The sequence below is a fragment of the Candidatus Zixiibacteriota bacterium genome (genome assembly GCA_020853795.1).
In the GTDB taxonomy this organism is placed as follows: Bacteria; Zixibacteria; MSB-5A5; order CAIYYT01; family CAIYYT01; genus JADJGC01.
Genome location: JADYYF010000101.1, coordinates 1 through 41154, shown reverse-complemented (window position 1 = coordinate 41154; position 41154 = coordinate 1). Strand labels below are relative to the sequence as shown.

The 41154-nt window shown below is 58.2% G+C and carries 28 protein-coding genes; 12 read left to right on the top strand and 16 right to left on the bottom strand.

The window, feature by feature from the left end:
• The 3 genes from IT585_07785 to IT585_07775 all read left to right on the top strand — a co-directional run.
• The coding region (locus IT585_07785) for a protein kinase (protein ID MCC6963136.1) at positions 1 to 2267 on the top strand (2267 nt) is incomplete at its 5' end.
• Entirely contained in the window at positions 2257 to 5166 is a 2910-nt protein-coding gene (locus IT585_07780; protein ID MCC6963135.1) for a protein kinase, read from the top strand. The genes IT585_07785 and IT585_07780, both read left to right, overlap by 11 nt.
• 4 nt (positions 5167 to 5170) lie before the next feature.
• Entirely contained in the window at positions 5171 to 5329 is a 159-nt protein-coding gene (locus IT585_07775; GenBank protein MCC6963134.1) for a hypothetical protein, read from the top strand.
• Positions 5330 to 5502: 173 nt separating this feature from the next.
• Here the strand turns inward: IT585_07775 and IT585_07770 are convergent, their stop codons facing one another.
• From IT585_07770 to IT585_07760, 3 genes are all read right to left on the bottom strand, one after another.
• Positions 5503 to 7050, bottom strand: a complete 1548-nt coding sequence (locus IT585_07770; protein MCC6963133.1) for a hypothetical protein — start codon at positions 7048 to 7050, stop codon at positions 5503 to 5505.
• Positions 7051 to 7506: 456 nt separating this feature from the next.
• Positions 7507 to 8160: a hypothetical protein gene (locus IT585_07765; protein ID MCC6963132.1), complete on the bottom strand. Its 654-nt coding sequence runs from the start codon at positions 8158 to 8160 to the stop codon at positions 7507 to 7509.
• Positions 8161 to 8351: 191 nt separating this feature from the next.
• Positions 8352 to 10124, bottom strand: a complete 1773-nt coding sequence (locus tag IT585_07760) for a winged helix-turn-helix domain-containing protein (GenBank protein MCC6963131.1) — start codon at positions 10122 to 10124, stop codon at positions 8352 to 8354.
• 172 nt (positions 10125 to 10296) lie between these two features.
• Here IT585_07760 and IT585_07755 point away from each other — a divergent pair, with 172 nt between their 5' ends.
• Positions 10297 to 10581, top strand: a complete 285-nt coding sequence (locus tag IT585_07755; protein MCC6963130.1) for a DUF4242 domain-containing protein — start codon at positions 10297 to 10299, stop codon at positions 10579 to 10581.
• 266 nt (positions 10582 to 10847) lie between these two features.
• Here the strand turns inward: IT585_07755 and IT585_07750 are convergent, their stop codons facing one another.
• The 7 genes from IT585_07750 to IT585_07720 all read right to left on the bottom strand — a co-directional run bounded on the left by IT585_07750 (position 10848) and on the right by IT585_07720 (position 19310).
• Positions 10848 to 11531: a response regulator gene (locus tag IT585_07750; protein MCC6963129.1), complete on the bottom strand. Its 684-nt coding sequence runs from the start codon at positions 11529 to 11531 to the stop codon at positions 10848 to 10850.
• A complete protein-coding gene (locus tag IT585_07745; GenBank protein MCC6963128.1) occupies positions 11531 to 14224 on the bottom strand; it encodes a sensor histidine kinase KdpD in 2694 nt (897 codons plus the stop codon). Before IT585_07745 ends, IT585_07750 begins: the two co-directional genes overlap by 1 nt.
• 15 nt (positions 14225 to 14239) lie before the next feature.
• Entirely contained in the window at positions 14240 to 14800 is a 561-nt protein-coding gene (gene kdpC, locus IT585_07740) for a potassium-transporting ATPase subunit KdpC (GenBank protein MCC6963127.1), read from the bottom strand.
• 10 nt (positions 14801 to 14810) lie between these two features.
• A complete protein-coding gene (gene kdpB, locus IT585_07735) occupies positions 14811 to 16943 on the bottom strand; it encodes a potassium-transporting ATPase subunit KdpB (protein ID MCC6963126.1) in 2133 nt (710 codons plus the stop codon).
• Positions 16944 to 16953: 10 nt separating this feature from the next.
• Entirely contained in the window at positions 16954 to 18645 is a 1692-nt protein-coding gene (kdpA, locus tag IT585_07730) for a potassium-transporting ATPase subunit KdpA (GenBank protein ID MCC6963125.1), read from the bottom strand.
• 9 nt (positions 18646 to 18654) lie between these two features.
• Positions 18655 to 18816, bottom strand: coding sequence for a K(+)-transporting ATPase subunit F (gene kdpF, locus IT585_07725; GenBank protein MCC6963124.1), 162 nt, complete (start codon positions 18814 to 18816; stop codon positions 18655 to 18657).
• 203 nt (positions 18817 to 19019) lie between these two features.
• The gene (locus tag IT585_07720; GenBank protein MCC6963123.1) at positions 19020 to 19310 is read right to left on the bottom strand and encodes a hypothetical protein; all 291 of its coding nucleotides are present in this window, start codon (positions 19308 to 19310) and stop codon (positions 19020 to 19022) included.
• Between the two features lie 87 nt (positions 19311 to 19397).
• Here IT585_07720 and IT585_07715 point away from each other — a divergent pair, with 87 nt between their 5' ends.
• From IT585_07715 to IT585_07695, 5 genes are all read left to right on the top strand, one after another.
• The gene (locus IT585_07715; protein MCC6963122.1) at positions 19398 to 19847 is read left to right on the top strand and encodes a transcriptional repressor; all 450 of its coding nucleotides are present in this window, start codon (positions 19398 to 19400) and stop codon (positions 19845 to 19847) included.
• 153 nt (positions 19848 to 20000) lie between these two features.
• Positions 20001 to 22145 (top strand): catalase/peroxidase HPI, encoded by a 2145-nt coding sequence (gene katG / locus IT585_07710; GenBank protein ID MCC6963121.1) that lies wholly within the window; start codon positions 20001 to 20003, stop codon positions 22143 to 22145.
• 157 nt (positions 22146 to 22302) lie between these two features.
• Positions 22303 to 22761, top strand: coding sequence for a DUF1801 domain-containing protein (locus IT585_07705; GenBank protein MCC6963120.1), 459 nt, complete (start codon positions 22303 to 22305; stop codon positions 22759 to 22761).
• A gap of 22 nt (positions 22762 to 22783) precedes the next feature.
• Positions 22784 to 23143 carry a DUF1801 domain-containing protein gene (locus IT585_07700; GenBank protein MCC6963119.1) on the top strand — a complete coding sequence of 120 codons (360 nt, stop codon included), beginning with the start codon at positions 22784 to 22786 and terminating at the stop codon, positions 23141 to 23143.
• A gap of 159 nt (positions 23144 to 23302) precedes the next feature.
• Positions 23303 to 23866 carry a hypothetical protein gene (locus tag IT585_07695; protein MCC6963118.1) on the top strand — a complete coding sequence of 188 codons (564 nt, stop codon included), beginning with the start codon at positions 23303 to 23305 and terminating at the stop codon, positions 23864 to 23866.
• A gap of 48 nt (positions 23867 to 23914) precedes the next feature.
• On the opposite strand, the gene IT585_07690 is transcribed toward IT585_07695, so the two are convergent.
• From IT585_07690 to IT585_07670, 5 genes are all read right to left on the bottom strand, one after another.
• Complete coding sequence (locus IT585_07690; GenBank protein ID MCC6963117.1) at positions 23915 to 24469, bottom strand: DinB family protein; 555 nt, start codon at positions 24467 to 24469, stop codon at positions 23915 to 23917.
• Positions 24470 to 24629: 160 nt separating this feature from the next.
• Positions 24630 to 26024, bottom strand: coding sequence for a hypothetical protein (locus tag IT585_07685; GenBank protein ID MCC6963116.1), 1395 nt, complete (start codon positions 26022 to 26024; stop codon positions 24630 to 24632).
• Positions 26025 to 26056: 32 nt separating this feature from the next.
• Positions 26057 to 27850, bottom strand: a complete 1794-nt coding sequence (locus tag IT585_07680) for a hypothetical protein (protein ID MCC6963115.1) — start codon at positions 27848 to 27850, stop codon at positions 26057 to 26059.
• Between the two features lie 244 nt (positions 27851 to 28094).
• Positions 28095 to 28451 carry a DUF488 family protein gene (locus IT585_07675; protein MCC6963114.1) on the bottom strand — a complete coding sequence of 119 codons (357 nt, stop codon included), beginning with the start codon at positions 28449 to 28451 and terminating at the stop codon, positions 28095 to 28097.
• A gap of 90 nt (positions 28452 to 28541) precedes the next feature.
• On the bottom strand, positions 28542 to 29957 hold the full coding sequence (locus IT585_07670) for an FAD-binding oxidoreductase (GenBank protein ID MCC6963113.1): 1416 nt from the start codon (positions 29955 to 29957) through the stop codon (positions 28542 to 28544).
• A 304-nt stretch (positions 29958 to 30261) separates the two neighbouring features.
• Here IT585_07670 and IT585_07665 point away from each other — a divergent pair, with 304 nt between their 5' ends.
• Complete coding sequence (locus tag IT585_07665) at positions 30262 to 33117, top strand: cation-translocating P-type ATPase (GenBank protein ID MCC6963112.1); 2856 nt, start codon at positions 30262 to 30264, stop codon at positions 33115 to 33117.
• Between the two features lie 92 nt (positions 33118 to 33209).
• On the opposite strand, the gene IT585_07660 is transcribed toward IT585_07665, so the two are convergent.
• Positions 33210 to 35447, bottom strand: coding sequence for a putative Ig domain-containing protein (locus tag IT585_07660; GenBank protein ID MCC6963111.1), 2238 nt, complete (start codon positions 35445 to 35447; stop codon positions 33210 to 33212).
• Between the two features lie 355 nt (positions 35448 to 35802).
• On the opposite strand from IT585_07660, the gene IT585_07655 reads away from it, so the two are divergent.
• Positions 35803 to 36297: a DinB family protein gene (locus IT585_07655; protein ID MCC6963110.1), complete on the top strand. Its 495-nt coding sequence runs from the start codon at positions 35803 to 35805 to the stop codon at positions 36295 to 36297.
• Positions 36298 to 36440: 143 nt separating this feature from the next.
• Positions 36441 to 41154 (top strand): RHS repeat protein (locus IT585_07650; protein MCC6963109.1); only part of this gene is annotated, 4714 nt, incomplete at its 3' end.

The following is a 41154-nucleotide window of genomic DNA, read 5'->3' as shown; positions in this document are numbered from 1 at the left end:
TGTCGCTGCAGATCTGCGAGGGACTGCAGGAAGCGCACAAGGCCGGCATTACCCATCGTGACATCAAGCCTGCCAATATCCTGGTAAGTCAATCGGGGCGTGCCAAGTTGGTCGACTTCGGACTGGCTGCTGTCTCCGGCGCCGACAAGCTGACGAAAGAGGGTTCGACTCTCGGCACCATCGGCTACATGTCGCCGGAGCAGGTTCAGGGCAAATCGACGGATCATCGCTCCGATCTGTTTTCGTTCGGCGTCGTGCTCTATGAGATGATCAGCTGTAAGTCGCCTTTCAAAGCTGAAACTCCGGCTGCGACCATGAATGCGATAGTACAGCAGACTCCGGAACCGCTGGCGCGATACAAGGAGGGTGTTCCTGACGAGTTGCAGCGGATCGTATCGAAGCTGCTGCAGAAAGACCCGGCATTACGGTGTCAGACGGCTGCTGATGTCATTAGTGATCTGAGGACCCTGACGGTAACAAGTCAGCTCTTGACCGGGGTACTGGAAAGAAAGAATCGGCCATGGCGGTTGGTGGCCGGAGCTGCAGCTCTCGTGCTTCTCGGGGTGATTGCTTACGGTATTTTCAAGCCCCATCTTTTCTCAAGCGAGAAGGCGACCTCTGAGCGCAAAATGCTGGCGGTATTGCCGTTTGAGAATCTCGGATCACCCGATGACGAGTATTTCGCCGATGGCATCACTGACGAAATCACTGGCAAGCTTGCGACTATCCGTGAACTGGGGGTAATCTCCCGCACTAGTACGATGCAGTACAAGAAGACGAGCAAGAATATTAGGCAGATCGCCAAAGAGTTGGGTGTTGATTACATTCTCGAAGGGACCATTAGTTGGGACAAGAGTGGTGACACCGATCGCGTGCGAATTCTCCCACAATTGATCCGAGTGTCTGACGATACGCATCTGTGGGCGGAAACGTACCAGCGTCCGCTGGCCGATATTTTTGAATTGCAGGCAGATATTGCCGCACGAATCGCCGAGGCAATGAACATCACTCTGCTCGCGACTGAGAACGCTGCTCTGCAGGCGATGCCAACGCATAACCTAGATGCATATCAGGTATATTTACGAGGGCTGGACTACTGGACAAGAGCCGATCCTACGAGGGAGAATTGGCAGTCGGCGGTGCAGATGTTTCAGAAGGCGGTAGACCTTGACTCTGCATTCGCTCTCGCTTATGCCCAACTTGGGTATGTTCATGCCGGGATGTACTTGAACAAATACGACATCGATCAAGATCATCCTAATCAAGCCAAGGTCGCCGTGGATCGGGCGCTTGAACTCCAGCCAAACCTCGCCTGGGCACACGCTGCACTGGGATATTACTACTATTGGTGTCTTCAGGACTACGACCGTGCCTTGGAGCAGATAGCGCTTGCGGAAACCGGTCTCCCATCTGATCCCGATGTTTTGGGAGCCAAGGCTTACATCTGGCGGCGTCAAGGAAAATTCCGGGCTGCGGTCGAAAGGCTGGAATGGGTATTCGCTCTGAACCCGCGAAATGCAGTGCTGTCCAGCGAAATTGGAGGGACCTATTACAAGCTCAGAGACTACGCGTCGGCAGAGAAGTTCCTGAACCTGTCAATCGCTCTTGAGCCGGATCAAGTCTACGCCTACCAACAAAAAGCGTTTCTCTATTACCTGTGGAATGGTGATACCAGTCAAGCCAGGACGACTTTGGCATTTATCCCTAAACAGGACGATGAGCTCGCGCGAGATAGTTGGTTCTGGCACCATATTTTTGTTCGAGACTTCCCTGCGGCCTTAGGCGAGTTGTCACTAATGTCTCGGATACCGGAAATTGACCCGCAGCTCTTTACTCCAAAGTCTCAACTGACGGCGATCGTCTATGAGCTCATGCGTGACGCGCAGCGTGCCCATGCCTATTTTGATTCGGCACGCCTCATCCTAGAAAACGAACTAAATGAGCGGCCCGACGACGATCGCATCCATAGTCATCTAGGTTTTGTTTATGCAGGATTGGGGCGCAAGGATGACGCAATCCGTGAGGGAAAGAGGGGGGTCGAGCTTTGCCCTGTCTCCAGAGACGCTCTGCTGGGACCACATAGAGTGGAGTATCTTGCTTTGATATACGTCATGGTCGGTGAGTATGATGCTGCCCTAGATCAGATGGACTATTTGCTTTCGATTCCCTCTTCTTTCTCTGTCGCATATTATCGCCTCGATCCCCGGTATGACCCCCTTCGCAGACTACCCCGCTACCAAAAACTCCTGGAGAAATATGGCACCTGACGACGACAAAACCCAGGCAGTGACGGTGCTCTCCAAAGGCACGGTTATCAATCACTATCGCATCATCGAGAAGATCGGTGCCGGCGGCATGGGTGAGGTCTACCTTGCCGAAGATATCGAACTTAATCGCAAGGTCGCCCTTAAGTTTCTCTCCCCTCATCTTTGTCAGGATGCCGATTGCCGAGCGCGTTTCAAGCGTGAAGCGCAGGCCGCCGCCAAGCTCGATCATCCGAACATCGTTACAGTGTATGAAGTCGGTGAATTTCAGGGACGACCTTTCTTTGCGATGCAGCATATCGAGGGACGGTCGCTCAAGGAGCACGCATCTCAACATGAGTTGTCAATTCCGCAAGTGCTGGAAATCGGCATCCAGATTGCCGAGGGGTTGCAGGCGGCACACGAAAGAGGCGTTACCCATCGCGATATTAAACCGGCCAACGTCCTGATCGACTCTCACGGGCGAGCGCGGATACTTGACTTCGGACTGGCGTCGGTGGGTGGAACAGATCATTTGACCAAGACCGGTTCGACTCTCGGAACTGTTGGCTACATGTCGCCGGAGCAGGTGCGAGGGGAGCAAGTTGACCAGCGGACGGACATCTTCTCGCTTGGTGTTGTTCTCTATGAGTTGATTACTGGCAGGCAACCGTTCAAGCGCGATACCGAAGCGGCGACCCTTCATGCGATCGCGTATGATGATCCGGCGCCACTGCCGGACGGCGTTCTCATTCTTGGTGGTGCACTGCAGCGCATCATCAGTCGAAGCTTGGACAAAGCTCCAGATCACCGGTGGACAAGTGCTGCGGAGATGGCTACTGCTCTTCACCAGTTGACATTGGCTCAGCAACCCACCAGGCGTAGCTACTTGAGGGTCGCCATGCGCCCAGCCATCTCCATTCCGATTGTTCTAATCGTGGCGGTCGCCGTGTACTGGTTGATTAGTGCCGTCCAATACTCGGGCAAAGTGCGATGGGCAAGAGAAGTGATCCTGCCGGCCATCGACAGCCTCGCTGCTGAGAGCCGATGGGAGAAGGCCTATTTTCTCGCACAGGAAGCTGAGTCCTATATCCACAATGATCCTATGTTGACAAAACTGTGGTCGAAATTTTCGGTCAAGGTTTCGATCAAAACTAATCCGGCAGATGCCCGAGTCTACTTGAGAGAATATACCGCCGCTGATACACAATGGCTCTACCTTGGTCGGACTCCGATAGACAGCGCGTATTTCCCGCTTGGCTCAGTACGTGTCCGGATTGAGAGAGCAGGGTTTGTTACGCTGGACCTGACAGCGGTCGCTTTGAGCTTCCAGGGTGAGCGCGCAATCGACCTGGATTCAGTGGGTTCAATTCCGACGGAAATGGTGCGTGTCAGGAGAGAAACGCCAACATGCATACTTGACGCTACCGGCGACTCTGCTCAATTAGGAGATTACTTTATCGACAAATTCGAAGCCACAAATCGTGAGTATAAAGAGTTCGTCGATAGCGGTGGATACCGCAAGAAATTGTTCTGGAAATATCCGGTGATTGACAGAGGACAGACTCTTTCCTGGGAGCAATCCATGGCTGAGTTTGTGGATGCCACTGGTCGGCCGGGACCTTCTACGTGGGAAATGGGAACCTATCGAAAGGACGAAGCGGACTATCCAGTTGGTGGTATCAGCTGGTACGAAGCCGCTGCCTATGCGGAGTTCCGGGAGAAAACTCTGCCAACCGTATATCATTGGAATCTCGCGGCATTTACACGCCAAGCTCGATACATCATTCCCGCGAGCAACTTCAGCGGGAGCGGCCCGACTCCTGTCGGTCAAGGTATCACTGCCTGTGGCGCCTATGACCTGGCTGGGAACGTGCGGGAATGGTGCTTCAATCAAAGCGGTAGTGAACGCTGCATTCTTGGAGGCGGGTGGAATGATCAGTCTTACTCATTTATGGATCTTTATGCCCAACCACCTCTTGATCGCTCTCCCACCAACGGAGTTCGCTGTGTCAAGATTCTGAGACCGGCAGTCGCGGAGTCTCTTGCCTATGCACCAATCAAGATCGCGTTTCGCAACTTCATGAAGGAAAAACCAGTATCAGACCGAGTTTTCAGACAGTACCTATCTATTTTCGAATATGATCATGCTCCTCTGAACGAGAAGATCGAGTCGAGAGACTCAGCCGATGAGTGGATCTCTCAAAAAGTATCTTTCGATGCCGCATACGGAGGCGAGAGAATGACAGCTTACGTTTTCTTGCCAAAGGGTGCGAAGCCCCCCTTGCAGGTAGTGGTCTTCTTCCCGGGATCCGACGACATCTACGAACGATCAAGTAGTTCACGTCGGCTCATTTCAGGTATCGACTTTCTTGTTAAGAGCGGTCGGGCTCTCGCTTATCCGATTCTTAAGGGGACCTTTGAACGAGGTAGCAAACTGAACACGGACTATCCGAACGAGACAGTTCTGTGGCGGGATCATGTCGTGGCTTGGGCAAAAGATATAGGTCGCACTATCGACTACTTAGAGACGAGATCCGACATTGACACCTCAAAGATAGCCTATTTTGGCTGGAGTTGGGGCGGCGAGATGGGAGCAATCATGCCGGCAATCGAACGGCGGTTCAAGGTCACTGTATTAAATGTGGCCGGCCTTTCCTTCAACAAAGCGCTTCCAGAAGTCGATGCCATCAACTTTATCGGCCACATCAAGATGCCCGTCCTCATGCTCAACGGCAAATATGATTATTACTTTCCGTATGAAACCTCGCAGTTACCCATGTTTAGACTGCTGGGCACCGCCCCAAATCAGAAGAAACAGGTAGTCTATGAGACCAGCCACTTCCTCCCACGGAATCAGCTCATTAGGGAGATTCTCAACTGGCTGGACTTGTATCTGGGTAGCGTCGAAGCTCAAAAATAGAAGCATGCCACCTGACGACGACAAGACCCAAGCCGTGACTGTGCTATCCCAAGGCACAGTCATCAATCACTACCGGATCATCGAGAAGATCGGCGCCGGTGGAATGGGCGAGGTGTATCTGGCGGAGGATACCAGCCTCAATCGCAAAGTAGCACAAATGTGAAGGGACTTCGCGAGTCCACAATCACGACTTTGAAGCCTCGAACAGCGTCACAATTTGGACACAACGACCCGTGAGTCGTTCTTTCGCAACGCGATTCAGGGATTCGATGCCCCCACGTCCAATATTATCGAGTGTTAGAATGTATGCTGTTGTGCCCGGCCTTACCCGCCACATCATTCAGTGGATTTTTCCACGACCCTTTTTGCGGCCATTCGCTCACGAGTCTGCACAGCTTGGCGCATTGCATCGGCAGCACGTTTGGTCATCTCATAGGTCTCGCCCATGCTCTGCGGCTTACCGAAAAGCTCGGGAAACATATAGGTACCGATTTTGTCGGCGCTCTTGGGGACTTCTACCTGGATGCGATTCGCCTCCGCCCAGGCGTCGTGGCGCACGCCGGTCACTTGCCACGAGACTTCCATACCGGCGCTGCCGCCGGCAATTGAAAACTGGTTGTTGGTCATCTTCTGCGCGATATACAGATTGGGCCCCGGCGCTCCGATGGCGGTCAGTTGATAACGAAAATCGCGATTAAGAGCCTCAAACCATTCCGGCATGGTGACGGTGGCCTTGCCGTCGTTGTCTAGGGTGATATTGCCGTTGTAGATGTTCATCATGTCGGGTGATTCGACGAACGAGTGTTGCAGATATTTGTTGGCTGGATCCAAGGGGTGATCGATCTTAAAACTCCCGCCGAGTTTTGACAGGGAACCAAACACCTGCACATCCCCCAGAAAGAAGCCGGCACGAGTATTTCCTTCGGCATAAATGCCGTAATTGGCCCAGCCGCCCTCAGCACGGGCATAGACTCCATAGTTGATCGCTTGCGCGCCAGTGCCGGTGGCGCTGCCGCTCAGACCATAATAGTTACCGGCGAGACTACCGGCTGAACCTGAAGCACCACCAAAAACGCCAGTGTTCTCCAGAGCATCTGACGCATTGGCTAAAACGCCGTACAAATGGGCTTCCTGTTGCGGAGCTGTCGCAATGGCGTTGCCCAAGACTCCACCGTATGTGAGATCGGTGTTGCCGGTCGGGTACACATACCCATAGACCCCGGCGTAGCCCCCCTCGAATTCCCCGCCAACGCCGTAGTTGTCCGCTGGCCTGCTATATCCATAGACGCCGGAGCCATCAAGAGATCCGGACGCGCTGAACCTGCCGACTAGACCGTACTGATTTGCCGGGGTCGATTTGAAGGATTGGAAATAACCGCCAGAACCGTTGCTGCTGCTTCCCGAGACTTGACCGGTGGCGTAGATGTCGCCAACAACCATGCCGCCCCAGGCGCCATCAAGGGTGCCGACGAGCGTGGCATAGGGAACAACATTCAATTTCGATCGCGGCGCCGATTCCGGGTCAGCTCCCACCTGGATAGCGAGATAGAGATTGGAGATCGAGAATGTGTTCTGATCGAGAGGATTGGTCTCTCCGAGTTGCACCGAGAAGGATCCGTTTTTCGTCGTTACCGACTTGACCTCCTCCCAGAACAGGTTTCCACCGGTGGAATCGTCATAGATGCGAAAGGCAATCGAGTAGGTACCATCGGCCACCGGTGAGCCTGCCGGCGTCGCCAGCCGGCCTTGGTAAGAGATCGTGGAAGGGACTTCTGCGCGAGCGACTGATGCCACCGCCAACCCGGCTACGACTATGAAGACCACACGGAGCAGCAAGAGGGCTCGAGGTGCTGAGTTTTTTTCGCGGTTGACTTCGATTTGCATTTGGTCTCTCCCAGTTAAGAGCAGGTAATTCGGACATGGCTGACCGCTCGAAGGGCTGTTCCACACGAGAGGGTCCAGCTCGTTTGATTTTCGCAATGGACCGATCTTGATGCCCCTTGTCAGAACTCGGTCTTCCTGTCACGCTCTTGAGCTGCCCGGAATCAAGCAGGGTTCACTCGTAGGTCCATGCAATCTATCTTTTACGCATCGAGTCTCCTTGATGGAGAGCTTTTTCTGGTGGAGCGGCAATACGGGCATCGCAATTGATGGTTGGACACGAGTACGGAGGCAAAGACTCAGGCGAGCCGGCGATTGAGAAACAAGCACGACTTGGTCATAACGCCGGATAAGTTCTTGTTGTCCAACGCAGTCGGGGGCTTGATTCCCCTTGAATCCATGATATGAACTTATTCGCGCATTTCACTGCGCCTGCCGTCCCGGAACAGTGGCAAGCTACTATCTGGGCTTCTGTTGAAGCGCTCGGCCGGTTCTTGCGTCAAATCGTTGTTGGTTCTTTGAGACGTAATCCGATGACAGGTCCCGTCCGGTCAGCACCAACTCCCAAACCTCTCCGTCGACAGCCTGTTGACTGTGAATGTCGTTGGGCGGCCCGAGCCAGAAGGTCGACGCACCCGCTTTCAAGACTCTCTCGTCGGTCTTGGCAACCAGCACTTCGCCGGATTGCGCATCGGTCCGGCGCTTCCAATAAGTGTACTTGTCCTGGCCCTCCAGAACTCGAATGACGCCCCAAGTCAGGTGATCATGAACCGGCGTGGCTGCGCCTTTGCCGAACCAGGAGACATAGAGGCAAATGCCGGAATCGTTCTCGGAGGCCAACAACGCTCGCCCCATGGATTTGTTGCCGTGGAGTTCCTTCATTGTCCCTCGTGTCTTGATGCCCGGAATCGCGGCCAGCTCCGACAAAACCTCTTGAATGGCGATCATCGCCGAGTCGGTCACGCCGAATTTGTCGATTGCCGCCCGGCATCTGACCAAAGCTGCGTCAATCGTCTGCTGCACAGAATCGACGGTCGTACCTCCCGAACGCTCCTGCGAAAATGCAATTCCGGCAAGCACCAGCAGAATTGGAACCATAAGGCGGAGTGACACGATTTTACCTCCTGTGTCTAATTGATTTTACCAGGTTCGGAATATTGTTGGATTCACGATTGGGCGTCCTCGGATCGAACCTGTTGATCCGGCGTGTATGATAGTACAATCATGGACTATTTCAAGGCCTTATTGAGGTCACGCATTTGGCTGCCGACTCCGGACATTCAACGTGATCCGAAGCGGAGTTGTCAGGAAGTTTGCAGAGCCAAACGTCGGGCCGCGCAGGCATCGGCACGGGTCACGGATTCTGCATCACGCCAAAGGGTCTCAGCCGTCTGCAGTTCCATCGTGGCGCTCGTCGTGTCGCCGGCAGCAAGAAGTAGTTCGGCCAATCGCTCGTGGAGCGGTGCAATTTCGAGCGTGGCCTCAATGTCTCTCCAAAAGCGAAGTGCTGCGCGCAGCGTGCGGATCGCTTCGTCGATTCGACCTTCAGCGGCGGCAATCTCGCCGCGGGCGCGCTCCAGCGCGCCGTGTTGCGCCGGCGTGATGTCTCCATCCTCGATCGTCACTGCCGCATCGATGGCCTGGCGAGCGCGCACCGTATCACCCGACAGCGCCGCAGCACGGGCCAGCGCGGCAAAAAGCAGGCGGCGCCGCTGACGACACGGCCACGATGGGTCTTCGATTGCCATTTCCAGAGCCCGGACGGCTGCCGGCGCGTCCTTGCGCTCAAGAAGCAGCTCGGCCCAGCCGGGGCAGGAATCCCACCCGACAACTTGTGCGCGGCGATATGCCTGCTCGGCGCCGCTCAGATCGCCGCGGGCGCGCAGGACTTCGCCGACGATCCGCTCAGCGTCGCCGACTGCCCAAGGCGCGCTCTCCTCAAGTTCGGTACGGACTTCAGTGAGTTCCCGTTCTGCGGTCGCCAGTTCGCCCTTGAGCGCGAGGACTTCGGCCCGGTGCATCCGACAGACAGCCGGGTACGTGAACGTCGGAGCGCGGTCGGCCCATCGTCCGAACGCCTCGGTCCAATGGGCTGCGCGCAACCAATCACCCCGGTTCTGACAGATGTACACGAGTCCGCAATAAACCAACCCGGCAAACCAAGGAGCTACCGCCCCGCCGAGCACGGCCGCCGCCGCCTCGTCGTGGAGCGCAAGCCCGCGGCGCACATCGCCACGGACGATACACACATGCCCAAGATAGATAAGCGATACGGCCTCAAGGTCGGGGTCTTCGACGGAGCGGGCCAACGCCAGAGCGCGCTCGGCATGAAGAAGCGAGTTGTCGATGTCGCCTGTTGCCAATGCGAGTCGCCCGGTGACCCATTCAAATTGCGCCACTTCGCGGCATGGCTTCTGGCCCTCAAGGAGTCGCTGGGCGCGTTGTTGCCAACCTCCTGCGACCATTGTGCGCCTGCCTTCGAGATGAACCTGGCACAACAGAATCGCCGCTCTCGCGGCGCCCAGAGAGTCGGCGGCGGCGGAATGAGCGGCCGCCGCCCGCTCCAACCACGAAACCGATTCGTGCGGACGACCGAGATTCAAGTAACACCAGGCCGCCCGTTCAAGATCCGGTCCGGCTAAGCCGCCGGCGCCGTCGGCTTTGATGAATTCGGATCGCGCCTTTTCCCAGTTATTCCGCTCGAATTCGTGACGCGCCCGACGAAGCGGGTCCAAGTCATTAACTGCAGTCGTCGTTGTCGGATGGGAGGATATCTCGGTCACGCTGGCAGTGAACCGGTATCCGCGACGCGAAAATGTCTTGATCGCGTCGGTCAAGTTGCCGGCGCGGAGGGCCGACCGGGCCAGACTCACGGCGCGCTGCAGCGAACTCTCACTCACAATGGCGCCCGCCCAGACCCGGTCAAACAACTCGTCCTTGGTGACAACGCGATCGCGGTTGCGTACCAGGTCGGCCAACAGATCAAAAACCAGCGGCTCGACCATGACTTCACGACCCAACAGCCGCAATTCGCGCTGCTCCTCGTCAAGTTCGTACGGGTCAAATCGCCAGATCATCAGAAAAACATAAGGATTCCATCAAGGGTCCACAAGGACTTGGTTGTCATTTCTTGTTACCATCACCTCACGGCGCGACGGCACGGTGCCGCGCCCGCAATAAAACCGCCGGAGCCCGGACCATCGGGCGGACGGCCAACCAGCTCCGATCTGGAGCAGAGGAGACAGTGCAATGAACACCTACGTAATCTTGAGACGCAAATTCTGGGCTCGCCCGGAAGACCTCGAGAAGTCGGCTTCGATCTCGTCGCGCATCGGCCTTGAGGAGATGCCGGACCAAGTGAAGTGGATCAGGAGCTACGTCGTCAAGGAGGAAGGCAAGCTCGGTACGGTTTGTATCTACCAGGGCACGAGTCCCGAAGCCATCCGCGAACACGCTCGCCGGGTCGGAATGCCGGCCGACGAAGTGATCCCGGTCGGTGACCTTGTCGTCGTGAACGATGATCCTGCCAAGTGAGAGGTCCCGGATCCCGGCGCGGCCATCGAAATTCGCGCCGGGCGGCCGATTGCAGGACCTTTCCTGTCAGCCAACGCCCGGAGGTCGGACTTCCCGACCTCCGGGCAGACATTGCCGATTAGCGTGATTTGCGCCGGTCAGCGCAGCCGAAGTTGATCGCTTGATTTCACAGGGCAACGAAGTCGTGCGCAAACATCAGTAACGCACCGGCGCCACTGGAAACCATTGCAATCATTACAGAAGCGGATTAAGGGTGTGGCGGAGATCTATTCGCCAGAACTCAGTCGATATCCTACGCTTGGTTCCGTGATGATATACCTGGGGCGGCTCGGGTCACGCTCCAATTTCTTGCGGAGCTGGGCGATATAGACGCGCAGGTATTGCGACTGGTTCACCGATTGTGGTCCCCAGACGTCTTTCAACAACTGCCTTTGAGTGACGACTTTGCCGTGGTGTTTGGCCAGGATTCGCAGGAGTTCGTACTCGGTCGCAGTCAGTCTAATTGGGACGCCGCGCAGCAAGACCGTGCGATCGGTGAAATCGATCTCCAGGTCACCCACGCGAACCGACGGCGCGGATACCCCGGTCTGCTGGTGGCGCAGCGCTACGCGCACGCGGGCCAGGAGTTCCGGGACACTGAACGGTTTGGCGAGGTAGTCGTCAGCGCCGGCATCGAGCAGCGCTACTTTCTCACTTTCGGAATCTCTCACGGTGAGAATAATCACAGGAACCGTCGACCACTCGCGCAGCCGCTTCAGCACCGTCATGCCGTCCAGATCGGGCAGGCCCAGATCGAGAACAATCAGCTCCGGGCGATGCGTGGCAGCGGCAATCAGTCCCGCTTCGCCGCCTTCGGATTCGATGAAAGTATGCCCTTCCGCCTCCAGGCTGAGCCGGAGGAAACGGCGGATCGCCAATTCATCATCGATGACCAGGATCCGCGCACCCATCACACTTCACTCCGGTCTTGCGGCAATTGGGGCTGGGTGTCGACCGGCAATCTGATCGCAAAGCGCGCGCCGCCGGGAGTCAAATTCTCCGCCGTGACCGTTCCGCCATGCAGTTCGACGATGCCGCGGGTGATCGCCAGCCCAATCCCGGCACCGCCGGGTTTTGATCCGGGTCCTCGGAAGAACATCTCGAACAAATGCGGGATCGCCTCTGTCGGCAGCCCGGGACCCTGGTCGGTGACAGAGAGCACAATTGTCTGATCAGCCACCCGCGCTCCAATTTCAATAACAGTCTGAGGCGGCGCATAGGTTGCGGCATTGACCAACAAGTTCGCCAGAGCTTGCTGCAATAAATGGAAGTCGACGCGCACGAGCGGCAAGCCATCGGCTAACCGCACCGTGACGGTATGACCGGCCAATGCTGACCGCTGCGAATCGAGCGTCACCGAGACCAGATCGGTCAGATCATGCCAATCGCGCTTAAGCACCATCTTCCCGGAATTCAAGCGCGACATATCCAGCAGATTGGAGACAACGCGATTGAGTCGTTCGGCATTGGTGATGATCTCCACCGACAACTGCTTTCGTCTCGTCGCATCGTTCGCGATCTGTTCGTTATCCAGGGCCGAGGCGTTGCCGATAATTGCCGTCAAGGGTGTACGCAATTCGTGGGAGACGGTATTCAAGATCGTCTGGTACAAGCGCTCGGAATCCTGCAGTTGTTGCAGGCGCCGCGATCGTTCTTGAAACAGCTCCCGTTCCGCCGCCACCGCCAGTTGCCGCGCAGCCGTCAACAGGAGATTCATCTCGTCATTGGAGAGCCGACGGTCCTCACGCCGCTTGAGTCCCAGAACACCGACGCTTTCCGAGGGGCCGATCAAGGGGATGTACATCCCGCCGGCAGAAGCCAGAGTGTCGGTGGACCACCCGGCCGGTTTGCGGTGTTCAAAGGCCCAGCGCGCCACGGCCCACTCTTTCGCCGCACTCATCCAGTGGTCCGCGGAAGCAGAGTTGTGAAGAGTCAGCTCGCCTTCGGATGACTTAAGCGCAATGCCGATCTCGACCTTCAACAAGGTTGACAGGTTGGCGGAGATGGCCTTCTCCAACGCCGCTTGATCGAGCGCGGCCGAGAGGTCGCTGGCAAGCTGATAGAGAGCCGTCGTGCGCTGTTCGCGGGCGCGCAGCAGTCGTTCACGGCGACGGATGCGGCCGGTCAGGGTGCCGGTTACCGATGCCGCCACCAGCAGGGCAACGCACATCGCAATATCGGCAGGTTCTCCGATGTCAAAAGTCCCGACGGGTGGAATGAAATAGAAGTTCCACACCACCGCCGAAAGGAGTGCGGCCAGCAGCATCGGACCGAGCGAAACGAACAGGCTGATCAGCAAGACGCCCATCAAAAAAACGAAGCCGACGGCGTGATAGCCGATGACAGGAAGCAGCGCCGCACTCAACAACGACGCCACGACAATCGTACCGACGGCCAGCAGGTAGTGTGCAGCAGACGACTCGGTTCGCAGGTCCCCCAGCGGTCGGCGCAGGAGTCGTTTGGCTCTTTCGGGTTTGAGTACATGGATGTCGAAGGTGGTCGCGCGTTCGGATAACCGGTCCAGAAGCGTACCCCCGCCCAACAGATCCCGAAGGCGTCGCTGACCGGGGTGACCGATGACCAGCTGCGTGATGCCCCGCTGGCGGGCTACTTGTGCCAGGGCTTCACCGATGTCCACGTCGGTGATGTTGACGACTTCACCGCCCAATTCGCGCACGAGCGACAGATTTCGATCTAGTTGTCGCGCATCGTCGGCCCCAAGCGCGGCTCCGTTATCAACGTTGACGGCAATCCACGATGCGCCGAGACTGAAGGCAAGCCTGCGCGTCGAGCGGATCAGATCCTCGGAGTGGGGGCTATGACTGACTGCCACCATCAGTCGTTCGGTGATCTTCCATGGCCCCGCCGCGCTGTGGGAGGCGGTCAGACCCTGCAGTTCCTGGTCGACAGCTTCCGCGGTGATGCGCAAAGCGATTTCCCGCAGCGCGGTCAGACGATCCGCGGTGAAGAAATTCTGCGCCGCCATCTCGGCTTTGTCGCCCAGATAGACTTTGCCTTCCTTCAGTCGTTGCAGCAATTCCGAGGGTGTGATATCCACCAATACAATCTGAGTGGCGCGCTGCAGAATCGTGTCGGGAACGGTTTCGCGAATCGTGATGCCGGTAATCTCCTCGACATATTCCTTGCGACTCTCAAGGTGCTGAACGTTCAGGGTCGTGTAGACATCAATGCCCGCATCCAGAAGCTCGACCACGTCCTGCCAGCGCTTGGGGTGTCGCGATCCCGGGACATTGGTATGTGCCAGTTCATCGACCAGAACCAGGCGCGGATTGCGCGCCAGGACGGCATCAAGATCCATCTCCTGCAAGGCGATGCCGCGGTAGGCAAGTTCTCGGCGGGGGATAATCGTCAAACCGGTCAGCAGGGCTTCGGTCTCCACGCGACTGTGCGTCTCCACTATGCCAACTACGACATCGATGCCTTCACCCCGTCGCTGCTGAGCAGCCTCGAGCATGGCGTAGGTTTTCCCGACGCCGGCAGACATGCCGAAAAAGATCCGCAGTTTGCCGGTTGCCTGCGACTTCGCTTCGCGGCTGATCGCCTGAAGGAGTCGATCCGGATCGGGGCGCCCTGCGTCAGACATAGCGAAAAGGTACCCTTACCGCAGGAGAGAATCCAGTGCCAAATTAAGGCGCAGCACGTTCACCCGGGATTGGCCAAAGAGCCCGAATTGCGGAGGTTCGGTGTGCTCACGAATCAATTGCTCCACCTCCATTTCTCGGCTGGGGTCAAGACCGCGGGCGGCCACGATCCGAGCTGTCTGAAAACGCGCAGCTTCAGGCGTAATATGCGGATCGAGCCCACTGCCCGATGCCGTGAGCAAGTCCGGTGGTATCGCCGCAATCGGCGAATGGAATCGACCAGCCCAGGCGCTCACCGAGTCGCGAAGAGCTGAGCTGGTGGGTCCAGCGTTCGTTCCGGACGAGGGCAGCGGGTTGTATCCGGTCGCCGAGGGTCGCGGCCAGAAATACTTGTCAGACAAGAACGCCTGGCCCATAAGGGTCGAGCCGATGCGATTCCCGTCGCTGGTGATGATGCTGCCGTTGGCTTGGTCCCGGAACAGTGCCTGAGCCAGACCGGTTATAAGCAGCGGATAAAGCACGCCGGTCAGCAGACTAAGCACGGCGAGCATGCGCAGCGATTGCCATACACTTTTCATTTCGATGCTCCTACCCCGCCAGTCCCAGAGTGGAAACCAGTAAATCGATGAGCTTGATGCCGACAAACGGCACCACTAGCCCGCCCAGTCCGTAAATGAGCAAATTGCGCCGCAAGACTACCGATGCACCCTGGGCCCGGTAAGTGATGCCGCGCAGGGCCAGCGGAATGAGCGCGATGATGATCAGAGCGTTGAAGATCACGGCGCTGAGAATGGCGCTTTGCGGGGACTCCAGTCGCATTATGTTTAGCGTCGCCAGTGGACCCACTTGGCTGCCGGGCGCAGCGTAGAGTGAAGCAAACATTGCCGGAATGATGGCGAAGTACTTGGCCACATCATTGGCGATGCTGAAGGTGGTGAGTGCGCCGCGGGTCATGAGCATTTGCTTGCCGGTCTCAACCACGTCGATCAACTTAGTCGGATTGCTGTCCAAGTCGACCATATTCCCGGCCTCGCGGGCGGCCTGTGTGCCGGTGTTCATGGCGACACCGACATCAGCTTGGGCCAGCGCGGGCGCATCGTTGGTGCCGTCGCCGGTCATGGCGACCAGATGGCCTTGGCGCTGCTCCTCGCGGATGCGCTGCAATTTCATCTCCGGTGTCGCCTGAGCGAGGAAATCGTCCACGCCGGCCTCGGCCGCGATGGCCGCGGCCGTCAGCGGGTTGTCGCCGGTGATCATGACCGTGCGAATGCCCATCCGGCGCAGTTCGGCGAACCGATCGCGAATCCCACCCTTGACGACGTCCTTGAGATGAACCACGCCGAGCACCTGCCGGTCGCTGGCTACGGCCAGGGGCGTGCCGCCAGCCGCGGCAATGCGCTCGGCTGCGGCGACGACTTCCGGTGGCATAGCGCCGCCCTGAATCTCAACATAACGCTGCACCACATCGAGCGATCCCTTGCGAATCGGCATGACAACTTCGCCGTCTTCGGTGATATCAACGCCACTCATGCGGGTGGACGCGGAGAACGGAATGAAACGTGCCTGGTGCGGTGTCAGTGACTGCGCCCGCAGGCCGTACTTCTCTTTGGCCAAGACCACGATCGAACGTCCTTCCGGGGTTTCGTCGGAGAGCGAGGCCAACTGTGCGGCCTCGGATAGATGCTGCGCGGTAATCATTGGCGCCGGCAGAAATTCTGTCGCCATGCGATTGCCAAGCGTGATCGTGCCGGTCTTGTCCATGAGCAGGACATCAATATCCCCGGCGGCTTCGACGGCGCGGCCACTGGTGGCGATGACATTGCGCCGGATAAGGCGGTCGATGCCGGCAATGCCGACCGCACTCAAGAGGCCGCCGATCGTCGTCGGGATGAGGCAGACCAAGAGCGCTGCCAGTACCGGCACGGTCACAATGTTCGCAAGTTCCTGATGTGCTGCCGCGGCACTGTAGTCCGCAAAGAACTTGAGTGAGGCGACGACCAGAAGAAAGATGATCGTGAGCCCAGCGAGCACGATTCCCAGAGCGATTTCGTTGGGCGTCTTCTGTCGCTTGGCCCCCTCGATCAGCGAGATCATCCGGTCGACGAAGCCGTGGCCGGGTTCGGCCGTGATTTTGACCACGATGCGATCACTGATGACGCGGGTGCCCCCCGTGACCGCGCTGCGATCGCCGCCGCTTTCCCGAATGACCGGCGCCGACTCGCCGGTAATGGCCGATTCGTCGACCGAGGCGATGCCTTCGATGACTTCTCCATCCGCCGGAATCATGTCGTTGGCTGTGCACACGACGAGGTCGTCACGTTTCAGGAGTTCGGCAGGAACATTCTCGATTTGTGAGCCCTGAAGCCGTTTGGCGACAACTTTGGATCGTCCTTTCCTGAGGCTTTCCGCCTGCGCCTTGCCGCGCCCTTCGGCGATGGACTCGGCGAAATTGGCGAACAGCACCGTGAACCAGAGCCACAGGGCGATCTGCAGCTCAAATCCGGAAAAGCGGCCGTGCGCAAGCCCCGCGGCCATGACGATGGTAACGGCCGCCGCGCCAACCTCGGTGACAAACATCACGGGGTTACGCCACTGCACGCGCGGGCTCAGTTTGCGAAAGGCTTCAAGAACTGCCGGGCCGACCAGCGACCGCAACGCAGCAGCAGTGGTGGGCGTCGTGACTGTGGCTGTCGCTGTTTTGCCGGTGGTAGTTGTTCTCATGCTTTGCACCTCAGAATGTCTGCCCGGCGTTCATAAGGAAGTGTTCGATCATCGGACCCAGCGCAAGCGCCGGAATGAAAGTCAGGGCGCCGACAATCAGGATGACGCCGACCAGCAGAATGGCGAAGACACTGCCAGTGGTCGAAAACGTCCCGGCTGAAGGCGGTGCAATCCCCTTTTCGCCCATGTAGCCCGCGATCGCCAGTACCGGCAACAGCACCGCGAACCGGCCAATGAGCATTGCGATGCCGATGAGCACATTATAGTAGACGGTGTTGGCGTTCAGGCCGGCAAAGGCGCTGCCGTTGTTGCCCGCGCCGGAAGCGAAGGCGTAAAGAATCTCGCTCAGACCATGCGGTCCGGCATGGGCGAGACTGGAAAGGCCGGGCCGGACCACCGCGGAGATCCCCGATAGGATCAACATCACGGCGCTGGGAGCAACAATCGCCACGATGACCCACTTGACTTCGCGTGCCTCGATTTTCTTGCCAAGGTACTCCGGCGTTCGACCAACCATCAGCCCCGCAAGAAAGACGGTCAGCATGATGAACAGGATCATGCCGTACAGGCCGCAGCCAACACCGCCAAAGATGATCTCGCCGAGCATCATATTGAACATTGCGACGCCGCCGGCGAGCGGCGTCAAACTCGATTGCATGGCGTTGACCGATCCATTCGAAGCCGCAGTCGTGGCGGTTGACCAGAGCACGCTGTTAGTTACACCGAAGCGGACTTCTTTTCCTTCCAAATTGGCGGCAATGCCCAGGGCCTCGTTGCGGTATTGTTCACTCGCGAGCGACACCGTCAGCCCGCCCAAATAGAGCAGGAGCATGACGCCGAAAATCAGCCAACCCTGCTTCTGATTTGCGATGAGCTTTCCATAAGTGTAGGTCAAGGCCGCCGGAATGAGCAGGATGGCCAGCATCTCAAGGAAATTCGAAAAGGGCGTAGGGTTCTCATAGGGCACTGCGCTGTTCGCATTGAAGAATCCGCCGCCGTTTGTGCCAAGCTGTTTGATAGCGATTTGCGAGGCCGCCGGGCCGAGCGGCAAGATCTGCTCCTGTCGCTCAATCGTGGTTACAGGTTGGTAGCTGTCAAAGGACTGCACTACTCCTTGCCCGACCAGCGCCACCGACAGCACGATCGACAACGGCAGGAGGATGTAGACGGTGGTGCGCACCAAGTCCGCCCAGAAATTGCCGACCAGCGCGGTCGACTTGCGCGTGAAGCCCCGCACCAACGCCAGCAGCACCGCAATGGCCGTTGCGGCGGAGACGAAGTTCTGCACGGTGAGGCCGAGCATCTGCGTGAGATAGCTCATCGTCACCTCGCCGCCATAGCCCTGCCAGTTGGTGTTGGTCATGAAACTCACGGCGGTGTTGAATGATGAGTGCCAGGAAACCGCGGGGAGTCCCTGCGGATTGAGCGGCAGCCACTGCTGAGTCATTTGCAGCAGAAAGACCACCAGAAATCCAAAGAAGTTGAAGAGCAGAAGCTGCCAGGCGTAGATCTTCCAAGGCGTGTCTTCGGACGGATTCACGCCGGCCAGGCGGTAGATGCCGCGCTCCAGCCAACCCAAGGGCGCCGAGAGCAGATGCCGGTCCCCGCGCAGCACGCGGGCCATGTAGCTCCCCAACAGCGGCGCAAGCACGATGAGTGCCGCGATGTAAAGGGCGATCTGCATGTAATCATGAGACGTCATACGGCTCCCCTAAGACAACTTGTCCGGGTGAAACAGTGCGTACACGAGATACAACAGCAGCGCTACCGCGACGATGCCGGCCACGACAAATGTCATCCTATTCCTTCCTTGCCAAGAATCAACATCAGCTTGCAGCGTGAGCGCGTCGACCGGCGCCGCGCGGTTGCGCATGTCGTACCTGACTGCTGCAATCGAGCAATGAGTTCAGGACTGCCTGGTCAATAACGGCAGGTGGTGACTGGCTGGTGAGTTAGGAAGTGGGGCCTGAGCGTAAAGAAAATATAAAGGCGGTCGAACGAGCCGTCGCGCGCAGGAGGGTGCTCCGCACGCGCCGCAAACATTCCGAGGAGAGAATAACATCAGGAACGAACGCATCAACGAACGAAAGCGGGTTTGGATCGGGGTGGTACAGATTGAACATGACCGGAGATGGAGCAAGCGCCGCAGTGCAGTCGCAATGCCACGAAGGTCTTCTTGCCCGAACGCGAGTTGAGGTTCGAGAATCCCAGCACTTGGTTGGCGGTCTGAGCTTCAAAGAACTGCAGGGCATCAAAGGGCTCGCCTTCGCCTGCAGTGTTCTCGCGGATATTTCCAGAATTCGTTACAACGATCGGCCGTAATCGCGTGGTACATTTGAGCAGCGCGAGGCCGAGGATGGTTTGCACAGCTGCATTTTGCTCTTGCGGCCCGAGTCACTGGTTCTATATATTCCTAAATAGGAACTATTTGGCAATAAGGCTGTTGCATTGATCATGAGACAGGGTAAGATCGACCAAGTTCAGATGATGGCCCGCTTCGAGACGGTCTGCAAAAACAAGGGACTCCGAGTCACCCATCAGCGCACCGAGATCTTCCGGGCGCTCCTCCAACACGACAATCATCCGACCGTGGAAAACGTATACGAGCAGGTGCGGCAACAACTCAGGACGATTTCGCTGGACACCGTTTACCGGACGATTGCCACTTTCGAGGAGTACGGCCTGGTGCGCAAAGTCTATCACATTGACAACGCCGCCCGCCTCGACGTTAATATCTCTGATCATCACCACCTGGTTTGTAAGCGATGCCACGAGATCGAGGATTTCTATTGGCCGGATTTCGATCGCATGAAGCCGCCGAAGTCGATTTCGCACTGGCAGAAGCTTGAGATCAAGCACGTCGTGATCAGCGGCCTTTGCTCCCGGTGCAAGCCGAAGTCCTGATGGCCGGAATCCTACGCCGCCATGACCGGCGCGTCGCATAATAGGAACTGTTATTAGATAGTATTAATATGAATTACGAATCATACTTGATCACAAGGAGCAGATGTGACTGACCAAAATGCGCACAAGTGTCCGGTAACGGGCGCAACGAACATGCCGGGACGAGGGACCTCGAATCGGGACTGGTGGCCGAACCAGCTGAACCTGAGCATCCTGCATCAGCATTCGCCGAAATCCAATCCAATGGGGGAGAAGTTCAACTATGCTGAAGAATTCAAGAGCCTCGACCTGCAGGCCGTCAAAAAGGACCTCTACGCGCTGATGACCAACTCGCAAGATTGGTGGCCGGCCGATTACGGGCATTATGGCCCGCTCTTCATCCGCATGGCTTGGCACAGTGCGGGCACCTATCGCGTGGGTGACGGTCGCGGCGGCGCCGGTTCCGGCACGCAGCGATTTGCGCCGCTGAATAGCTGGCCCGACAATGCCAACCTCGACAAAGCGCGTCGCTTGCTCTGGCCGATCAAGCAGAAATACGGCAAGAAGCTTTCGTGGGCCGATCTGATGATCCTCGCCGGTAATTGCGCCCTGGAGTCGATGGGCTTCAAGACCTTCGGCTTTGCCGGTGGACGCGAGGACGTCTGGGAACCGGAAGAAGATATTTACTGGGGCGCCGAGACCGAATGGCTGGGCGATAAGCGCTACACCGGTGATCGCGAACTCGACAATCCGCTCGCGGCCGTGCAGATGGGTCTGATCTATGTCAATCCGCAAGGTCCGAATGGCAACCCCGATCCGGTCGCGTCCGGACGGGACGTGCGGGAAACTTTCGCGCGGATGGCGATGAACGACGAGGAGACCGTGGCGCTCGTCGCTGGTGGTCATACTTTCGGCAAGTGTCACGGCGCCGGCGATGCCGCGTTGGTCGGCGCTGAACCCGAAGGCGCCGGCATTGAAGAGCAAGGTCTCGGCTGGAAGAGTCGCTTCGGCAGCGGCAAAGGCGCCGATGCGATCACCAGCGGTCTCGAAGGCGCTTGGAAACCTAACCCAACCAAGTGGGACATGGGCTATCTGAACGTTATGTTCAAATACGATTGGGAATTGGTCAAGAGCCCGGCAGGCGCCTGGCAGTGGCAAGCCAAGGACGTGGCGGAAGAGGACATGGTTGTTGATGCCTTCGATCCTTCGAAGAAGCACCCGCCGATCATGACGACTGCCGATCTTTCCCTACGCTTTGATCCGGCGTACGAACCGATTACCCGGCGTTTTCAGAAAAATCCTAAGGAGTTCGCCGACGCCTTCGCGCGCGCGTGGTTCAAGCTTACCCATCGCGACATGGGACCCAAGTCGCGCTACCTCGGTCCGGAAGTGCCCAAGGAGGATCTTATCTGGCAAGATCCGATCCCGACCGTCGATCATAGTTTGATCACCGCCAAAGACATTGCCGCTCTCAAGAGTAAGATTCTCACTGCGGGGCTATCGGTACCGGAGTTGGTGTCGACGGCCTGGGCATCCGCCTCAACGTTTCGCGGCTCTGACAAGCGCGGCGGCGCAAACGGCGCGCGCATTCGCTTGGCGCCCCAGAAGGACTGGGAAATCAACCAACCGAAGCAACTCGCCAAGGTGCTTCGTGTGCTGGGAGAGATCCAGAAATCCTTCAACGCGAAAGCCGGCAAGAAGAGAGTCGCTCTCGCCGACCTCATCGTCCTGGCAGGTTGTGCGGCTATTGAGCAAGCTGCGAAAGCTGGTGGAAACAGTGTTACCGTTCCGTTTACCCCGGGGCGCATGGATGCTTCACAGAAGCAGACTGACGCAAGTTCTTTCGCCGTGCTCGAACCCAAGGCCGATGGTTTCCGCAATTACCTGCGCGAGGGAGTCCGTGTGCCGGCAGAAGAACTGCTGTTGGATCGGGCGAATCTGCTGACTTTGACCGCTCCGGAGATGACCGTGCTGGTCGGCGGCCTGCGGGTTCTGAATGCCAACTTCGACCACTCGGCTCACGGCGTCTTCACCAAACGCCCGCAGGTTCTGAGCAATGATTTCTTTGTCAATCTCCTTGACATGAATACGGTCTGGCAGAAATCGTCCACTTCCGACAACGTGTACGAAGGTCGGGATTCCAGGAGTGGCGAACTCAAGTGGACGGGAACCCGTGCTGACCTTGTCTTCGGTTCGAATTCCCAACTGCGAGCCATCGCCGAGGTCTATGCTTGCAAGGATGGAGCGAAGAAGTTTGTCCGCGACTTCGTTGCAGCCTGGAACAAGGTCATGAACCTCGATCGCTTCGACCTCGCCTGATTCGCGCCCTCAACCTGATCGGCTGGGAGTCACACCTTCGTGACTCCCAGATTTTTTGCGGGCACGCGGTATTGCGCTCGCAGAACCGTCCAATTATACCGGCTTGACACGATTCTTGATTATCGACTATATTGATCCATTAGCAGGAGAGTGCCCCATGGTCAACAAGATATCCAAGCCGAAACCGAAGGCCGCCAAGACGGCGACGGCAAAGTCACCGGCCCGTCAGACTGCAAAGACCGACGCAACGGCGGTCGCCAAGCTTATCGACCAACGGATTAAAGAACTAGGCGATTGGCGCGGCCGGACGCTCGCGCAGGTGCGCCGAATCATCCGGGCGGCAGACGGGGAGATTGTCGAGGAATGGAAGTGGATGGGGACTCCCGTCTGGTCGCGCGGCGGCAATCTCTGCACCGGCGAAACATATAAGAATGTCGTCAAATTGACATTCGCCAAGGGCGCCTCCCTGAATGATCCGGCCGGTCTGTTCAACTCCAGTCTTGACGGCAAGGTCAGACGCGCCATCGATATCCGTGAAACCGACAAGATTGACGAGGCCGCTTTGACGGCGCTGGTTCGCGCGGCTGTGGCGCTGAACCTCAAACGCGCTCGCTGATCGCTCCCACCGGAGGACAAACATGGTTGAGAAGAAAACGGCCAGGAAGAGTGACGACGAGGCTGAGGTGCTGGCAAAGATCGCCGCCATGCCGGCGCACTATCGCGCCATCGGCGAACGCTTGCACGCGCTGATAAAGCGCAGCGTGCCCGAACTGCTGCCAAAGCTGTGGTACGGGATGCCGGGCTACGCCCAAAATGGTCCGGTCATCTGCTTCTTCCGCGCGGACAAATACATGACCTTCGGCCTCACCGAGAAAGCAAACTTCAAGCGGGCTGAGGGCGCACCGCACCAGCTTATGGAATCCGCGTGGTTCTTCACCGCGCTGGACGAGGCGACAGAGGCCCGGCTGGCCGCGATCGTGCGCCAGGCGGCCGGATAAGCCAGTAAACTGCGCTTCCAACTGACACACTCGAACGACGACGACAATTGTTGTTGCGCGACCGAGGTCAAAGTCCTATGAATGCCCCGGTCAATTGGGTCAGCCACAGCATTGATTCACCAGAGTACGCAAAGCCTGAAGTCATAGGAGGTATCGACTATGGGTTTCCTTGTAACGTTGTGGGCGCCGATTCTGCTCTCGGCAGTCTTCGTCTTTGTGGTCAGTTCGGTGATCCACATGGTGCTCAAGTACCACGCCAATGATATGAAGCAGGTGCCGGATCAGGACACCGTCCAGGCCGCGCTGCGGCCGTTCAACATCCCGCCCGGCGACTACTTCCTGCCCCGGTGCGATTCGATGAAGGATATGAAGACGCCGGAGTTCGAGGCCAAGCTCGCCAAAGGGCCGGTCGTGGTGATGACGGTTCTCAAGAGCGGCTCGATGAACATGGGCTTGAGCCTGTTCCTGTGGTTCCTGTACAGTATCGTGATCAGCATCTTCTCGGCCTATATCGCGTGGCACGCGGTCCAGCCGGGCGGATCGTATCTCAGCGTGTTCCGCTTCGTCGGCTGCTCGGCCTTTATGGGATACTCGCTGGCGTTGCTGCAGAACTCGATCTGGTACGGGCGCAGTTGGTGTTCGGTACTGAAGTCGGTGTTTGACGGCTTGATTTTCGCGCTCGTGACGGCCGGCACGTTTGGCTGGCTGTGGCCGAAGATGTAACCTCGCCGCCAAGAGCTGACCACCGAGCAAATCAGTTCGCTCGCAGCACTACTCGACCAGGGGCAGTTTCGTGCGCCCGACCCAGCGGGGCGCCGAATCAATTTCCTGCCGGAGCAGAAGATTCAATTGCGCTGTATGATGCTGCACGTGACGGAGATTGTAGAGAAGCACTTCCAAGACGGGATAGTCCTGTCGAAAAGTCGTCTGAGAATTTTCAAACAGGCTCTGGTCGCTCAGTGAATTGATGAAAGCGCGGCACCGGTTGCGGCAGTGATTGAGATAGTCAAGCAACTCCGTCTTGGTGTAGACGCGCGGGGGGATCAAGCCGCGGTCGTCGAACTCTTCCTTCCCAAATGGCGCCGGCGGCTGGAAGTCCTCTTCCGCCGTGTTGGACAGGAAGTAATCGGTCCAGAAGAGTACGTGGTAAGCGTTGTACCAGAACTCCGGTTTGTAGGTATCAAGGGTTTTCAGCTCGGTCGCGCCGGCGTTCCAATTTTCCGGATGCGACCACAACTGGTCGGGGCACATTTCCATGGCGTTGGCCAGCATGTCGATTGCTGCGCCGAGCTGGTTCCAAAGTAGCAAAGCAAGTTTGGAGTTCATACGTTCCTGTTCCCGGTTGATCAGTTGACGGGGAAGCAAAGTGGATATCCTTGATCCATAGCTAAAGCAAGATACGACCAGGCCGCTCTCGGCACAATGCCGAAAATTTCCCGGGTGGCCGGGGGTGGCGAGGCCGCCCGGCAAGTGCGCCGGAACCGCGCTACTGGTCTTCGATCACCGGGCCGCGGTCCGCCCCCTGCAGCGTATCGGCCCGCGCGGTTGCGCTTTTCGCCGTCCCCAGTACCGTCGTGCCGCCGCAACTGTGCAAGGTCATCGCCTTGGTGATCGTGCGGGCGCCGGCGTAGGAGCCGGAGTAGATGCGCAGATGCCCGCCGGTCGGGACATTGGTCGTGCCTTCCGTGATCGTGTTGAACGGATTCCCGCTGCTGCCGTCCTCGAAACCGGACGCCGTCAACTTGACGTAACGCGACTGCGACAGGCTGTGGCCCATATCCTGGAAAATCCCGAGACAGATCAAGTCGGGCGTGTGAATAATCGGTTCATCGTACTCCGGCGTAATCAGCTCCCAGACCGACTCGCTGAAGGTGGCCTCATCGATATGGCTGATGCTCGAGCCGCCGTCCCAGGGCGTCGGCGCGTAGATCGGCAGGCGGAAGGTGCCGCCGAAGTCGTGCGTGTACGCATACTTGGCGATCGCGCCGTTCCAGAAAACGTTATGTCCCGTCACTACTGATGGTGAAACCGGCTTGTTGATCAGCAACGTGCCGGAGCTGTCGACCAGGTAGCGATCATAAATGACGGGGTAGAGCGTACCGTCATAGTCGAGGCCCCAGGTGCCGGTGCTCTTGAAGGAGGCGACCATGCCGAAGCCGTGGCACATCTCGTGCAGCGTCACCATCATGAAATCAACATCATTCCCGGGGTTGGCATCATTGCCGTAATACCAGTCGATGCTCCCGAGCACATAGGAGTTGTCGACATCGCTGTTGTAATCGACGGCGATCTCCGCGCGATCGGGGTCGATATCGACACCGCCGACGATTTCCGCAAGCGCCGATGGGTACCAGGTTTGCGCGACCGGGGCATTGACTGGTTCGTAGCGCCACTGTTCTGGACCGCTGGATGCGAGCGTGGCGCTGCCCGGACCGCCGCCACGCGGCGTCATGCTGGCGGCGATGGTGATTGTTGCCGGGCCCTGCAAATACGATGCCCAGATTGCCAATGCCTGCGAGAAAGCACTGCGTCGCGCCGAACCGAGCGTGGCATCATAGAAGCCTTCGCCGGTGCTATCCTGATAGTCAATGGAGATGGTGATATTTCCGCCGACTTTGACGGCATCGGGTAGGTTGTTCTCATTGATGCCCTTGCCGTGGAATTCCGAATAGGTGGGGAGCGTCATCGGCGGCGGCAATTCCAGCGGCTCGCGATTCGGATTGTACACGTAGATGTCCACCGGATGATCCAGGTTCCAGAGCTGCGCCGTGAATAGCCGCTTGTCGCTTGATTGAGCCAGCGACACCGCGGCCAGCATCAGCGCCAGCGCGGCTGCGAGCACAGTCCAGCGCCGGTTACGATTCAGGTGAGAGAGTTTCATAATCATTCTTCAACTTTCTTCCCGCATCGCCGTCACTGGAGCGAGACCAGGATGAGGACCAGTCCGGTGCCGGAATCCAGCGCCGACATCGCCTTGCCGATCACGGCGCCGTAAGCGCGAGATCGATCGGAGGCGACCATGGCATGCCCGGCTGTGGGTGACGTTGTCAGCAAATCGCCGGGTTTGATGGCGCCGAAGCCGGCATCCGCCAGACAGTAGACGCGGCCGCTGATGGCGACCTTCTGGCCACCCGCGTTGACGCCTTTCTGCGACAGCGTGATGCCGGGGTTAATGCCGCCTGCGCCGCTCACCACACCGGCGACGCGCGCGTCGTAGGGCGAGGAGGCCAATTTCAGTCGGCCGGGATTGTCTTCATCGATGACGACCAACGCTCCGGGCGAAATTGCGTCTGCCCCGGAGATTTCGAACGGCTCGGCGACATCGCTGCCGCCGGTGAGTTCCAGCTCCGGACATATGGCGCGCCCGTCGTCAGTTACACGGAAAACCGCGGTCGAGACATCGCCGGCATCGATCCAGACGCAGCGGAAGATATCGCCGGTGCCTTTCTGGGCGGCAACCAAAGCGGGATAGCTCGAATTGACGTAGCAGTACGCAGCGGTCCCGTTAGTGCTGGTATTTTCGGCGTAGATCGTAGAACCGCTATAGGTGCTGCTGGCGCCTTTGACGTACAACCGGTGACTGCCGGGCGTTGTCATGCCGATGCCGACATTGCCGTTTTCCAGCCAGGTCATCGCTTCAACCGAGCCGCCGGTACTGTAGAGCGACAAGGCGCCTTCGGCGAAATTCGCGGCGGAATAGAGGTCCTGCCGCAGGTGCCAGGTGTTGGCCGGCGTCTGAATTCGCAAGCCGGTTTGGCCCCAGGTGGTGGCGTCGGAGTTTTGAATCTTGAACCAGCACGCGCCGCCGGCGGTGGTATTCTCTATGTGCAGTTTGTCATCGACCGACATCGTGCCGATCCCGACGCGCTTGTTGGTATTGTCGAATTTCACCCAGTTGCCGTCGACCGGATGACCGATGAATACGTTCCCGCGCGTGTTGAAGTAAACGCCATTGCATTCAAGATGCAGATTGCCGCTAAGCCCGCGGACGTAGGTCGTATCGTTGCCGAAGTAGATATACCCCGATGGATAGATGCCGATATCGCCGCCGACATTCAGCTTGCCCAAGCGCGAGGCGGTATTGATGGCTATCGTATCGGCCGCTGAAGTGAGACCAACCACGTTGCCGCCGTCGGTCCAGCCGCTGAGGTTGCTGCCGACCTCGTCGGCGCCGGCGTCCCAGGCCGAACCGGTCCACTTAATGACCTCGCCCGCAGCGGCGCCGTTCTGACTAAGGTCGACGAATTGAATTGTGCCGTTGAGAATCTTGGCGCTGGTGATGGCATTATCGACGACGGCTTTGGCGACCGCCGCCGAGTCGGTGCGCTGCGACTTGAAAGCATAGGTCGACGACACGATCGGCAACGCCTGCATCATCACGGCGCCGTCGCCGATCTTGATCCCCAACCAGCGTTCCTTGCCTTCAAACTGCGCCATGAGATTCGGGTTGATCGAGCCGAGCAAGACGGTGAAGAGACCGTTGGTGATCTTGACCGCGGGGTGGGTCTCCTCCCAGAGCTGAGCGGTTCCGAGCGAATCCTCGTAAAGGACGAAGGTGATGTTGGTGACCGAATCGACCGGTTGTCCGAGATCGTTGGTGAGCCGCCCCTGATAACTGATGCGCGACGGAACGTCGGCATAAACCGCAGCGCTCGCCGCGGCCAGCACGATCGCTATCGCCGCGATCGCGAGCACACGTGCTTTCATGAGAAAAACCTCCCTGAGTGCTAATGATGACTTTGCGCGCCAATGCGGGAAGCGGAATCGCGGTTGTGATTGGCCAAGCGGATTAATTGGGTTCTATGAGCGGTATAGCACCGCCGGGGCGGATTGTCAAGAATAAATCGTGGAGTACAAACGCTATAAACCGTTGCCGGCAGACGATGGCAAGGCTCCAGCGAGTGCGGCCGGCGCTGTTCTCGATCTTGGGGGCCGCGGACGACGGGGCAGTTCAGGATGCCGCGTATTTCTTGATCGCTTCCATCAGGACGATCGCGTGATTCTGGTCGGGGTCGGCCGCGGCGTACAAGAGCGTGACTTCCCCAGTGCGCGCCCGGGCAGCAAGCTCACGCAAGTGGTCCGACTGCGCTTTCAGTTCAGCCAGATAGCGCTGGCGAAATTCCGCCCAGTGACTGCGATCGGCATGATACCACTGCCGCAGTTCGTTGGAGGGCGCCAAATCCTTGGCCCATTCGTCGAGCCCGGCGCGATCCTTGCTGATACCGCGCGGCCAGAGTCGGTCAACCAGCACCCGGTAGCCGTCGCGAGGATCTGGAGCATCGTAGACTCGTTTCAGTCTAATTGACATACGCACAAATATTGTACGAAGCGCATCGCGGCGGCTCAGTCGAAATTGTGTCGCGACCGGGGCAGTTGACCCCGGTCGCGTGAACGGTCTTTATGCCGGATGGATGTTGCGATTGGTGCGGAAGAGGTTGTGCGGATCCCAGGTCTTCTTGATCGCACCCAGGCGTTGCAGTCCCTGACGCAGCGCATCCTTCGTGCGCTCGGGGCCGTCGTCAGCGGTGAGGAAGTTCAGATACGTGCCGCCGGTAGAAAACGATTTCATGTCGTTCCAGGCCGCGCGCGCCCATGCGACATTAGCCTGATCTGCCTCCGGATGTTCCCACGACCCGGCGATGTTCAGCACGAAACGCGCGTCGCGGTTGCCGACCGCCGAGTGGTCGTTGGGCAGTTCGTTCAAGGCGCCGCCGAGCTGGAAGAAGATCACCGCCGAGTGCGGTGAGACAATCTTGGCGGCATGCGCCATGAACTTGTCGGTAAGTTCCGGTCTAATCTCGGCCAGGTACTCGCTCTTCCAGTAGTAGCGCCGACCTTTCGGCTGGGTGGCATCCAGCAGCGATTGCAATTGCGTATATGGGCGGCGCACGAGGATGTCACCGATCGGTTTGCCGAACGATTTGATCGGTGCGACCGCTTTTTCGGCGTCCTCAAGCTTGCCGCTATGGCAGGCCATCATCGCCACAATCGGCTTGCCGTGCATCTCCTTCGGCAGCCATGGCGCCGGCGGCGCCGGACGCATCATCGCTACCAGGGTCATCTCTCGCGGCGCGGATGCCGCAAGGTCGCGGAAGAACGCCAGCACCTTGGGCGCATCCTCTGCCGGCCAAGCCACTACGCCGCCGACAATCTCCGGACCGACGGGATACAGCTTGTAGTCAATTCCCGTGACGACGCCGAAGTTGCCGCCGCCGCCACACAGTCCCCAGAAGAGGTCGGGGTTTTCGGTCCGGCTGGCGCGCACCAGTCGGCCGTCCGCCGTGACCAATTCCATCGCCAGGACATTGTCCGTGGTGTAGCCCCAGCGGCGGGTCAGATAACCGAAGCCGCCTCCGAGGGTCAATCCGGTCACGCCAGTCAGTGAGACAAAACCGAGGACGGCCGCCAGACCATGCAATTGCGTCTCGCGGTCGACGTCACCCAGCAGGCAACCCGCCTGTGCGCGCGCCACGCGCTGCTGGGGATCGACCCAAACGCCGCGCATGAGCGACATATCAAGCATCATCGCACCGTCGGCCGTGGCCAATCCGGCGATGTTGTGCCCGCCGCCCTTGATACAAAGGAGCAGATCATGTTCGCACGCGAAGTTGACACACGCGATCACGTCGGCCACGCCGAGACAGCGCACGACCAGGGCCGGATGTTTGTCGATCATGCCGTTCCAGACTGTGCGCGATTCTTCGTAGCGTGCATCTCCCGCGGTGAAAATCGGCCCCTTGATGCGCGACCTCAGCATATCGAGCGCGTCCTGCTTCAGTTCGATCGCGCGATTCGCCATCGTCTGTACTACCATAAGTCAAATTCCTTTCCTGTCGGAAGCCGCTGATCACATGAAAAGCCACAACTGGTCTTGGCGAAAACGCTCCGGCCTCCCACCGCTGGAGATGGTTGACACCGGCAGTGAGTGCTGGCAATGCTATTGTATATCTCATAGGTCGATTTTGTTTCAAAAAAGTCGCATCTGACGGAATTGAAGAACTTGCAGAGATCCACACGGACGCAGGCGAGTTTGGATTAACTAAGATTAACGCGGAGAACTGCTTGCGATGCGATTTTCCCTGCAATTGTGTTTCATGCAACGCCAGCCTTGTTGTACTATGAGGCGGTGGACAAGAAAATATGAGATTGCCGTGACAAACCCAAGCGAGACTTCCCTCTTCGCCGACTCATCACTGCGTGAGGCTGGTGAGATTGCGGCAGCGCTCGGCGTCGATCCCGAGCACGGGCTGACTAATGCCGAGGCAGCTGAACGCCTGCGGCGCGACGGCCGAAATGAACTTATCAGCTCCCCACCGGTTCCGGCGTGGCGCAAGTTCCTGCACCAGTTCCGCGATCCCCTGGTTTATCTGCTTCTGGCCGCCATTGCGATCTCGGCGATTGCCTGGGCGCTTGAGGGTGCCCACGGTGTCCCGATCGATGCGCTCGTCATCCTGACTATCGTTGCAGCGAACGCCGTGTTGGGCTATCTGCAGGAGGCGCGCGCCGAGGATGCCGTTGCGGCCCTGGCGAATTTGACCGCCGCCACCTCCGCGGTGCTGCGCGAGGATCAGGTCGAACGAATCCACACTGACGAATTAGTCAAGGGCGACATCCTGGTTCTTAACGAAGGCGACAGTGTCGGCGCCGACGCGCGTTTGGTGCGCGCAATCAATTTGCGGGTCGCCGAGGCGTCCCTCACCGGCGAGAGCGAATCGGTGACCAAGCGCACGGCGAAGCTGGCAAAGCGCGCGGCGCTGGCGGATCGCGACAACATGGTCTTCAAAGGCACGGCCGTCACGCAAGGGGTCGGGCGCGCGATCGTCACCGCCACCGGCATGGACACGGAAATGGGCAAGATCGCCCGGCTGCTGCAGACGACGCGGGAAGACCCGACGCCGCTGCAGCGCGAAATCGAGCGGCTCGGCAAACGGCTGGGGATAGCGGTGATCGCCATTGCCGTCATTGTGGTCGCGACAATTGTCCTGGTGTTCGGCGTCAAGACGCCCGCGGCTGCGGTGGGGGTGCTCATGCTCGGCGTCTCGCTCGCCGTCGCCGCCGTGCCGGAGGGGCTGCCGGCGATCCTGTCGGTCGTGCTGGCGCTCGGCGTTCAACGGATGGCGGCGCGCAAGGCCATTGTCAAAAAACTCTCGTCGGTCGAGACGCTCGGCTCGGCGTCGGTGATTTGCTCCGACAAGACCGGGACTCTGACCAAAAGCGAAATGACAATTGAACGGATCGTCACCGTTTCCGGCGAAGTCTCTTTGACCGGCGTCGGCTACCACCCCCAAGGTGAAGCCGTTACAGTCAGCGGTGCGGCGATCGATCCGAAGCTGCTCATGGAGGCGCGGTTGGTACTGAGCGGTGGGAGTCTGGCGGGCAATGCCTCCCTGCGCGAGCGCGACGGCGATTGGGAGATTCAGGGCGACCCGACCGAAGCGGCATTTCTGGTAGCGGCGCACAAGCTTGAGGGTACCCGCGCGCACACGGCGCAATTTGAACGGCGCGGCGAAATTCCGTTTACGTCGGAACGCAAGTTGATGTCCACGCTGCAACACGACGGCAAGACCGGGCGTGTTTCGCTGGTTTCGAAAGGTGCGCCCGACGTACTCCTGCGGCGCTGCACGGCGGTGCGAGTTGGTGAGGACGTCGTTCCGCTCGATGAGAAGCTTCGCACCGCGGCGCTCGCCGCAGTGGAGCGGCTGTCGGCCCAGGCGCTGCGGACGCTCGGTGTCGCCTACCGGCGCGTCGAGGATCCGGCAGTCGCCAACGGCGCCGGTCCGCTCACGGATTCGCTGGAGACGGAACTGATTTATCTGGGCGTCGTCGGCATCATCGATCCGCCGCGTCCGGAAGCCGCCGTCGCCGTCCGCGAGGCGCAGCGTGCCGGCATTCGCGTCCTGATGATCACCGGCGACCATCCGGTAACAGCGGCACGGATCGCCGGTGATCTCGGCATCGTCGTGCCCGGTGCGCGCGTGCTGACCGGCATCGAACTGGACGAATTGGACGAGAGCGCCTGGCGCGCGGCCGTGCGCTCGACTTCGGTGTACGCCCGCGTAGCACCGGAGCACAAGCTGAGAATTGTCGATGCGCTGCAGGCCGACGGCAACATCGTTGCCATGACCGGCGACGGCGTCAATGATGCGCCTGCACTCAAGTCGGCCGACATCGGCGTTGCCATGGGGATCACCGGCACCGAGGTGACCAAGGAGGCGGGCAAGTTGATTCTCGCGGACGACAACTTCGCGACGATTGTGGCGGCCGTCCGCGAAGGCCGGATCATCTTCGACAATATCAAGAAATTCCTGCGCTATCTTCTGGGTTCGAACATGGGGGAAGTCCTGACGGTATTTCTCGGCGTCGTGCTCTCGGGCATCATCGGGCTGGCCTCGGAGTCCGGCGGCTTCTTGCTGCCGCTGCTGGCGACGCAGATCCTCTGGATCAACTTGATTACCGATTCGGCGCCCGCGTTGGCGCTGGGAGTCGACCCTGAGACCGAAGACGTGATGGCGCGGCCGCCGCGCCGACTCGACGCACGCGTGATTGACGGCCGGATGTGGGTGGAGGTGCTGACGACGGGGCTGGTCATGGCAGTCGCAACGCTATTGACGATTGACCTCTATCTGCCCGGAGGAGTGATCGCCGGCATCGGGCCGCTGGAGGTGGCGCGGACCGCCGGATTTACGGTGCTGGTGCTAGCCCAGCTCTTCAACGTCTTCAACGCGCGCTCGGCGACGCTGAGCGCTTTTCAGGGAATGTTCGTCAATCGCTGGCTTCTGGGAGCAGTGCTACTCGGTCTGCTGTTGCAGCTTGCCGTCGTGCACCTGCCGTTTCTGAATGCGGCGTTCGGCACTGCGCCGCTGACGGCGGGGCAGTGGCTGGTCTGCGCGCTGATGGCCTCATCGGTGCTCTGGATCAGCGAGCTGCGTAAGTTGATCCTCCGTTGCATGCGCGGGACGGACGCCACAGCATGATGGAATCCGGTATCACAAGATTGCCTGCTATAAACGAAAACCGGGAGCCGCTGGCGACTCCCGGTTTCTAATTCACGTCAGCGACTTATCCCTTAGCAGGGCGCCGGTCCGCCGGAGAAGATGTAATTGATCAGGTAGACCGCATCGGAGATGTTGACCGCACCGCTGCAATCCGGGTCGCCGGCCGCCAAGGGTGTGGGTGCCGGTCCGCCGGAGAAGATGTAATTGATCAAGTAGACTGCGTCGGAGATGTTGACCGCGCCGCTGCCGTCGGCATCGCCGGAGACGTACAACTGCGGCGCGATATAAAAGGTCAGTGTTTTGGTATCGGAGCCGCCGCTGATGCCAGTGGCTTTGATCGAGACCGCAACCGCGCCGGTGTCGGTCGGTGTGCCGCTGATCACGCCGGTCGCCGTATTCAACGTCAGTCCAGCCGGAAGACTTCCCGACATGAGCTGGAACGTGTACGGCTTGGTCCCGCCGCGGACGATCAGCGAGTCGGCATAGGCCGTCCCCTCGCTGCCGGCCCGGAGCGTGTCATAGATGATGTGCACGGCATACGATTCGGTCGAGGTCGATTTCAAGATCCAATCGTTGCGGTCGATCACGACCGAGGTCGGCGGCATATTGGTGCCGACCAGGTCGAAGATATAGTCCTGGTCGCGCTGCGTGTTCGGCACGGCGAAGTCGTGATAGGTGCCGTTATACACCGAGATATCGACGTTGGGCATATTGAACACCGTCGGATTGGTGCTCTGATTCTGCCGCACGTGCACGTAGACGCGGTACGAATTGGCCGAGGTCTGGTCGTAAGCGAACGACATGGTATAGCGCGGATAATAGGTGCCGTAAATCCAGTTGTCGAAGAAGGGATGCAGGTTCATGCCGGTGACTTCCTCGCACAGGTCGCGGAAATTCTCCGTCGATACGTCTTTCCACTTGTAGCGCGGATCGTCATAGTAGGTCTGCAGGATGTCGAAGAAATTCGCGTCGCCGACGACATGCCGCAGCATGTGCAGGACCCACGCACCTTTGTCATAGACGCGGCTGGAGAAGATCGACCAGACATCGGTGGTATCAGTGCAGTAGATCGTGCCGCCGGAGGTGTAGCGCATGCCGTTCATGTAGCTGCGCAGATCGGCAAAACTGCCGGTCGACTCGAACCAGAGCGCCTCGACGTAGCTGGCGAATCCCTCATTCATCCAGATATGGTGCCAGTCGCGGCAGGTGATCATATCGCCCCACCACTGATGGCCCATTTCGTGCACAATGATTGACTGCGAGTAGTTGTTGTTGATGATCGAAGTATTGGTCTGATGTTCCATGGCGCCGCCCCAGTTGAACATCGACATCGCGTACTTCTCATTGATGAAGGGATAGAGCCCGAACAGCCGCGAGAGCGTATCGAGCATGGATACTGTTGGTGCATAGCCGGATTGTGCGGCCGCCAACTGCGAAGGATAGACCCAGAAGTCGACCGGCATCGAATCATTGACATCGTAGTGGAACCAGTTGCGCCAGTGCGAGTAGTTCGACATCGCCAGGCTCACCAGGTAGGTCGCGATCGGATACCGCGCCTTCCAGTACGTCTGCCGCGTGCCGTTGCCGAGGTCGATGTTGCCGACCATCGTGCCGTTGGAACTGCAGAACAGGTTGCTGGGATAGGTGATGATGATGTCCACCGAGTCGGCCTTGTCGTCCGGATGATCCTTGCACGGCCACCACGTGCGCGCCAGGTATGGCTCCGAGAGAGTGGAAATCACCGGATTGCCGCCGTAGCTGTCGAAGGAGAATGCCTGGAAGCCGCCTTCGATCGGATGGCCGTTGTAGTAGGTTACGACGGTGAATAATTGTCCCGAATCCACCGGCGTCGGCAGAAACGCCTTGACCACATTGCCGTTGCGCGTAAATGTTGCGACCGCGCCGTCGACACGGATCGAATCCACCGTCATGTTGGAGTAGAGGTCGATCTCGCAGAAAGTGACGCTGTCCTGAGTTGCCGCCGACTGCATATCGACGCGCGCCGTGATGATTTCGGTCGTGGTATTGACGCTCATGTCGATGCGGTAGAACTTGACATCATATTGATACTGCGTCGGAAGCGCGCCGCGGTCACCAAGTTGTTGAAGTAACTCGCGCGACTTCAGAAGTCCACGGGCCTTCCCCTGCCGCTCGAGTTCGTGAGCCTCGCGTGATTCTCGAATCGCCTGCTCGATCGGAATCTTCTCGAAATCAGCTGCTGATACGGAAGCGAATAGAGTTAGAAGAACGAGTGAAGCAACGGCGACAAAACTCGCCTTATTGATTCTCCGCCATAAAGTTGCGGGCACACTTTCCTCCGATCTTGTTGTCGAACCGGCGAAGTCCGGGCTCAGGGAACACTTTGTTTTCATCTAGTTGTGGTCGAGTTGAGACCAAGTCAGGGCAATCCAAAACGAGAGTAATTCTGTCGCCGCAGCGGTAGCTCGGGCGGCGAACTGTTAATATTGAGTAATATACCGATTCTCGTCAGTTAGTCAAGCGGGGGCTTGGGGCAGGCCGGTGCTCGGCCTTTCAACTCCGGTGGCAAGCTATGGAGCTGCAAATGCTTACAATGAAATCCGCCGAATGCGATTGACAGAGCACCCGATTCACGCATAACAATGAAGCAAAGAACGCAGAAAGGATGATTCGATGGATGACCAGTTGAAGCGAGTCCTATGGAGGCAATCTGGCGCCGCCGTCGCCATGCTGGAGAACGCCGTCCACCGCTGCCCGGAAGATGTCTGGCGGGGCAAGGGCGGGGATTTCTTTGACTTCTGGTATTTGGCGTCGCACACGGCGTTCTGGCTCGACTACTATCTGGCCGAGTCGACCGAGAGTCTTGCGCCGCCGCCGCCGTTCGACTTGGAGGAACTCGATCCGACCGGCGCCCTGCCACCGCGCGTTTACACTCAGGCAGAACTACTCGAGTTATTGCGGTACGGGCGCGAACGCTGCCACGCGTTTATCCAGTTCCTGACTCCGGAAACGCTCGATCAAGACTGCGGTGCACGGCGCCCGGGTTTGACCAATCTTGAGTTGTTGCTCTACACAATGCGCCACGTACAGCATCACGCCGCGCAGCTCAATCTCATGCTGCGTCAGCGAATCGACTCGGCGCCGAGTTGGGTGGGGTTTACCAAGGCGAGAATCGATTAATTCGTGAAAATTGGGGCGAGGGGTAGAAAATTTTGGAGAAATCGGTTGACAAGAAACTGGATTAGATAGTTGATTTTGGCACCGGCGATTCACCGGCATAAGAAAGGTGGCACAGAGGAAAGTGGCTTTCAAAGGAGGTTGCCATGAATTCACGCACATCGTTGCTCATCGTTCTCGTTACACTTGTTCTGGGTTGGTCGGAACGAGCATGGCCCGACGACGATGACAACCGGCTTCAAAACATCGCTGATGCGGCCGGCCAGTTTAATGAACGCGGGTATCTCAAGTCCAATTCTTTCAGCCTTTCCGGCAATGAGGTAATCGGAGATTTCGCCGGAAACCTCATCTACACCCAGCGGCTTCTCTATCTTCCCGTGAGCGAGAACGGCCTGCACTGCGACCTGAAGCTTGCTTACAACGGAAACGTGGGACACACGGCTTTTGGCGCTCGCCAGGGACTCAACGGGATCATGCAAACACCCATCAATCTTCCGGAGTGGATACTCTCCGTCAATGGAATTGGTGTGCAAACTTTCAACTTTGAGAACGAACTCGTAACCTGGCGGAATGACACGAGTTCCACGGCGGATGCGTCGTACACCGACGACATAGCTGCGCACGTCGAAGGATATCACAAGTGCTACAGGGTACGCAAAGCGGCGAACGGCGCAACAAATGGTGTGATCAGCATCCTGTTAGAAGATGGGAGCATCAAAGAGCTCTACAGTATGGACATCGGCATTGAAGGACCAGCCTTCATGATCGGAGGCGAGTACAGCACATGCTCGAAGGACGACCCGGATCGTGGTTACTTGTGGAGCAGCTCTGATTCACTTCACGGCTTCTTCACGCTGTTTCGATCAGACGGAACGCAAGTTCTCTTTCAGATTTTCCAGCCGATCTACAAGACCGATCTCGATTGTGATGCCAGCTTCCCCAAGGGACGCGCCGACTATCCGCGAATTCTTCTGCCGGTGGAATTCCGCGACCAAATGGGTCACGCGGTCGAACTGCATTATAGCTTCATGCACGCGGGAATGACCGTGCTGGGCCGACCTTTCCTTGATTCCATCGGAGAGGTGGCTCTGGATTGGGACGATTGGAATCCGGGCACGACCGGCGGATTCGCGGTTGTCTACCGGGGAGTCACCTACTACCGACTCTACTACGCGGACGGTGTGCATTCGCCGCACTCTTCCGGCAGGGGTGTGAGCTGGATACCCACCTCTCGGGCCAATCGCGGACTGGTATGGTGGATTCGCGATTCTGAGAATCGCAGCACCGAATTCAGCTATCGGACGTATCAGAGGACTTTCGCCAATCTGAATTTTGCCGACGTCCTTCGGCACTTCAACGTGTGTAACGCCTCAGGCAAGGATGCAGGCGCATCCTACCAAATGCGGCCCTGGCGCCTGTGGGCGATCCACTATCCCGATGGCGGACATAAGAAGTTCTCATATATCCATGATGAGGCGACCGCCTGGGGGAATGATCATATCTACACCCCTACCGACACGATCACGGTCAGTTACGATCACACTGACGACTGTCTGAACGGTCTCACTCCGCTTTTCCCTTGTCGCAAGTCCTCATTCTTCGACCAGATTGGACGTGATCCCTTCTTCCTGAACATGGTTGTGGCGGCACGTGAGTTCTTGACGAATGGTCAGTTGGTGAACACAGACTCTCTGGACTACACCTGGAATGGAGGCGCAGACGATGACTACTGCATTGTGACCGGAGACATTTTCACTACTGAGCGCTGGTTCAGTCAGGACACCCTCTGGACTGATTATCGAACTGAGTATCAACAGCTGAAACACCGCCGTCTCGAGTACCATTACTTCCCCGAAAACGGCCTGTTCAGCAAGAACTCGCGGGATCGAGGTTGGTCGCTCAAGATGACTAAGTCCGTGGATAACGATTGGGGTCGTGCGCTAGAGCCGATCATCACCAAGCGCTATGCTTGGGATATCGACTGCAGTGGCAATGTCTGTACCGGGACGTTCCAGCTTGATACCCTGCGCACCAGCCATTCCGAAGAGCATTTTACTGAAACGTATGAATACGAGTGGCTTGGTGATCCCGGCGACGTCACCGTCAACAACATCATTCGCAAGACGGTCACGGATCCATGGGGAATTCGGTCCGAGACTTACTTCAGCCCCGACTACATGAATCTGACCAATCCAGCAACCGCCTACTACAATGGCTCGATTGTGGACAGTGTTCGTACCGTCCGTGATCTCGACGATCGCTTGCTGACGAAGGCTGCCACCCAGTACTATGGGCCGAATGCGGAACTCGGGTACAACGGCCAGGTATTCCGCGCAGTTAATTATCTGATCGATGACTCAGGCGTCATTGTCGATTCTACTGTCACAGCTTATGCATACCTCAAAGGTGGCAGCAGCTCTTCACAATTTCAGGGCGGGACCAAGTGGATCGTGAACCCGAACCAGGACACGACGTTCTTCGTCTTTCCATCCTCGACCGAGACCGTTACACGATACCGACTGGCCGACGACGGTACTCTGGACACTATCTCGGTCCCGGAGACCTTTGTCGACGCCGGTCCATTTTGGTTCAAGTCGGAGCGGCGTGCCAATGGGACAAGTCTCTGCGTTTACCAAAAGGTCGACGATCAAGGAAGGTTGCTTTGGACGGTCGAGCCGAACGGCTATCAATCCGAAATTGCGTACGACAATCTTGGTCGAGCAACAGCAATTACACTTCCCGGTGGATATGTCCCTGCCGAATTCTCGAATGACACGGCATGGTCAATGAAACTCGCTTATGATGATGAACATGCGGTCGATCCGGTCAACGTCCAGCAATCGATGCGTGTCGCAAGAGATGAACCAGAACAGCGCACCAAAGCCTGGTTCGACGGCCTGTCACGCGCGACCCTGTCCGAGAGTCTCGGCGCCGACGGATCAAGCGACAGTGTCGTCACGGAACATGACTACGCCGGTCGCGTCTGCGCGGTGCGGGATCAGTTGGGGCATATCACCACATCGGCCTACGATTTCCTCGACCGTCCGGTCAGCACTCACTTCCCCGATCCCGCGCATTCTTCCGATTCGGTCAAGTATTCGGTATCCAATGCAGCGACCGTCGGCCTGACAACGCTGTTCAGCTTTCCCGAAGACATAGTCTTTATCAAGGAGTGCCTCGACGAGAACGGGCATGTTGTCCGCGAAGTCACCGATGTCCGGGGCAAGCTGCGCTTGCGCCAAAGCTATGACAGCACCAATGCGATCGTAACCTACTTCGACTACGATGATTTGGGGAATTTGACGCGGGTCATCAAACCGAACGGCGATGAAGTCCGCTACAAGTACAATTCATTCGGGCAGCTGATTGAAGAAGAGGCGGCCGACCTGCTCGACAGTTCCGGAACCGGCAATTACGGTCGCATCACTTACGAGTATGACAAAAACGGCAACCTGATCCGGAAACAGGATGCGACGCTGCGCGCCGGCTCGAGTTCGTACACCGAGAAAATCTACTACGATTACGACGCGCTTGATCGGATCACGGCGAGTGGTCTCGAGGCGAGTCAGGGCTCACAGTCGTCTAAGACACCGGTATCGCGCTACTTCTATGATCAGCTAGCGTCCGAGTTGTCTGTTGGGCGACTGTCGCTTGTTTTCACGTCTGATCTCAGTTCTCGCAGCAACTACGCCGAGCGCTATCACTACGACGGCCGCGGCCGAGTCAAACGGCAGGTCAACTACTTCCAGGCCGTACTGGATTCGACTTATGTAACTGGTACCGGTTGGGTCTATTCGTGTCACGGCGACAGCATGGTCGTGCGCTACACCTATGATTGGGCGGACCAGCTTCGCTCCATCACCTATGCGGACGGTTCGATCGTACGATACGACTACGATGAACGCGGTCGACTCACCAAGGTTGGCGGTGCCGAGCCAGGCGAAGTGGATCGCTATGCCCGCCTGACCCACACGCGACGCGACGAACTTGAGAGCATGGAAATCGGTGGCGCCATCCAGCACCTGGATTACGCCTATAACGAGCGCGGATGGTTGCAGTCGATCAATGACGGAGTCTCGGGGGGGGCTGCTCCCGATGACTTGTTCGGCCAGCGGCTCTACTATTATGATCATCCGTACTCCCAGATGCCGTGGCCGGCGCAGTACAACGGCAATGTCTTCTGCCAGAAACTCTCGATCGCCGGTGATGAGAAACGATTTGCTCACCGCTACGACAAGAGCGATCGCCTGCGCGAGTCTCTAATTGAAGCCTTCGAGTTCGAGTCGTTCAACTACGACGGCAACGGCAACATCACTTTCGCCTCGAAGTTCACGACCGAGGGCACAATCGCCAAGGACTATCGCTACGCCGCGGGCACCAATAAACTCACCGTCGCCGATCGCCAGCACTGGCTGGTCGACGATACACTCACCTATGACCACAACGGCAACGTCATCCGCCACTCGGGGAAGAAGGCGCGATTCTACTTTGATATCCTGAACCGACTCGTGAAGACCGAGATTAGCGGTAGCTGGGGAGTCGACACGGTCTGGTACGGCTATAGTGCCGGCGGTGAGCGGATCTACAAGGAGTACTTCTATCACTTCCGCCGTGAGTGTAGTGGCGAGCGATCAGGCGAGGAGCGTTCACGCGGCCCGGGCGAAGGCGATTCCACCTCGCTTTGGTGCACCGACACGGCACGAACCTTCACCTACTATGTCCTCGGCCAGGGTAAGGTTCTTGCGGAACAGACGTCGCCGGCTCCTTCCGGCGCTGCCCGCAGGTTTATCTATGCCGGCGGGACTCGGATTGCCATGCGTGACGCCTCCGGCAAGCTGCACTATTATCTGAGTGACCACC

Coding starts and splice junctions, on each gene's coding strand:
- IT585_07780 (MCC6963135.1), top strand. CDS start 2,257: ATGGCACCTGACGACGACAAAACCCAGGCAGTGACGGTGCTCTCCAAA.
- IT585_07775 (MCC6963134.1), top strand. CDS start 5,171: ATGCCACCTGACGACGACAAGACCCAAGCCGTGACTGTGCTATCCCAA.
- IT585_07770 (MCC6963133.1), bottom strand. CDS start 7,050: ATGCAAATCGAAGTCAACCGCGAAAAAAACTCAGCACCTCGAGCCCTC.
- IT585_07760 (MCC6963131.1), bottom strand. CDS start 10,124: ATGATCTGGCGATTTGACCCGTACGAACTTGACGAGGAGCAGCGCGAA.
- IT585_07755 (MCC6963130.1), top strand. CDS start 10,297: ATGAACACCTACGTAATCTTGAGACGCAAATTCTGGGCTCGCCCGGAA.
- IT585_07750 (MCC6963129.1), bottom strand. CDS start 11,531: ATGGGTGCGCGGATCCTGGTCATCGATGATGAATTGGCGATCCGCCGT.
- IT585_07745 (MCC6963128.1), bottom strand. CDS start 14,224: ATGTCTGACGCAGGGCGCCCCGATCCGGATCGACTCCTTCAGGCGATC.
- kdpC (MCC6963127.1), bottom strand. CDS start 14,800: ATGAAAAGTGTATGGCAATCGCTGCGCATGCTCGCCGTGCTTAGTCTG.
- kdpB (MCC6963126.1), bottom strand. CDS start 16,943: ATGAGAACAACTACCACCGGCAAAACAGCGACAGCCACAGTCACGACG.
- kdpA (MCC6963125.1), bottom strand. CDS start 18,645: ATGACGTCTCATGATTACATGCAGATCGCCCTTTACATCGCGGCACTC.
- kdpF (MCC6963124.1), bottom strand. CDS start 18,816: ATGCGCAACCGCGCGGCGCCGGTCGACGCGCTCACGCTGCAAGCTGAT.
- IT585_07715 (MCC6963122.1), top strand. CDS start 19,398: ATGAGACAGGGTAAGATCGACCAAGTTCAGATGATGGCCCGCTTCGAG.
- katG (MCC6963121.1), top strand. CDS start 20,001: ATGCCGGGACGAGGGACCTCGAATCGGGACTGGTGGCCGAACCAGCTG.
- IT585_07705 (MCC6963120.1), top strand. CDS start 22,303: ATGGTCAACAAGATATCCAAGCCGAAACCGAAGGCCGCCAAGACGGCG.
- IT585_07700 (MCC6963119.1), top strand. CDS start 22,784: ATGGTTGAGAAGAAAACGGCCAGGAAGAGTGACGACGAGGCTGAGGTG.
- IT585_07695 (MCC6963118.1), top strand. CDS start 23,303: ATGGGTTTCCTTGTAACGTTGTGGGCGCCGATTCTGCTCTCGGCAGTC.
- IT585_07690 (MCC6963117.1), bottom strand. CDS start 24,469: ATGAACTCCAAACTTGCTTTGCTACTTTGGAACCAGCTCGGCGCAGCA.
- IT585_07685 (MCC6963116.1), bottom strand. CDS start 26,024: ATGAAACTCTCTCACCTGAATCGTAACCGGCGCTGGACTGTGCTCGCA.
- IT585_07680 (MCC6963115.1), bottom strand. CDS start 27,850: ATGAAAGCACGTGTGCTCGCGATCGCGGCGATAGCGATCGTGCTGGCC.
- IT585_07675 (MCC6963114.1), bottom strand. CDS start 28,451: ATGTCAATTAGACTGAAACGAGTCTACGATGCTCCAGATCCTCGCGAC.
- IT585_07670 (MCC6963113.1), bottom strand. CDS start 29,957: ATGGTAGTACAGACGATGGCGAATCGCGCGATCGAACTGAAGCAGGAC.
- IT585_07665 (MCC6963112.1), top strand. CDS start 30,262: ATGAGGCGGTGGACAAGAAAATATGAGATTGCCGTGACAAACCCAAGC.